This window comes from Pseudomonas sp. SbOxS1 (assembly GCF_013416725.1).
Taxonomy (GTDB): Bacteria; Pseudomonadota; Gammaproteobacteria; order Pseudomonadales; family Pseudomonadaceae; genus Aquipseudomonas.
Map to the genome: position 1 here is coordinate 171,187 of NZ_JAAVXC010000032.1, position 56,096 is coordinate 227,282.

Consider the following 56,096-nt stretch of genomic DNA (forward strand, 5'->3'; position numbering starts at 1 on the left):
CCAGGCGGCGGATCTGCAGGGCAAGGCGATTTTCATGTGGCCGCCGGGATGCCCGTATCGTTTCGCGCTGGAACAGTGGCTGTTGCGCCATGACCAGGTGCAGCCGATTGTCAGCATCGCCAGCTATGGCACCATCGTTGGCTGTGTCAGTGCCGGTGCCGGTGTCTCGCTGGTGCCCCGTGGAATCTATGAGCAATATTGTCTCAGCGCCGGTTGCCAGGGTTATGAATTCCCGGAACTGACGAGCGTCGACAACCTTTTTTACTGGCACGAGAGCGCAGGCCGGCACCCGGCGCGTGAGGCGTTTGTGAAGTTGCTACAGGCCGAGTTCGCGGGGCCAGGGTCGTTACGGTTAATCCCGTCTTAACCGACCTGTCGTCTATTCCCACGATACCCGCTTGCACGCACCCGACTCTCAAAGGGCAAGGCCAGCGTGTAAACTGGCGGGCAATCGATAGTCAAAAGGGAAACACGATGAGCGAGGAAACGATGCGTCTGGGCCGTGAACGGCGCTACCTGGTGCTGTTGGGCATCATCTGCCTGGCGCTGATCGGTGGTGCGTTGTACATGCAGGTGGTGTTGGGCGAGGCGCCGTGCCCGTTGTGCATCCTGCAACGTTACGCGCTGCTGTTGATCGCGCTCTTCGCTTTCATTGGTGCGGCCATGCGCACCCGGCGCAGCATCACGGTGCTGGAGACCCTGGTGGTCATTTGTGCCCTGGCGGGCGTCGGGGTGGCCGGGCATCACGTCTACACGCAGTTCTATCCGGCCGTCAGTTGCGGCATCGATGTGCTGCAACCGATAGTCGACGGCTTGCCGCTGGCGAAGATCTTCCCGCTGGGCTTCCAGGTGGACGGTTTCTGCTCCACGCCGTACCCGCCGATCCTGGGGTTGTCCCTGGCGCAATGGGCGCTGGTGGCCTTCGTGCTGGTGGTGGTGCTGGTGCCGCTGCTGACGGTGCGCAATCGCAAGGCGCTGCACTGACATCATCGGCGGCATTATTGCGACACACGCAAAACGCCCCGGTCCTCGATGAGGGGACCGGGGCGTTTTTGCATTTCAGGGGCCAGGTAAAAAGACCGTGATGCGCGGCAATCAGGGGTGCGACAAGTGTGCGACATGTTGTCACATCGCGAGTGTCGCAGCGCGCTTTCGTGTGTCGGATTGGTGCGGTGTCCTGCAATGAAATTGGCGCGTTTGAGCGCCGCCGGATTTTTGCCGGCTGACACGGGAGCAGGCAGTTTTAACAGGCTCTGGCGATTTGCCAGAGCCCTTGCCATATCGGGGCTAGGGCGGAGTAGAGGGTCGTTGTCGCACCTTCGATACTGTCTGTATCGCGGGTGGTAGCCCTACTATTTTTGGTGTTTTTGTTGAGAATCAATTTCGATAAGATGCGCCACTTTTACAGATTTGAGTCAGGATTGTTGCGGGCTGGGATAAAAATTATTTCGGGATAAGACATGGTTTATAAAACGCTACATATCTACAATCGCCCGCACTGAATTCCCGGCACTGCTCACCCAGGCATTGGTGCATGAGTGGCACGAGGGTGTCGAGAGGCCTTTTGGCCTGATGTGACGCCCAGGTGTCGGTGCCTCCAACTATCCGCACCAAATGGAATTGGGCTGTAACAAGGCCTTTGACCACGAATTCGAATAAGAACTCACCGCTGGCCCAGGATTTGTCGAAACGCCTCTGACGCTCGACGGGCAAGCCCTTATTCAATCCAAGAAAAATGCCAACCCTTGGCAGGGTGAAGTGTTGGCGATCAAAACCCAACTGCATTGCGCAAGCTGCTTTAGAGGTCGTGAGATGAGTAAAAACAGGTACCCCAGACTACTAGGCTTAGTGCCGCTGCTCGGCACGTTGTTGCTGGGAGGCTGCAACATGACCTTGCTCAATCCCACGGGCCAGGTTGGCCTGGAACAGCGAAACCTGATCATCACCGCAACGCTGCTGATGCTGTTGGTCGTGATCCCGGTCATCGTGATGACCTTCCTGTTCGCCTGGAAATACCGCGCATCCAACACCAAGGCGACCTACACGCCTAAATGGAACCACTCCACCAAGATCGAGATCGCGGTGTGGACTGTTCCGGTGTTGATCATCATTGCCTTGGGTTACATCACCTACAAGTCGACCCACGAGCTGGACCCGTACCGTCCGATCGAATCCGACGTGAAGCCGGTGACCATCGAAGTGGTCGCGCTGGACTGGAAGTGGCTGTTCATCTACCCGGAACAAGGCATTGCCACGGTCAACAAGATCGTGTTCCCGGCGCACACGCCAATCAACTTCAAGATCACCTCCGACGCCGTGATGAACTCGTTCTTCATCCCGGGCCTGGGCGGCCAGATCTACGCGATGGCGGGCATGCAGACCAGAATGCACCTGATCGCCGACCGCAACGCTGAAATGGACGGCATCTCCGCCAACTACAGCGGTGCCGGTTTCACCGGTATGAAATTCAAAGCGATCGCAACTTCCCAGGAAGATTTCGACGCCTGGGTAAGTGAAGTCAAAAAGGCACCTAAACAGCTTGAACAAGCTGAATACGCAGCCCTTTCCAAGCAGAGCCAGAACAACCCAGTCGAGCTCTACTCCTCGGTGACGCCGAACCTGTTCCAGATCATCGTCGACAAGTACGAAGGCATGAAACCAGGCCCGAAGGTCAAGCACGAGAAGAAAGAGAAAGAAGTGGCCGCTACGGACATGAACTCGCATTCAGCTGCCGGGGCAGAGGAGTAAACGATGTTTGGTAAATTAAGTTGGGAAGCGGTGCCGTTCCACGAGCCGATCGTGATGGTGACCATCGCCATGATCGCGCTCGGTGGTCTGGCACTGTTCGCGGGTATCACTTATTTCAAGAAGTGGACCTATCTGTGGACCGAGTGGCTGACGTCGGTCGACCACAAGAAAATCGGCGTGATGTACATCATCGTCGCCATGGTCATGCTGCTGCGCGGCTTTGCCGACGCCATCATGATGCGTACCCAGCTGGCCATGGCCACCGAGGGTTCGCCTGGCTACCTGCCACCTGAACACTATGACCAGATCTTCACCGCCCACGGTGTGATCATGATCATCTTCATGGCGATGCCATTCTTCACCGGCCTGATGAACCTTGCAGTGCCGCTGCAGATCGGCGCGCGTGACGTTGCCTTCCCGTTCCTGAACTCCCTGAGCTTCTGGCTGCTGGTTTCCGGCGTAGTGCTGATCAACCTGTCCCTGGGCGTCGGCGAATTCGCCAAGACCGGTTGGGTTGCCTATCCGCCGCTGTCGGGCCTGCAATACAGCCCGGGCGTGGGGATGGATTACTACATCTGGGCGCTACAGCTATCCGGCCTGGGTACGACGCTGACGGGGGTCAACTTCCTGGCCACCGTGCTGAAAATGCGTACCCCTGGCATGAAGCTGATGGACATGCCGATCTTCACCTGGACCTGCACCTGGGCCAACGTCCTGATCGTGGCTTCGTTCCCGATCCTGACCGCTACCCTGGCACTGCTGACGCTTGACCGTTACATGGATTTCCACATTTTCACCAATGAACTTGGTGGCAATCCAATGATGTACGTCAACCTGTTCTGGGCCTGGGGCCACCCTGAGGTTTACATCCTGATCCTGCCGGCATTCGGCGTGTTCTCGGAAGTCATCTCGGCGTTCACCGGCAAGAAACTGTTTGGCCACAAGTCGATGATCTACGCTTCGGGCGCGATCTCGGTACTGGGCTTCATGGTTTGGCTGCACCACTTCTTCACCATGGGTTCGGGTGCCAGCGTCAACGCCTTCTTCGGTCTGGCGACGATGCTGATTTCCATCCCGACGGGTGTGAAACTGTTTAACTGGCTGTTCACCATCTACCAGGGCCGTCTGCGTTTCACCAGCCAGGTGCTGTGGACCCTGGGCTTCATGGTGACCTTCGCCATCGGCGGCATGACCGGCGTACTGCTGGCCATCCCAGGTGCTGACTTCGTTCTGCACAACAGCCTGTTCGTGATCGCGCACTTCCATAACGTGATCATCGGCGGCGCGGTATTCGGCTACATCGCAGGTTTCGCTTTCTACTTCCCTAAAGCGTTCGGCTTCAAGCTGCACGAAGGTTGGGGCAAGGCAGCGTTCTGGTTCTGGATCTCGGGCTTCTTCGTCGCATTCATGCCGCTCTATGCACTGGGCTTCATGGGCATGACCCGTCGTCTGAACGCCACCACCAACCCTGAGTGGGTGCCGTACCTGTACGTCGCCATGTTCGGTGCGGTGATGATCGCCGTCGGTATCGCCTGCCAACTGATCCAGCTGTACGTCAGTGTGCGTGACCGCAAGAAGCCAGAGAACATGTGCGAACACGGTGACCCGTGGAATGCCCACACGCTGGAATGGTCGACCTCGTCGCCACCTCCGTTCTACAACTTCGCCGTTCTGCCGAAAGCCGACTGCGTCGACCCGTTCACCGAAGCCAAGGAAAACGGCACTGCGTACAAGGTTCCGGCCAAGTACGAGCCGATCCACATGCCAAACAACACCGCTACCGGTGTGGTCATGGGTGCTCTGCTGACCGTGTTCGGTTTCGCAATGATCTGGCACATCTGGTGGCTGGCCATCGCTAGCCTGGCCGGTACCGTGATCTATTTCGCGATCCACGCCGCCCGTGATGATCAAGGCTATATGGTGCCGGTCGACGTGATCGAGCGCATCGAAGCCGAGCAGCACAAGCGTCTGGTAGCGGCAGGGAAAATCCCGGCCACCGCCACCCGTGTTGAAACCTCGTTGGAACAGGCTTAAACCATGTCGAACTTAGTGACCAATGTTGGACACGCCCATGGTGACCATGGGCACGATGACCACCACCACGACTCGGGCGAGATGACCGTATACGGTTTCTGGCTCTACCTGATGACCGACTGCATTCTGTTTGCGTCGATCTTCGCGGTGTACGCGGTACTGGTTAACAACGTAGCGGGTGGCCCGTCGGGCCACGACATCTTCGAACTGCCATACGTACTGGGCGAAACCGCTCTGCTGCTGTTCAGTTCGATCACCTACGGCTTCGCCATGCTGGCGTTCTACCGTGGCAACAAGAAGCAGGTCCTGGGCTGGTTGGCCATGACCTTCCTGTTCGGCCTGGGCTTCATCGGCATGGAGGTCAACGAGTTCCACCTGCTGATCTCCGAAGGCTACGGCCCTAGCCGCAGCGGCTTCCTGTCCGGGTTCTTCACCCTGGTCGGCACCCACGGTCTGCACGTGACCAGCGGTCTGATCTGGATGGCGATCATGATGTACCAGGTCAACAAGCATGGCCTGACATCGACCAACAAGACCCGCCTGAGCTGCCTGAGCCTGTTCTGGCACTTCCTGGACGTCGTGTGGATCTGTGTATTCACCGTTGTTTACCTGATGGGGACTATGTAAATGGCTAATGCACATTCTCATGGCCACGACGATGCCGGTCACGGCAGCTACAAGTCGTACGCCATCGGTTTCATCCTGTCGGTGATCCTGACCGCCATTCCATTCGGCCTGGTGATGTACCCGACGCTGCCGAAGTCGATCACCCTGTTGATCGTCCTCGCGTTCGCGATCGTCCAGGTGCTGGTGCACCTGGTGTACTTCCTGCACCTGGACCGTTCGGCCGCGCAGCGTAACAACGTGATTGCGTTTGTGTTCGCCGCGATCGTGATCGTCCTGCTGGTTGGCCTGTCGCTGTGGATCATGTTCAGCATCCACACGTTCATGATGGCGAAGTGAGGTAAGTCCGCATGTCCCTCAAGCACTTTATCCAAATCACCAAACCGGGGATCATTTTCGGTAACGTGCTTTCTGTGGCAGGCGGATTTTTCCTGGCCTCCAAAGGGCATGTCGATCTGGCCATCTTCCTGGCCGCCATGATCGGCACGTCCCTGGTGGTTGCCTCCGGTTGCGTGTTCAACAACTGCATCGACCGCGACATCGACCTGAAGATGGAACGCACCAAGAACCGTGTGCTGGTCCAGGGCCTCATCTCCCTGAAACTGGCCCTGATCTATGCGACCGTCCTGGGTGTCGCCGGCGTTGCGCTGTTGTACAAGGTGGCCAACCCGTTGGCCGCCCTGTTCGCAGTCATCGGCTTCGTGATCTACGTCGGCTTCTACAGCCTGTACCTCAAGCGCAAGTCGGTTCACGGCACGCTGGTGGGCAGTCTGTCGGGCGCCATGCCGCCGGTGATCGGCTACGTCGCGGTGAGCAACACCTTCGACATGGCCGCGCTGACCCTGCTGGTGATGTTCAGCCTGTGGCAGATGCCGCATTCCTACGCCATCGCGATCTTCCGCTTCAACGATTATCTGGCCGCATCGATCCCGGTGCTGCCAGTGAAGCGCGGAATCCAGGTGGCCAAGAAGCACATCCTGATCTACATCCTGGCCTTCCTCGTGGCGACCTTGATGCTGACCTTCAGCGGCTACGCCGGCATGAGCTACCTCGCCGTCGCCGCGGCCATGGGCATGTACTGGTTGTACATGGCCTGGACCGGCTACAAGGCAGTGGATGACACGGTCTGGGCACGCAAGCTGTTCGTGTTCTCGATCTTCACCATTACCGCGTTGAGCGTGATGATGTCCCTGGACTTCAAAGTGCCGACCGAGCTGTTGCTGACGTACGCGCCTTAAGGTTTGGACGCCGCATCGAAAAGCCCCGCCTTCGAGAGAAGAGCGGGGCTTTTTGTTGGGTGTTTTCTGGTGGACCGAGGTGCCACCATCGCGAGCAGGCTCACTCCTACATTGGAAATGCGTTGTCGCCAATGTTGAATGCAACACCGATCCCTGTAGGAGTGAGCCTGCTCGCGATGGCCGCGACGCGGACTAACAGGCGGATTCGATATCGGTCCACTTAAGAAAAAATTGAGGAAACCTCAAAGTCTTAAGATTTTCTTGGCCCGCTAAAGAAAAAGCGAGCAGTCAGACCCAATAAAAGGGGTTAGTGCGCCTGTCTGTGATCGGAAAGCCCCGTATTCAAAAGAAACGCGGGGCTTTTTCATTTACGCGCGGTTGTTACACGGTGCATCGAGCACCTTCACCACGTCGTCGATGATTGCCTTGCTCATGTCCTGCAGGAAATGCGAGGCCCAGGCGTGTCGGTCGCAGTGGCGGACCATAGCTGCGTCTGAGGCCAGTAGTTTGGCGAGGTGGAGCAGGTCTGAGGCGTGGGAGAGGGCGGAGGTGACCGGGACACCGGCGTTGATGCGGAAAAGCGGTTCGTTGGCGTGATAGGAGAAGGGGGTGAGGCCGATGGTTTTGAGGTCTTGGGGATTGGTCATTGGGCTTCACCTCCTGCTGATCGCGAGGTGCTAAGTGCAAGAGAATTAATTTTGAACGGATTGCGGGCATGCATAAAGAGAACTCCAATTGTTCCTGTATCTAGTTCGAGTTCTCAGGCCCGGTCGCTGAATTGGCAGCGACGGGTCGAAGTTAACGTGTGGATATCGGATTGCACAATCGTGGCTATGTGCTGGCCGGGATGGGGTCGGGCGCCGCAGTCCCTGTGGGAGCGAGCCTGCTCGCGAAAGCGATGTGCCAGGCAATATTGATGCTGGATGTGACGGCCCCTTCGCGAGCAGGCTCGCTCCCACAGGGATTGGTGGTGGGAGGTTATTTGTGCGGCATGTCCAGCAACCGGAAAAACCGCTCCCGCACCTGCACGTGATCACTGTGCGCCACGTTGAAGCGCAGAAACCGGTTGCCATCCGCCGCCTTGCTGAGCATGGTTCCCGGCGCCAGCACCAGGTCGATTTCCAGACCCTTCCGGGCCAGGGTTTCGGCGTCGAATCCGTCGGGCAATCGCGTCCAGATATACAGCCCTTCGCCAGGCAGCGAAGACACCGAACACCCGGCTTCGCCCAGCCACGCCGCCACCCGGCTGTTCGACTCGTAGAGGCGGTCCACGGTGCGGCGCATGTGTTTGGCGTAGCTGCCGTCGCTGAGCATGGTGCAGATGATCTGTTCGGCCATTTCCGAGGTCATGCCACCGCAGGCCATTTTCAGGGTCACCATCCGCGCTGCCAGTTGTGGTGACAGCACCGCGAAGCTGACGCGGCTGTTGGCGGTCAGGGTCTTGGAGAATCCCGAGACGTAGGAGACGTTGTCCAGCCCGCTCGCGGCCAGGCGTGGGGTGCGGCGTTGCTGCATGTCGCAGTACAGGTCGTCTTCGAGGATGTGGAAATTGTAGCGATGGCTCAACTCCAGCAAGCGGTAGACCTGCGCCGAGGTGAACGAGTGCCCGGTCGGGTTGTGCAGGGCATTGTTGGTCATGTAGAGCACGGGACGGTGGGCGATCAGCAACTGCTCCAGGGCATCCAGGTCCATGCCGTCGCAATCGCGGCGGATGGTGATGACCTTGGCGCCGTGCCAGGCCAGGTTGGTGTGCATGGTGAAGTAGCAAGGGTCATCGAGCAGCACCGTGTCGCCGGGTTTGACCAGCAGGCGCATCAGCATGTCGATGGCCTGTACGGTGTTGGCGGTGGTGATGATCTGCTCGACCGGCGCTTCGATGCCCAGGGTCGCCATTTTCACCCGCAATGCCTGGCGCAGTGGCAGGTAACCGCTGGCGTTGCCATATTCGCCCATGCGCAGGGTGGTTGCGCGAAGGGTGCCCCGCACGGCCTTGAGCAATTCTTCGGCAGGCAGCCACGAAGACGGCAGGAAACCGGCCCCCGGGCGCAGCGCGCCATTGTCCAGCAGCACCGCGCGGCGGACCACGCTGAGTGTGTCCTGGGGCAGCAGGTCGGGGCCGGCGTTGCTCTGGACGCTGGTGTTGGAACGGTGCACGTAATGCCCCGAGCCCTGGCGTGACACCACCAGCCCCTTGGCGCGCAAGCGGTCGAGGGCGTCCACCACCGTGGACTTGCCCACGTGCATCAGGTCGGAGAGTTCGCGAATCGGTGGCAGCCTCGAGCCGTGGGGCAGGCCGCCCTTGCTGATCGCCACCGTCAACTGATCGACGATCTGCTGCACCAGCGGCACACCCGGCTGGAACTCGATAGCGGCGATCACTGCTCGCTGAGCCTGCATTTTACTGGTCTCTCCGGCAGTAAAGTTCGTTCGATTCTATACGAACTTGCTCTGATCAAGACAAGCATCTCTTTCTAACATCGCTTTACAGACTTTCTGGATGGTTGACCTATGGCGGTCGATCGATGCCAGGTTCGTGAGGTGTTGCATGAGTGTCGAAACAACGGTCGTCGCGGCCAAGCCGGTGATCAACCTGCGGTTGTTCACCATCCGGATCATCACCGCCGTGTCGCTGTTCGCGGTGCTGGGCAAGGCCAACGTCTGGCTCGATACCGCCACCAACAGCATCCTGGCCCTGGGTTATCGGGCCTTGTTGCTGCTGTTGCCGTTGACGTTGCTGGTCCTCGGTCGCCGCTCCTTGAGCGTCACGCTGCTGTGCGCCGCCCTCGGGCTGGTGTTGCTGGCGGTCACCAGCAACCAGGGTGTGGTCATGTTTGCCGCGGCGTTGTTTGCCTACGGCATTGCGATTGCCGGCTACCTGATCAAGAGCGAAGCGGCCCAGACCAAGGAGGGCGCCGCCTACAACCGCGTCGCCATGAACATGGGCAGCCTGCTGGCGGGGTTGATCCTGCTGTCGCCGCTGCTGACCCCGACCCTGTTTTTCCTCGGCGCCGCAGGTTTCGTCCTGTTGTGCCTGCCGATCGCCATGGGCGCCACTTTCACCTGCGACCCCGTGGTTGCCCGTCCCGCCAGCCAGGACGGCAGCGGCTGGCGCAACAAGCTGCCTTGGGTCATCGCCGGCGTCATCATGGGCATCAAGCTGTTCGGCGTGTTCTCGATCCTGCCCCAGGCGATCCTGCTGAAGACCGGCGAGCTGCCGGCCTGGTATGGCCTGATGCTGATCCTCAATAGCGGCGTGGTGGTGTTCGCGCAAGTACCGGTCATGAAGCTGATCGAGAGCACCGGGCGCTTCAAAGTGCTGACTGTGATCGCGATCATCGTCGGCGGTTTTGCCGTGCTGTCTTCGCCTGCCGCGTTCCACGTCGACACCCTGGTCGGCGCGCTGGTCTGGGTGGCGCTGCTGTCCATCGCCGAGTGCGCCTTCAGTCACCTCGATTACTTCTCGGTCAAGCAGAACAACATGTTCGTCAAGGAAGTGTCCCTGGGCGTCGGCGCAGGGTTGACCGTGTTGATCATGCGGGTCGCGCCACCGCCCTATAACGCGCTGGTGCTGGCGGCCATCGGCGCTGGCGGGATCCTGGTCTGGTACTGGCTCAACCGCCGATCGATCGCGTCGTTGCATGACTGAGTCAGCGTAGTTTCGGTTTTCATTTTGCAAGTCGGGGGCTTTATGAATACGACTTCATGCGTAGTAGTGGTGGGGTACAACGGCAGTCGGGTTCACGATATCCAGAAGCTGCGCGATCTGTGCAAGTCGCTGTACGACGCCAGGCTGATCCTGCTGGTCGAGCAGGTCCAGCCCCATGACGACCAGGTGGCGGATCACGTCTGCAGCACGTCCTTGGCCGAGCAGGACGTGGCGGCCTCCCTTGAGTTGGTGGTGGGGTGCCTGAAGGCCGATCGCTGGAAGCTGATTGGCGTGCTGCCGTTTTCTGACCGTGGCGTGTTGCTCGGTGCGGCGCTGGCCAGTCATTTCGGCTTGCCTGGCATTTCTCCCGCCGAGGCTCGGGCAGGCTTGGACAAACAGATTTTCCGCCAGCTCGAAGCGGCGGCCACCGCGGCGCCCGAAGACTACCGGCCGGTGGTTTCCAGCCGTATCGACAGCCTGCCGGAACTGCGCCAGCGTGTGATCGAACTGGGTGGCAAGGCGTTCATCAAGCCAGCCTGCGAAGGTGCCAGCCGAGGCTGTCGCGTTATCCGTCACCCGTCTGAATGCGACGAGGCGTGGCATGCGCTCAAGCCCTACCGCGAGGGCGGCATCGTGCTCGAGGAACTGATCCAGAACGCCCGGGAATACAGCTGGGACTCTGTCGCCGGAAGCACCTGGATCACCGAAAAAACCACCACCGACGGTGCCTACCGCGCCGAGATCCAGCAAGTGGTGCCCGCACCGTTGGCGCCTGAGGTGCAGGCTCGACTGTTAGCTGCCGGCCAGCACATGGCGGGGCTGGTTTCCCAGGACAACGGTGCCTGGCACAACGAAGTGTTCTACAGGGCCAATCATCGCACCTCGGCCGTTGAAACCAACATGCGCCCTGGTGGCATGCACATCTGGGACCTGGCGCGCCAGGCGTTCGTCGATTTCGACCCGTGGGAGCGTTGGGTCCGCTGGGCCGTGGAAGGCCAGGTCGAGAGCCAGGAACCGGTGCCCCGGGGCTACTGCGGCATACGCCTGTTGCGGGCGACCACGGGCGGCATCCTGCGAGATGTGCCGGACATCCAGGCCCTGGCCCACTCGCTGGGCATCGAGCTGCTGGAGTCGGTGGTGAGCAAGCGCATCGGCGAATCGGTCAGCGCCCTGGTGAAAGACAACTTCTCGTTTATCGGCCACATCGTGTTGTTCAACGAAGACTACGCGCAGCTTAGCAATGACCTGTTGCGCTTGGCCGAGGCCGTTGAGTCAAGGATCGGGATCACCAGCCTGGCGCCCTCCGCAAGGGTGTCGTGTTGAGTGTCAGGGATCGATGTTTTTTGCAGTATTGATCAAGAGGTTCGGCAAATGATTGAGCACATGACTTGTGACGAGCGCTTCATCGCGCTGGCGAAGGAATTCGACTACGACATCTACGGTGAAAACAGCGCAGGCGGGCATTACGCGCCGCTGATCCGCCACCACGACGAGTTGTATATCAGCGGCATGGTGCCGCGGGTGAACGGCAAGATCCAATACCCCGGGCGGGTCGGCCTGGACCTCGACATGGCGGACGCACAAGCGGCCGCCAGCCTCTGCGCGATGCGCGGGTTGGCGTTGATCGTCGACGCCATCGGTTCGCTGGACAAGATCAAGTCGCTGATAAGAATCTCAGTGTATGTGAAATCCACGGCGGATTTTGTCGACCTCAGCGAAGTGGCCAACGGCGCCTCGGATGTGTTCAGTCATGTACTGGGCGATGCTGGCAAACATACACGCACGACCGTCGGTGTTTATCAATTGCCGAAAAACGCGGCAGTGGAAGTGGACATGATCGTGGCGTTGCGACCCTCTGCGTTATAAGTTTGAGTTGTTCGACTTTACAGCGCTTAATTGTTCGCCTAAGGTCGAGTGACTCAACTCTGCAGAATAAGTTGGAAGCCGAACATGAATAGCGTTCAGGGTGCATTCTTTTCCTATAAGGACTTCCGCCAAAGTCTGGTTCGCCAGCCGATTAAACCACGGGTTTGGACGGATGTTGAACTTACAGGTATACGTCAGAGCCTTGAGGCCAGCGATGTCGATATTGTCGCGCTGGCCCACGACAACAGCCTCGATGGCTGCTCGTTGACGCCCGGAATGGCCGTCTCCATGCAATGGTTGACACCGGGTACGCAGCTCCATGGCCATGAGCATGCGTGGTGGCACCTGTTCATCATCCAGAGCGGCAACGGCACCTTGACCCTGGGCGATGCCGAGGCCGTGGGCGTCGGCAGCGGGGACGTGCTGCTGGTGCCGGCCTGGACCCGCCACGGCTTCGTCAACACCAGCGCCACCGAGCCGCTGGCCATGCTCAATATCAGCAACATGCCCCAGGCGCTGCTGCTCGCCAATTGCACCGACAACGTCGGCCTGATCCCCCGCCAGCTGTAAATTCCCCTCCGTTTCACACCGGGGAGTCCGCGTTTGCGGACTCCCTTTTTTCGTTTCTGCCGTGCCCTCGATGAGCCCTTGGCGATTCGCATTTTCGAATCTTCTGTATCGATGCAAACGGATATTTTCTGTATCTGTTCAGCGCCTGGTCAACTTACTACGATCGCCTCGAATGCAACGGATTAATGTACTTAGTGCAAGGGAGCGTTCCATGGAAAACAACAGGATTAAACTCTATGTTGGCGCGGATTTTGTCAGCGCTTTTGCGATGTCGGCGTTTGTGGCACTCAAGGAGAAGCAACTTTCATTTGAGCTTGTTACGTTGGATTTAAAGGCAAGAGAGAACTATCAGGCGAAGTATCGTGATATTTCGCTGACCTGCAAGATTCCCACATTAGTTCACGCAGGCTTTGCACTGTCGGAATCTTCCGCCATCGCCGAATACCTGGAGGAGCTCGCGCCAGGGCATGCAAGGCTTTTCCCCCAGGACCTCCAGCAGCGCGCCCGGGCCCGTCAACTCCAGGCCTGGCTGCGTAGCGATTTGCTGGTGATCCGCAAAGAGCGCCCGTTTGACCTGGTGTACTTCGGCAAGAAAGACGTGCCGCTATCCGACGATGCCAAGGCCGCGGTCGAGCGCCTGTTTTTCGTCGCCGAGCGCTTGCTGGAGGAGGGCGCCGAGCACCTCTTCGGCGACTGGAGCATTGCCGACACGGACTTGGCGATCATGCTCAACCGGCTGGTTGCCAATGGCGATCCAGTCCCGGCGCGACTCGCGGCGTATGTCCGTCGCCAGTGGGATCGCGACAGCGTTCGGGCATGGATGGACATAGAGCGCAAAGCGCCGGCCATCGCACCGGCTGTTGTTTAAGGCGACTGTCAGGGCAATCACCAGGAGCGCTGCCATGCAAGGACTGTCGGAGCACGAACGCTACAAACCCTATAACGCTCGCACCATTCGCGACACAGCGTATTGGCACAGGCTGACGCCTGAGCTGCAGGAAGCCATGACGGTCGTGGCCCGGGTCATGCCGTTTCGTACCAACGAATACGTGCTGGGGACGCTGATCGACTGGAACAACATCCCGGACGATCCGATCTTCCGTATGACCTTTCCCCACAGGGACATGTTGCTGGCCGATGAATATGCCTCGCTCAAGCACCTGATCGAGCAGGATGACGCCGCTGCGATCAAGCGGCGGATCGAGGCGATCTGGCTGCGCATGAACCCCCATCCTGCCGGGCAGCTGACGCACAACGGCGCGACCCTCGATGGAAAGGTCCTGCCGGGAATCCAGCATAAGTACCGCGAGACCGTGCTGTTCTTCCCCGGTGCAGGTCAGACCTGTCATGCGTACTGCACCTTCTGTTTTCGCTGGGCGCAGTTCATCGGCGAGGAGGAGCTCAAGTTCAACGCGCGGGAATCCCAGGAACTGCTGAGCTACCTGCGCGTGCACACGGAAGTGACCGACGTACTGATCACCGGTGGTGATCCACTGATCATGAACACCCGATCGCTGGCAGGGTACATCGAGCCGCTGCTGGAGCTGGCGCATCTCAAGAGCATCCGCATCGGCACCAAATCGGTGGCGTACTGGCCGCAGCGGTTTGTCAGCGACAAGGACGCAGACGAGTTGCTAGAGCTGTTCCGGCGGATCGTCGCGGCGGGTAAGAACCTGTCGATCATGGGTCACTACAACCACCCGGTGGAGATTCGCCAGGACATCGCCCGACAGGCCGTCGAACGCATTCGCGCAACGGGCGCGACCCTGCGCATGCAGGCGCCGGTGATCCGCCATATCAACGAAAACCCCGCCGATTGGGCGGACCTCTGGACCGAAGGCGTACGGCTCGGGGCGGTGCCCTATTACATGTTCGTCGAGCGCGACACCGGCCCCAGCCACTACTTCGCGATGCCGCTGGCCCGGGCGTTCGAGATCTTCCAGGCGGCCTACCGCACGGTGTCGGGGCTGGCGCGAACGGTGCGCGGGCCATCGATGAGCACCTTCTACGGCAAGGTCTTGATCAACGGCATCGAGACCGTCGCCGGGGAAAAAGTCTTCGTGCTGCAGTTCCTCCAGGCCCGGGACCCGCAGTGGGTATTGCGAACCTTCTATGCGCGCTTCGACCCGCAGGCGACCTGGTTCGACGAACTGCGCCCGGCCTTCGGCGAACGCGGTTTTTTCTTTCAGACCGAGCCTGAGCGTTTGCTGGCACCCGCGCCGGAGTTGATACCGGTCCTGCTGCAAACGGCCTAGGCCGACACTTTGATGACTGGGGAGACAAGGACATGAGCGGTATCCCGTTTGATCAGCGCGAAGGATTGATCTGGCTCGATGGCGAGTTCGTCGAGTGGTCCCAGGCGCGCCTGCATGTGCTGACCCACGGCTTGCATTACGCAAGCACGGTGTACGAGGGCGAGCGCGTGTACAACGGCAAGATCTTCAAACTGCGCGAACACACCGAGCGCTTGTATCGCTCGGCGCAGCTGATGGATTTCGCCATCCCGTTCGAACCCGCCGAGCTGGAAGCGGCCAGCCAGCAATTGCTGCAACGCAACCAGGTGGTCGACGGCTATTTGCGACCGGTGGCCTGGCGCGGCAGCGAGATGATTTCCACGTCGGCGCGGTTCAATCGCGTGCATGTGGCGATCGCCTGCTGGCAATGGCCGAGCTATTTCGACCCGGCGGCGCGCATGGCCGGCATCCGCCTGAAGACTGCCACCTGGCGCCGTCCGCCGCCCAGCAGCAGCCCTTTCGAAGCCAAGGCGTCGGGGCATTACCAGATCGCCACCCTGAGCAAGCACGACGCCGAAAACAACGGCTATCACGACGCCTTGATGCTCGACTGGCGCGGCCATGTCGCCGAAGCCACCAGCGCCAACGTGTTCTTCGCCAAGGGACGGACCTTGCATACGCCGGTGCCTGATTGCTTCCTCGACGGCATTACCCGCCAGACCGTCATCGAACTGGCCCGGGCGCGGGACTACCAGGTTATCGAACGCACGATCCTGCCCGCGGAACTGGGCGACTTCGACGAGTGTTTTCTCACCGGCACTGCCGCCGAAATCACCCCGGTACAAAGCATCGATGAACAGCGATACCGACCGGGCAGCGCCTGCAGTGAATTGATTGCCGCTTACACCTCAACCGTAAACGCCTGATAAACCGCCAGGAAACTCACCATGTCAAACCAAGGGATTGTTGCGTCCAAACCTTATGTTTCGCTGGGCCATCGCCATGAAGAGTTGTCGAATCGTGGCTGGACTGTGCTGACCCCGGGGGAATTTGCCCACGATGTAGCCGGAACACTGCATGAGTTCGGCCCGATCATTCCGCAGTTCAATGGCCAGATGGCGTTCGCCATCACCCGCAAGCCGGGCTACGAGGACTTGCCGTACTCCCAAAGCATGAACGGCATCGGCCCGCACACCGAAGCGCCGGTGTACGGCCCGCCGCCGCGTTACCTGGCGCTGCACTGCCATCAACAGGCGACCTGCGGTGGCGGTCACACGGGGCTGGTGGACGGCTACGCATTCTTGAAGTCGCTTGAGCAATCCGAGCCGGAACTGCGCGAGTGGCTCGACGACACGCCGGTGGAGTTCGTCGCCACGGCCAAGCCCGGTGAACCGGCGCAAACCCGGGTCAGGGAATACATCCTGACACCCACCGAGGAAGGCGATATTTTCCGCTTCAGCTACAACCAGTTTCACTACGGCGATGTGAATCCGTCGAAGGAAGCCTTGCAGCAATCACAGGTCAACAACAACGACTCGCCGCTGGCCAGGTTTGCCGTGCTCGGCGAAGCGTACTTCGTCGAACACAACATCCCGGTGCTGATTCCCGACGGATGCATGCTGATTTGGGATAACTGGCGAATGATTCATGCCCGCAGCCGATACACTGACCCGGCGCGCAACCTGACCCGCTACTGGCTGGCCTGATTTTTCCGTCGCCCTTCTTTTTTCCGCGTACCCCCAGGGGTACGCGTTCTACAGGTATCGCGTCATGCAAACAGCAATCGAGATCGCCCAGGTCGATCATCAACTGATCGTACGGCTCAATCAGGCCTGGACCAAACGTGCCGCGGTGTGTTCGCCGGACAAGGCCCAGATCAACGAAGTGTTCGACCCGGCACGCCCGGATTACCCGGAGTGCATGGTGCCGTTTTTCCATCATCCGAAATTCCAGGCCTTGGGCGACGAGCTCAAAAGCAAGGTGGTGACCTGGGGCTGGATCGGCTACAACCTGCGCACCGTTACCGCCGAGGAGCATGTGGTGAACCCGGCGCTGAGCGTCCTCGCCAACCAGTACCTGGGCAAGGACGACTGGCATTTTCGCGAAGCGATGCAGCAGACCCTGATCGACGAGCACTACCACACCCTCATGCACCTGCGGGCCATCGAGCGGACCAAGCTGGATCGCGCACTGGACCAGGATCTGCAGTTGCCGCCATCGGTGACGTACCTGCGCCTCAAGGCCCTGCGCGAGGAATTGTCCGAGCCATGGCAGCGGGACCTGGCGGCGATCACCTTCGCGGTGGTGGCCGAGATCAGCGTCAATGCCTATCTCGACCTGCTGGCGGACGACCAGACCATCCAGCCGCAAAATCGCCGCGTGGCCGAACTGCACAACCGCGACGAATACGCCCACAGCAAGGTGCTGGCCGAAGTGGCCAAGGTGATGTACGCCAACATGCAGCCGGTCCAGCGGGAATTTTTCGCCCGCAACCTGTCGGTGGCGTTGAGTGCTTTCATCGCCCAGGACTACTCGATGTGGGAGGCGATCCTCACGCAGCTCGGGGTCGAGGACGCCGGGTCGATCATTACCGACACCCGCGAGAGCAACCGGAACGCGACGATCATGCGCGACTACAGTGGCCTGCATAAGCTGGCACACGACCTGGGCATCAGCGAGCAGATCGACTTCGATTTTCGTCCGACCCTCAAAGCCACCGCAGCCGCCTGAACCCGGAGGTGTCCATGACCATTCCCATGTACGAAGTGTTCGCCATCCGTGTCGGCGCCAACGCGCAGCGCACCGCCCGGGAGAACTTCCTCTACGACGCCTGCTGTGGCGACCCGAATGCGCCGATGCCGCTGGACTATTACTTCTGGGTCATTCGCAACGAGCACCAGGTGATCGTGGTCGACACCTGTTTTCAACCGGCCACGGCGGACCGACGCAACCGGCAGATGTATCGCCTGCCGGAAGATTCCCTGCGGCAACTGGACATCGATCCGGCGCAGGTCGAGCACCTGATCCTCACGCACCTGCACTGGGACCACGCCGGCAACCTGGGGCTGTTTCCCAAGGCCACGGTGCATTTGCAGGAAGCGGAATTGCGCTTCTGCACCGGGCCGAAGATGAGCCATCACACGGTGAACAAGACCTACGAGGTCGAGGATGTGATGTCGGCGTTGCCGCCGCTGTTCGAAGGAAGGATGCGTTTGCACAACGGCACGGTCGAGGTGCTGCCCGGGGTGACACTGCACGCCGTGGGCGGTCACACACCGGGCAGCCAGGTGGTGCGGGTGAACACCGAACGGGGCTGGATCGTGCTGGCGTCGGACGCTGCGCACTTGTGGGTGAACATCCGCGAGCGCAGCCCGTTTCCGATCATCGATGACCTGGCGCAATCGCTTGAAGCGTTCAGTGAAATCGATCGCCTGGCCGACAGTGAAGACCACGTCATCCCCGGTCACGACCCCCTGATAGCCGAACGTTTTCCGCATTGGAATGACGATCCGCATATTATTTGCCTGCACCAAAACCCAATCTGAAACAGGCCCCTGTAGGGGCCGCACAGATATTTTTCAGCGAATACATTTGCACAGGCCACTGACAAATGGCCGATGAGCCGCTCCAGTGATTGAACTGGAGCGGCTTGCAACGCGCTACATTTCAGGACCTGATCATCGCGGGTCAAGTAGCTGGCCCAGCGTTGCCAACGCCTGCTCGATCTGCGGCGAAAATGGCGTGCCACAGCCTATTCTCAGGCAATGCGCAAACCCTGCGGTATTGGAAAAGATATCCCCAGGCAAAATCTGTATCCCCCACTTCAACGCCTCGTGGAACAAACGCATCGACGAGTACCCGGGTGGCAGTTCCACCCATAGCAGCGTGCCGCCCCTAGGTGCAGTGACGCGAGTGCCCTGGGGGAAGTGGTGCAGGATGGCGCTGCTGATCTGCTGGCGCTGCTGCATGAGGGTCTTCCTCAGCCGCCGCAGGTAACGTTCGTAGGACGGGGTCTTCATGAACGCACTGACCGCCAACTGCGACAGCGTCTCGCACCCCCTCGATTGACTGTGCTTGAGCATCTCCACGCGGTCATGCCACCGGCCGGCGCTGATCCAGCCCAGGCGCACGCCCGGTGCGAGGGTTTTGTTCAGGGAGGCGCAGTAAATCAGGTTATCGCTGCGATCCCAGTGTTTGAGCGTGGACAGAGGTTGCTCGGTGTCCACCAGGTCACCATAGGTGTCGTCTTCGATCAGCACCGTGCCGTGTTCGGCGCACAGCTGCACCAGTCGTGCCTTGTGCGAGTCGGGCATGATGCTGCCCAGCGGGTTTTGCAGATTGGGCATGACAATCAAGGCGTGGATCCGCTCGGGGCCGCGCAGCATCTGCTCCAGGGCAATCAGATTGATTCCGCAGTGCGCCGTCGCCGGCACCTCCCGCACGCGCAGGCTCAGGCTTTCGAGAATCTGCAGCAGGCCGTGGAAAGTCGGCGACTCGACGGCGACGGTATCACCCGGTTGGGTGACGGCGCGCAGGGCCAGGTTCAGTGCCTCTGATGCGCCGTTGGTGATCACGATCTGCTCTGCGCTCAGGTGGGTTTTGCAGGTCAAGGCCCGGCGGGCGAGGATGTTACGCAGGGCCAGGTTGCCGCAGGTTGGCCCGGTCCTTCCCAGCAACTGCTGATCCTGGCGCAATGCCTTGGCCATGTGATCCTGGAGGATTTTCAGCGGGTAGAGTTGCGGCGCGCAGTAGGGGCTGGCGAAATTGACCTTGATGGTCGCTCGCTGGCTGGCCTTGAGCACCGACGACACCTGTTGGTGAATGCCCGCATACGCACCGGCATCCGGCACCGCCAGGGGAATGGGGCGGGGCGGGGTATCGGGCTGGCGGATGTAGTTGCCCGAGCGCGGGCGCGCCTCCAGCACACCCTGGCCCTCCAGCTCCCGGCACACCTGCACTGCAGTCGACAGGCTGACGGCGTGCTTTTCCATCATCAGGCGGATGGAGGGAAAGCGCTCGCCGGTTTTCAAGGTGCCGCTGCGGATCGCGTCGAGGTAGTGGTTGGCTAACTGACGGTACAGGGGAAGTGTGTTCATACAGGCCTCAGCAGTTGCACCACTGAGGTCCTGATCTGGACAGTGAGTTGACGCTCCCCGCAGGCGGACCCATGGTGCTCAAGGGTTAAGGGAAGTGTGATGTTGTTTTGATACTGGAACAGTAGTCGCGGACTTGCCTGAATCGCAGGCAATAAAAAGCCCCGCACGAGGGCGGGGCTTGGGGGATGCTTGAACTAGCGAAGCATTCGGGGCGGGGGCGTGTTACTGCGCGGCGATAGTGAAGCCATCGAAGGCGGTCTGTTGTTGCAGCGCGGTGATGATGTTCTTGCGGTTGATCGCCTGTTCGGTCCCGCTGTTGTCCAGGAACGTTTCGCTTTGCAGTTCCGCTTCCTCGCCTTCGCCAACGAACGTGAAACCGAGGAACTCCAGGGCTTCGCGGTCGACGTTCAGGCGCGAGCGCGGGGTGCGCAACGGCAAGGTGACGCTGATGCCGTCCTTGCTGATGGTGAACACTTCGAGTTCTTTTTTCGCCTTGGCGGCTTTGCTCTTGCCGCCGCTCGGATTGCTGATGGCCTGGTGGGTCTGGTTCAGCACCTTCAGGGCCAGGCCGTAGACGATTTCCTGGAACGCCGGGTCGTCCTTGAAGCTGGACAGGATGCGGCTGATCGGGAACTTGCTGCTCAGGTCTTCGAGGGCGGCGATGTCGGCGGCCTCGGCGTCCTTGAGTTGCTTGAGTTCACCCATCAGTTCGTAGGCCTTGTCGTCGTCGAAGCTGTCGTGGGCCTGGCGGATCGCGGCGCGCAGCTCGCGGATCTGCTCGCTTTCGCGGGTGGACTGGAAAGCGTCCAGGACCATCTCGCTGATGGTCTTGGCCTGTGGCACATGCTGTGAAAGATTGATGGAGTTTTCGTATTCCGCTTTGGACGACAAGGTGACTACGGATTCAGCGGTGTTGGAATCGGACATTGAAATTTCACTACTTCTTTGAACTTGAATAGAGGCGAGAAAGCCCGGAGGCTTTTTCAGGCCGACTAATCTATTGGACCGGGACGCGGTTGTCACGGCCCAACGGGCCAACGGACAAAATCCCCAGACGCATCACCTTGCAGGAGCCCGGCTTGCCGGCGAAGGCGCCCTCGAACATTGCGCCGGTCTTTAGGGCGCCTTCGCCGGCAAGCCGGGCTCCTACAGGTCCGGCGTAAACCAGCACAAAAAAGCCCCGCGTTCATCACGAAGCGGGGCTTTACGTTCGGTGGCGTGGTTACGGATGCAATAGTTTCTGCGCGCGTTTATCCGCCAAGTGTTGAGCCACCAACCGCCCGACCAGCACCAACAGGGTCAGCGAAATCAGCAGAACCGAAATCGCCGCCACACTCGGATCAACGTTATCGCGCAACCCGCTCCAGATCCGCTTGGGCAGGGTGTCGACGTTGACGCTGGTGATGAACAGCGTCACCGCCACTTCTTCCCACGACAGGGCGAAACCCAGCAGGGCGGTGGAGGCCAGGCCCAGTTTGAGGTTCGGCAGGATCACCATGAAGGTGGTCTGCATCAGGCTGGCGCCGAGGTTGCGCGAGGCCAGTTCTATTCGTCGGTCGATCTGGCTGAGGGCTACCACAAAAAATGTGCGGGGATGATAGCCGTTATGGAATGTAGGCGACGGTGAAAACGACTTCGTACGAAATCGCCTTCACCGACAGATGCCCAGGTCGGATGAGGAAATACTGGAATCTGCTTAATAAGTTGCGTTGATGTCCGGGTTGAGAGTGGTCACTTCGTAGCACCATTGCTCAGTTCAGATTCAATCCCCAGACTGCCAACTGCTTTGGCATAATACATAGTTCTATTGGACATTACGCTCGCTGTATAGGTTGGATTAGCTGTGCTGCCAGCTTTAACCGGATTTTGAGTTGTTGGAGAGGTGTAGTAAATGTTATACCCGACAGCATCAGGCGATGGGTCCCAAGAAAATGTAGCAGTGAAAGCCGTTGAGCCAGTAAGTCGAAAATTTTTAGGAGTTCGAGCTGTGTAAGATGACAACCGCTGCGCATTCTCCCTCCACACTCGCGCCATATCGGCGGTGGCTGCGTCGCCTATAAGCAAACCGTGGGCATCGCGGACAGCGGGGGTTGAGTAGTATGGGTTTGCATTGCCGCATTGCGCGGTGGTAGTTTTGCCGTTGTTGTGTCCATAACCATAAGGAACAGGAGCACCGCCTTGAGCTACACAATGTAGCCCTCCGGCGTTATGGCCTACTTCGTGGCGAAATACCGCTGCACCCCATGCAAGTCCCATAGCAAATCTTCCTGCCAACTCGCCGTAGCCACCAGCGCCGCTGTCCTCATAATTAAACATACCATATACTAAGTCTGGTTTGTGCGTTGCAATACCAGTAGAGAATATTTGTGGTAGCGCCTGATATGTTTCAAGGTTAACTGGATAGTTTTTCTCTACTATTTCTATGCCAACTAATTCTATCGATATGTTAGTAATTAGTGAGTTGCGTAATGCCAAATTTACGCTTTCTATTTGAGCTAAAGCATTGGCATGGGCATTGCCGCCGACAGAGGAAACGGCATCACGCGAATATCCGATTAACATATCAATGACATAAGGGCCTTGCATCACCGAAGGGTTTGTTGCTCCAGCTTTTGTAGTCGTATTATCCTTCACCGTGTCGGGTAGCGAATAATCCAGAGTCGGGGAAGGCGTAAAGCGAGTCTCACCATTGCTGTTAATGACCAACAATCCGCTCTCACCGGGTTTTTCGACGATTGCAGTCAAACTGCCATCCTTGGATCTTACCGCCACCAAAGAACCGGTGGATTCATCCGGCATTTTTAAGTTGCCGCTCTCAACGGTGTAACCATCAATTTCCTTCGAACTCGACTGCTTGTATACGCCCGGGGCAATTAAGTCCGCATACAACTCTGCGGTGCTCTTGCCGGCTACATTTTCGATTACCCAGTTCCGCGGCTCTTTTGTGTCCGGTGATGAAGTGTTCATGCACGCGCTTAGCAGCGTCGAGAGCGACAAAACCAGCGCTGTTGCTGAAATGCGCCGGATAAATCCTACGATCGTAGTATCAAGCATGCTCTTTCTCCATGAAAAACACGGCAAAAGTCTTTTTTGACTGACTGTATTAAGTCTCTGTAGTCATGGAGCATTGAGCGCGTGTTTTCTGGAAAGCGATACTGTAAAAGTTGACAGTTTTTAAAGTTTTTTTGCTAGCCGATCAGATTTTCCTTCACGGATGCAGCAATTTTCGCGCGCGTTTATCCACCAGATGCTGAACTACCAACCGCCCCATCAGCACCAGCAAGGTCAGGCTGATCAACAACACCGAAATCGCCGCCACACTCGGATCAACGTTATCGCGCAACCCGCTCCAGATCCGCTTGGGCAGGGTGTCGACGTTGACGCTGGTGATGAACAGCGTCACCGCCACTTCTTCCCACGACAGGGCGAAACCCAGCAGGGCGGTGGAGGCCAGGCCCAGCTTGAGGTTCGGCAGGATCACCATGAAGGTGGTCTGCATCAGGCTGGCGCCGAGGTTGCGCGAGGCCAGTTCGATGCGTCGGTCGATCTGGCTAAGGGCAACCAGCATGGTCACCACGCCGTACGGCACCACCATGATCACATGGGCGATCACCACCCCGGTCAGGGTGTCGTAGCCCATGCCCGGCGCAAAACGACCGAGCTTGGTTTCCATGAAGTACAGCACCAGCGCGGAAATCACCGGCGGGATCGCCATCGGCAACAGCACCAGGCCGATCAGCGCCGTGGCCCATTTTGAGCGCATGTACCAGATGCCCAGGCTGAAGCTGGCGGCCAGTACGGTCGCAATAATGCTCGTGGCGAAGGCGATGGTCAGGCTTTGGCTGATGGCATGGAACCAGTCCGGGTTGCTCACCAGCGCTTCATAGTGACGCAGCGACCAGTTGCCCTGCGGCATCGACAGGAAGCGCTTGCTGGTGAACGACACCGGGATGACCGTCAGCAGCGGGAACAGCATGAAGGCCATGGCGACCACGGCCAGCAGGCGGGTACTCAGGCTTGTACGATGGGTATTCATAGTGATCTCAGCCTACCAGTCGGTTCACGCGGGTCATTTTCAACAGCACCCAGATCAATGCACTGACCAGGGCCAGCAGCACCACGCTCAGCGCCGCCCCCAGGCCCCAGTTGCTGGTCTGGAACATCTGCAGGAACACGTACTCGGCGATCATCACCGTTTGCCCGCCACCCAACAGCACCGGCGTGATGAAGAAGCCCAGGCAGAACACGAAGACCATGATGAACGCGCCCAGGATGCCCGGCAGGGTCTGCGGCAGCAGCACTTGCCAGAAGGTGCGCAAGGCACCGGCACCCAGGCCGCGGGAGGCCATGAGTACGCGCTGATCGAGTTGGCGCATGGTCGACAGCAGCGGGAACACGGCGTACGGGATCATCACGTGGAGCATGCCGATGACCACGCCGATTTCATTGCGGCTCAGTTGCAGCGGTTGATCGATCAGGCCCATGCCCAACAGGCTGTCGTTGAGCACGCCATTGCTGCGCAGGGCGATCAGCCAGCCGAAGGCGCGCACCAGCACGGAAATCCAGAACGGGATGAAGATGCAGATCTCCACCACCCGCTGCCAGAACGGCGGGCTGAACACCCAGCAGTACGCCAGCAGGTAACCGATCATCAAGGCCAGGCCACTGACCGTCAGGCACAGGCGCAAGGTGCGCCAGAGCATCTCGTGGATCGCCGGGTCCGTGGCGATGCGCTGGTACTGCTCGATGCCCGGAGTGGGCAGCGAGAAGCTCCAGCCGACCACGCCGAGGAACGGCAACACGTAGAAGACCAGCAACAGCACCGGCAGTGGAAACAGCAGCAGGCCGCGCTCCAGGCCCGGCGAGCTGAAGCGCGGCTTGGGGGCGGTGAGGGTTGAAACCAGGGTCGTCGTCATGGTCGATGGCTCACTTGGACAACCGCGTCAGGTACTCTTCCAAGGCTTTGGAATAGTTGTCGGCGTACCACTGGGCGTTGAGGGCGATCTGTTTTTTCAGGTTGGCTTCGGAGCTGCAGTTGGCTTCCAGCTGCTCGGGCGACATCAGTTTTTCGGTGGCGCTGTTCGACGGACCGTTGCCCAGGGCTTCGAACAATTTGAGCTGGCCTTCAGGCTGCAAGGCTTGCTGGATGAACTGCATGGTCGGTTGCGTGCCGCCCGGGTTGCCGTTGAGCACCGCCCAGCTGCTGGAGTTGATGAAGCCGTTGTCGAAGCTCCAGCGCACGCGGTTGTCGGTGTCTTCGCTGAGCAGCTTGGCGCGGGTGTGCCAGATCGCCCCCACCGACACTTCGCCGTCGACCATCAACTGCTGGCTCTCGGCACCCGAGCTCCAGAACGACAGCACGTGAGGCTTGATTTCGTCGATCTTCTTCATCGCCCGTGGCACGTCCAGCGGGTAGAGCTGGTCAGGCGCAACGCCGTCGGCGAGCAGGGCCGCTTCGAGCATCCCGTTCATCCATTTGTACAAGGTGCGCTTGCCGGGGAATTTCTTCACGTCCCAGAAATCGGCCCAGGTCTTCGGCCCGTTATCACCGAATTTTTCGCTGTCCCAGGCCATCACGTAGCTGAACTGATAGCTGGCGATGCCGAAGTCGGAACTGAGCGCCGGGGCCACCTGATCGCGCTTGATGGTGTTGTAGTCCAGCGGTTGCAGGATCTTTTCACGGCCCAGCACGATGGCGCTGTAGCTCTCGACGTCGACCACGTCCCAGCTCGGTTGGCCGCTGGCCAGTTGCGAGCGGATCGCGCCCTCGGTCGGGCCGGCACCGTCGATGCGCACCTGGATTCCGGTGTTCTTGGTGAAGGTGTCGGTCCACGCCGAACGGAACGCGTTCAGGGCATCACCACCCCAGTTGACCACCACCAGCGGCTTGTCCGCCGACCAGCTGATGCCACTGCGCAGCGCCAAAGGCACGGCCGCCAGCAGGCCCATGGCCTGGATGAAGGTGCGACGATTGATCTGACCGCCACGGGCCTTTTCGATAAGCACTTCGATGCAGTCTTGTTGGTGATCCTGGCGCATGGGCAAGTCCTCAGTCGGCGGATGCCTGCGTGGGCAGCGGCCTTTTTGTTGTCATTGGAAGAGAGCTTTGTGACGCAATTTCTTGGGGAATCAGGCCTGGAGCAAGAAGCTTTGCTGCACCGGCCAGCTCAGCCACACCGGCGCGCCGCTGGGCATCAAGGCGCCCGGGTGATTGCCCGGTACGGACAGGTTGATCGGCAAGGTGTCGCCGCCGACCTTCAGCGCCAGGTGGGTGCTGGAGCCTTGGTAGACCTTGTCGGTGAGTTGCGCGGGCATCACGTTGTAGCCATCCCGGGTCGGGCAATCGCTGTGCAGCTCCATGTGCTCGGGGCGCACGGCCAGGACGATCGGGGCATTGCCCAATGCGTTCGGTGCGACGGCGTGCAACACGCTGGTGCCACAACGGCCGCTGGCGGTCTGGCCGTTGCGGGTCAGGTTGGCCAGCGGGAACAGGTTCATCTTGCCCAGGAACTCGGCGACGAAACGGCTCTCGGGGCGGTTGTAGATGTTTTCCGGGGTGTCGACCTGCGTCAGCTTGCCGTGGTTGAAAATCGCGATGCGCGAAGACAGCGCCAGGGCTTCGTTCTGGTCATGGGTGACGAAGACGAAACTGGTGCCGACCTGACGGTGGATGCGCTGCAATTCGGTTTGCAGCTGTTCGCGCAGGTTCTTGTCCAGGGCTGACAGCGGTTCGTCGAGCAGCAGCAGTTCCGGTTCGAACACCAGCGCCCGGGCAATCGCCACGCGCTGCTGCTGGCCGCCGGACATTTCCGCCGGCTTCTTGTGCATGTGCGCGCCGAGGCCGACCACTTCCAGGATGTGCTTGACCCGGCGGTTGCGTTCTTCGGCCGCGACTTTGCGGATGCGCAGCGGGTAGGCGACGTTGTCGGCCACGCTCATGTGCGGGAACAGCGCATAACCCTGGAACACCATGCCGAAGTTCCGCTTCTCGGCGGGGCGCCGGATGATGTCGACGCCTTGCTCCATCAGCTTGCCCGAGGTCGGGCTGAGGAAACCGGCCAGGATCATCAGCAAGGTGGTCTTGCCCGAGCCGGAGGGGCCCAGCAGGGTCAGGAATTCGCCTTGGTGAACATCCAGGTCGACGTTATCCAGCGCCGCGAAACGGCCGTAATACTGGCTGATACCTTGAGCGCTGAGCTGAATCGCTGAACGGCTGGACACAATGAGGTTCCTCTTTTTATTGCCCATATGACGTACGAGGACGGATGCAAATCCGAAATGGGCTTTGGGCGTTATTATTGTTAAAAATATCGCTACATCAATGGAATTATTTTGCCCGTATTGGTTAGTTTTATTGAACAAATATTCGGCTTGTCTGGGCTCTGCCTTGTAGGAGCTGGCTTGCCAGCGAAGGGGGTGTGTCAGGCAACATTTGTGTCGGCTGTTCTTCCGTCTTCGCTGGCAAGCCAGCTCCTACAGGGGGGGGTTAGAGGGAGTCCTGCCAGGTCTGGTGGGATGACTGCAGCTGCGTCTTGACCCAGTTGCTGAAGGCCTGGACCACCGCGCGCTCGGCCTTTTGCGGATCGGCGGCGAGGTAATAGCCACGGTGCAGGTCAATGGTGATGTCGAAGGGGCGTACCAGCAGGCCCTTGGACAAGGCGTCGCCGCTGATCAGGTTGTCGCCGATCGCGATGCCCTGGCCGGCAATGCAGGCCGATTGCGCGCAGTGCGCATCGGAGAACAGGATGCCGCTCACCGCATTGACCCCCGAAGCCCCGGCGGCGGTCAGCCAGACGCGCCAGTCCGAGTAATCGGTCATGTGCAGCAGCGGGAAGTTGCTCAGTTCATGGGGGCTTTTCAGGCCGCTCAGGGCGTTGATCAGGCGCGGGCTGCACACCGGGAAGAAACGCAACGCGACGATCTCTTCGACCACCATCTCCGGCCAGTCGCCAATCCCGTAGGCGATGAACAGGTCGGCGCCGGGGTTGTTGGTGTCGTCCGGTGTGCGCGGGGAGATCAGCTGCAATTGCACCTGCGGATACTGGCGCAGGAACGCGCCGATGTGGTGGCACAGCCAATAGGTGGCGAACCCCGGCGCGCAACTGACGCACAGCCGACCGGAGATCTCCTGGTCGTCGACCAACTGCCCGGCATCGAGCAGGTTCAACAGGATCCCGTGCACCTCCCGGGCATAACGTTCGCCCTGGTAAGTCAGGCCGATGCCGCGGCCAATGCGCTCGGTGAGGGGGAAGCCGACACACTCCTCAAGCTTGCTGATCTGGTGGCTGATGGCGCTGCGGGTCAGGTTCAGTTCACGGGCCGCGACCGACACGCTGCCGGTGCGGGCGACTGCGTCCAGCGCGCGAAGGGCGGTCATCGAAGGAAATCGCATGGATCAATCCCGTTGTGGTGGTGAGTGGTACATATGGTGATGGAAATTGAACAGTCAGGCCAAAAAAAATCGATTGTTGTATCGGTTGATTCAACAATACTAGCGCCAATTGTCCTTGGGCCGGTATGGCCCATCATCAAAGAGGTGCTGCATGACCCGTTGTGCCCAGGCGCTCGTTCAGTTGCTGGAAGGCTATGGCGTTGACACCGTCTTCGGCATTCCCGGTGTGCACACCGTCGAGCTGTATCGCGGCTTGCACGGCAGCCGCCTGAAACACATCAGCCCGCGCCACGAGCAGGGCGCCGGGTTCATGGCCGACGGTTATGCCCGCGCCAGCGGCAAGCCGGGGGTGTGTTTCATCATCACCGGCCCCGGCATGACCAACATCATCACCGCCATGGGCCAGGCGTATGCGGACTCGGTGCCGATGCTGGTGATCTCCACCTGCAACCGTCGCGAGCATTTGCGCCTGGGCCACGGTCACCTGCATGAACTGCCGGACCAGCGCGCGCTGGTCGCCGGGGTCTGCGCCTTCAGCCATACACTGCAGCACCCGTCGCAGTTGCCTGAAGTGCTGGCGCGGGCCTTTGCCTTGTTCGGCTGCACCCGGCCGAGACCTGTGCACATCGAGATTCCGTTGGACGTGCTGGAAATGCCTGCCGATGGCCTGGACTTGCGCCCGCGGGCATTGCCGGCAGCACCGGCTCCGGCCGCAGCGGCCATCGCCAGCGCCGTCGAATTGATCCAGGCGGCGAAGCGTCCATTGATCCTCGCCGGGGGCGGCGCGCGCCGGGCTACCGAGGCCCTGACAGCGCTCGCCGAACGCCTGCAGGCACCCGTGGCATTGACCACCAACGCCCGTGGCTTGCTGGCCCCCGAGCATCCGTTGTTGCTCGACGGCGTGCAGTCCTCGGCCCACGGCCGCGAGCTGTTCGCCGAGGCCGACGTGGTGCTGGCGGTCGGCACTGAGCTGGGGGAAACCGACTACGACTTTTTCGGCCTTGGCCCCTTGCAGTTCAAGGCGCCGCTGATTCGCCTGGACATCGATCCGCTGCAGATACTCGGGGTACAAGCGGCAGCGGTCGGCTTGTTGGGTGACGCCGAACAAGGCTTGCTCGGGTTACTGGCGCAACTGCCGCAACGCCAGGCCGATGACGCCTGGGCGGCTGCGCGGGTGAGTCGGGTCAACGCCGTCGAACAGGCGGGCTGGACGGCGAAACAGAGCCGCATGCAAGCGCTGCTCGATACGCTGCGCGATCACTTGCCAGAACCGCTGATCGTCGGCGATTCGACCCAGCCGGTGTACCAGGGCGCCCTGGGCTACCGGGCACCAACACCCAACAGCTGGTTCAACGCCGGCAGCGGCTACGGCACCCTCGGCTACGGCTTGCCCGCCGCCATCGGCGCCAAGCTCGCGCAACCCTTGCGCCCGGTGGTGGCGTTGGTGGGCGACGGTGGCTTGCAGTTCTCCAGTGCCGAACTGATCGCCGCCAGGGAAGCCGGCGTCGGCGTGATCCTGCTGCTGTGGAACAACGGCAGCTACGCCGAAATCCGCGACTACATGAACGCCAAGGCGGTGCCGCTGCTCGGGGTGGACATCCTCACGCCGGACTTCGCCGCCCTGGCCCGAAGCTGCCACGTGCCGCATCACCGGGCGAGCGATCTGCAAGGCCTGCGCGAGCTACTGGGGCAACTCGGCAATTGCCATGAGCCGGTGATGATCGAGGTCGACGCCGCAACGTTTCTAGCTGACTAAAACAACAACAATTTTTTTGGTCCCCGGCACGCACTATGCACGGCGGACCTTTCAATCTCCCTGAACTCAAAGGTGGCTTACATGGCTGAGTCCGATAACTTTTCCTCTACCCATTCCGTGCAGGGGACCTACGCCGACCTGATCCTGGCCAACGGGCGTATCTACACCCAGGATCCGGCCAACCCGTGGGCCGAGGCCGTGGCCATCCGCGACGGCAAGTTGATCGGTGTTGCCAGCCTCGGCCAGATCGAGATGTTCAAGGGCCCGAACACCCGTGTGCATGACCTGCAAGGCGCGTTCTGCATGCCTGGCCTGCACGACATGCACACTCACCCCGACCTGGCGCTGGCGCCACGCTACAGCGACGACCTGGATGTCGGCATCGAAGACCCGACCCCCGAGCAACTGCGCGAAAGCATCCTGGCCTATGCCGACAGTCATCCGGGCGATGGCTGGATCTACGGTCAATACTGGGTGCGCTACACCTTCCGCGAAGCCGGCCTGACCCCGGGTCGTGCCTGGCTCGACAGCGTCATGCCCGACCGTCCCGTGGCGCTGCTCGACCGCATGTGGGGCACCATGATGGTCAACTCCAAGGCCCTGGAACTGGCCGGCATCGATGGCAACACCTCGGACCCGCGCAACGGCTATTTCGAGCGCGACGAACTGACCGGCGAACCCACCGGCCTGATGATCGACGGCGCCTACGCGATGATCCACGCCGCCATGCCGCCGACCCCGGTCAGCGTGCTGCGCCGCGCCTATCGCGATGGCGTGCACTTCCAGAGTTCGCGCGGGGTCACGGCGAGCAAATACGTGCACGTCTGCGAACAGCGCTTGCAAGCGCTGAAGGAGCTCGACGACAGCGGTGAACTGACCGTGCGCATCGAAGCGGCGATCAGTTGGCAGGACGACATCTTCCCGGTGCGTCGTCGCTGGGAACTGCTGGCGGGCGAGCGTCACTACTATCGCAGTGCACGCCTGAGCGCCAACGCGGTGAAGTTTCACTTCGACGGCACCGTGGAGCCGAAGTCTTCGTACCTGCTGACCCCATGGCCAGAGGAAAAGAGCTGGCGCGGCAAGCTCAACCTGACCCCGGAGCACATCACCGACATGGTGGTGGACATGGACCGCAAGGGCATCCGCGTCATCGCCCATTGCACCGGCGACGGCGCGTCCGACGTGTTCCTCGATGCCGTGGCCGAGGCGCGTCGGCGCAACGGTTTCAGCGGAGTGCGCCACCAGTGCGCCCACAGCACCTTGCTGCACCCGGGCAACCTGCCGCGCTTCAAGGAACTCAATGTCATCGCCGAATTTTCCCCGGCGGCCTGGTACCCGACACCGTTCGCCAGCGGTGCGCGTTCCGGTTACGGCCAGGAACGGCTCAAGCGCATCTACGACTTCAAGGGCGTGCTCGCCGCCGGTGGCACCGCCGTGATGGGCACCGACTGGCCGGTGGCGTCCATCGACCCGTGGCTGGCGCTGGAAACCATGATCACCCGGCAGAACCCGTGGAACGACGACCCAGCCTGCTTCGGCGACCCGATCAGCCTCGAACAGGCGCTGACCGTGATCACCAGCAACGGCGCCGTGGCCATGGGCCTGGAGCACAGCACCGGCAGCCTGCAAGTGGGCAAGGCGGCGGACCTGATCGTGATCGACCGTGACTTGTTCGCTGCACCGGCGCGCAACTACATCCACAAGACCCAGGTGTTGCTGACCTTTGTCGAAGGGCAACTGGTCTACGATCGTCATTCGACCCTGGAGGCCGTCGGCCTCAAGGCAGTTTGGCAGGGCGAACCACCGGTGCTGGAGGGCAAGGCAGAATGACTTCCCCACGCATCGCAGTGACCGTCGTCTCGGGCTTTCTCGGCGCCGGCAAAACCACTTTGCTCAACCGCATGGTGCGCCGTGCCGAAGGCAGCCGCCTGGCGGTGATCGTCAACGATTTCGGCGAGCTGAACATCGACGCCGCCATCGTTTCTGAAGTGACGGATGCCGTGTACAGCCTGCAAAACGGCTGCATCTGCTGCACCGTGCAGGAAGACCTGCTGGCCCAGCTCGGCAGCCTGGCGCAATTGCAGCCGCGGCTGGAACGCATCGTCATCGAGTGCAGCGGCGTGTCCGATCCGCAGCGCATCGTACAGACCCTGGCTTATCCACAGCTGCGCAGCCAGATGCAACTGGACATGGTGATCACCGTGGTCGACGCCACCCGTCATCTCCAACTCGACGGCGAGTACGCGCGACTGGCGCGGGCACAGGTGGCCGCTGCTGACTTGCTGCTGTTGAACAAGACCGATCTGGTCGACGAGGAACAGTTGCGGGCATTGCGCGAGGCGTTGGGGCTCAGGACCCGCGTGCATGAAAGCGTGCAGGCGCAGTTGCCGGATGCGCTGTGGCTCGATACCGAACTGGAGCTTGAACCGCGCAAAGTGAAACCACTGACACGGGTGTCCGATGGCGACCACGGCGAGATGTTCAGCAGTTGGTTGTGGCAGGGCAACGCGGCCCTGGATGCCGACGGATTGCGCGGCTGGTTGCAGGCGCTGCCCAGCGATGTGTTCCGGGTCAAGGGGCTGGTGAAACTGGCGCAGGGCAACAAGGCGCACTGGCTGCAACACGTCGGTACCCGCAGTCAGTTTCTGCCGGCGACCGATGAAGCCGACACCGATAGCACGCGGCTGGTGTTCATCGCCCGGCGTGGCTTCGACGGTTGGGAGGCCTTGGGCCAGGGGCTTGAGGCCTGCACCGTGAAGGTGAGTGCATGAACCAGACCGAACGACGTTTGCGCGAAGAACTCGCCGCCTGTTATCGACTGGTGGCGCATTTTCGCATGACCGATTTGATCTTCACCCACATCTCGGTGCGCATTCCGGGGCCGGAGCATCATTTCCTGATCAACCCCTACGGGCTGATGTTCGATGAGATCACGGCGTCGAACCTGGTGAAAATCGACCTCGATGGCAACGCCGTGGAACCGTCGCCATACCCGGTGAACCCGGCCGGTTTCGTGATTCACAGCGCGATCCATGCCGCCCGCGAAGACGCGCAATGCGTGCTGCACACCCACACCAAATCCGGTTGCGCGGTGGCGGCGTTGAAGTGCGGGTTGTTGCCGGTGAACCAGATCTCCATGGAGTTCTATGGCCGCGTGGCTTACCACGACTATGAAGGCGTGGCGCTGGACATGAGCGAGCAGCAACGGCTGGTGGCGGACATGGGCGACAAGCCGGTGATGCTGCTGCGCAATCATGGTTTGCTGACGGTGGGCGAGACGGTAGGGCAGGCGTTCATGCGCATGTATTACCTGGAGAAGGCCTGCGACATTCAGTTGGCGGCCATGGCCGCCGGTGAAGTGGTGTTGCCGCCGGCCGAGGTTTGCGCGCATACCGAGCGGCAGTTCAATGAGCCGGGGCGGGCGCTGGAGGAGGGTGAGTTGAATGATCCGGATGCGATGCAGCTGGCCTGGGCGGCGTTGTTGCGGTTGCTGGAGCGGGTGGCGCCGGATTATCGAGACTGAATGGACTGCCGAAATCTCTTGTAGGAGCCAGGCTTGCCGGCGAACCAGCCAACGCGGTTTCCCTGCCACACCGCGTCATCGTTCTTCGCGGGCAAGCCTCGCTCCTACAAAGCAGTGCGCATCGCGGTCTGTCAGGCCTGCCGCGGTGTGTTGAGGTTCATCGACCGCACCGCCAATCCCGACGCCGTCTGTTCATCGATCGGCAACGAAAACCGAAACGTCGCCCCGCGCCCCGGCACGTCGATCAACTGAATTTCAAGCCCATGCAATTGCAGGATGCGGTGCACGATCCGTAACCCCAACCCGCCATCACGCCGGGCGCCGCCGATATTGAACGGCCGCAAAAACAGACCTTCGCGCAGTTCAGGCGCGATACCGGGGCCAGTGTCGCTGACCGTCACCTCAATGAACGACCCTTGCGGACGCAAACCCAATTCGATCTCGCCGCCTGGCGGCGTATGGCGCAACGCGTTGTCGAACAGGTTGGTCAGCACCCGCTCGATCAATCCCAGGTCCGCGCAGGCTGCAGAGACGTTGGGGGCGAAGGTGGCCTTCAATTCAACCTGGCGCGCCTCGGCCGTGAGTTCGAATTTCTGGAAAATATCCTGGGCCAGGTCGGTCAGGGAGAATCGCTCCAGCACCGGTTGCACAAAACCATGTTCCAGCCGCACCAGTTCCAGCAGCGACTGCGCCAGACCACCGACCTTGCGGCTCTGGTCCAGGGCGATGCCGAGATAGCGGCGGCGGTCGGCGGGGGACAGCGTGGCGTCCTTGAGCGACAGGGTTTCCAGATAGCCGTGCAAGGAGGCCAGCGGCGTGCGCAGGTCATGGGAGATGTTCGCCACCAGTTCGCGGCGTTCCTGGTCCTGGCGGGTCAAGGAGCGCCATTGTTCGCCCAGGCGCGCCTGCATCTGCCGGAACGCGGCGTCGAGGACGGCGATTTCATCGTGGCTGGCGGCTTTTTCCAGGAGGACGGGCAGGGCCGGCGTCACCGGGACGCCGTCGATGTCGAACTGGCTGACGGTTTCGGTGAGGCGGCGCAATGGCCGGGTGATCAACGCAAACGCGGTGAGGCCGGCAATCAGGCACAGCAGCGCGACCAGCCCGATGGACAGCAGGGCGGTATTGAGCGCAGCGCTGGTGGCGCCGCGCTCGGCCAGGCGGTCATGGTCTTCACCGAGCAGTACCACGTAGAGATAACCCACGGCCTTGCCATCGACCTTCAACGGCGCGGCGCTGAACACCTTGCGAGCATCGACACTGCGCGGATCGTCACCGGCAATCGGCAAGGCATCGCCCCTGAGCAGGCGCTGGATCGGCGCCAGGTCGACGCGCTCGCGCCGGATCCGGCCTTCGGGTGCGGCACTGCCGACAATTTTGCCCTCGGTGTCCAGCAGGTACACCTCGACACTGGGGTTGACCTGCATCAGCTTGCTGAACAGATCACGCACGGCATTGGGCATCAGGCCCTGGGTGTCCATCAGCACCGTGTCACGGGCGATGTGTTGCGCCAGGTCCCGGGACAAGCCCTGCACCACTTCCTGTTCATGCATCTGGTTGGAGCGCACCTGCAGCCATGCCGAAGTGCCGCAGCACACCAGCAGCAGCACGGCGAACACCAGGGACAGGCGCTGCGTCAGGGTCAGCCTCATGGCGGCGATTCCTCCCCGGTGGCGAACTTGTAGCCGCGGCCCCAGACGGTGAGGATGCGCACCGGTTGCGCCGGATCGGCCTCGATCTTGGCGCGCAGGCGATTGATGTGGGTGTTGACGGTGTGCTCGTAGCCTTCGTGGCTGTAGCCCCACACGGCATTGAGCAGGTCCATGCGCGAAAACACCTTGCCCGGCTGGCGGGCGAAAAAGTACAGCAAGTCGAACTCCCGGGGCGTCAGGTCCAGGCGCCGGCCCTCGAGGGACACTTCGCGGGTGATCGGGTCGATGGCCAGACCGTCGATGAGCAGGCTGCCGGCATCCATCTTCAGGTTGCGCGCCATGGCATCCACCCGGCGCAGCAATGCCTTGACCCTGGCCACCAGCTCAAGCATGGAAAACGGCTTGGCCAGGTAATCGTCGGCACCGAGCTCCAGGCCGAGAATCCGGTGCACTTCACTGGAGCGCGCACTGGTGATGATGATCGGCGTGTAGCGCGCCATGGCGCGGGCGCGGCGGCAGATTTCCAGGCCATCGACACCGGGCAGCATCAGGTCGAGGATCAACGCATCCCAGTTGCCTTGCTGCAGCAGGCGCATGCCTTCTGTGCCATCGGCGCTGTGCACCACCTCGAACTGCTCGTCACGCAGGTGCAGGCAGATCAGGTCGGCGATATGCAGGTCATCCTCGACCACGAGGACGCGTTTGGTCTGTTCCATCCAGCTCAATCCTTCTGCGCATTGTGCGTGTTGCCACTAACTGTAGGAGCGAGCCTGCTCGCGAAAAACCTGAGGCCGCCGCGGGAGGTCAGGCACCCCGCGTCATCGTTGGCCTCCATCGCGAGCAGGCTCGCTCCTACAGTGGTATTGGCATAGGCATTGTGCGGGTTTTTCACGGCTCGAGTTATCACGAATTGTTTAACTTCCCGTGAGGATTTGGCGATCAAGCCAAGACTAGGCTGTGCTCCATGAAAGACCCCTGGAATTTTTGGAGACGGCCATGTTTTCACCACGCTTTTCACGCCGGCAATTCCTCTTCGCCAGCGGCGGGCTGGGCGTCGCGGCCCTGGCGATCGGCCTGTTGCCGAGATTCTCCACGCGTACTGCGCTGATCAGTGATGCCAGTGCGGCCGAGGCGTTCGAAGTGACCCACAGCGACAGCGAATGGCACGCCATCCTCAGCGACGAACAGTATGAAATCCTCCGCGAAGAAGGCACTGAACGGGCCTACAGCAGCCCGCTGAACAACGAGCACCGCGACGGCACGTTCGCCTGTGCCGGTTGCCAGTTGCCGCTGTTCTCTTCGGCGACCAAGTTCGACAGCCACACCGGCTGGCCGAGTTTCTGGGCGCCGCTGGACAAGGCCGTGGCCACCCGCCAGGACCGTACCTACGGCATGGTGCGCGAAGAGGTGCACTGCCGCCGTTGCGGCGGGCATCTGGGCCATGTCTTCGACGACGGGCCGAAACCGACCGGTTTGCGTTTTTGCATGAACGGTCTGGCGCTCAAGTTCGAGCCCAGGGCCATCTGAATTTCCCAGGAGTCTGTGACATGAAAAATCTTTTCACCTGGCGCCGCACGCTGTTGGGGCTGGCTGCTGCCGGCATCATCGGCCAATGCTCGGCGTTTTCCCTTGGCGGGGCAGAAGAAGCCGTGCTCCTTCCGCCGCCGATCCTCGACGAAACCACCCAGGCCCATAGCGAAACCGCGGTGTTCGCCGGTGGTTGCTTCTGGGGTGTGCAAGGCGTGTTCCAGCATGTCAAAGGCGTGAAAAATGCCGTCTCCGGTTACGCCGGTGGCAAAGCCGATACGGCGCAGTACGAACGCGTCAGCGGTGGCAATACCGGTCATGCGGAATCGGTGGAAGTAACCTTCGACCCGAGCCAGGTCAGCTACGGCACCTTGCTGCAGATCTACTTTTCCGTGGCGCACAACCCGACCGAACTCAACCGCCAGGGGCCGGACACCGGCACCCAATACCGCTCGGCGATCTTTACCAAGAGCGGCGAGCAGCAACGGGTGGCCCAAGCCTACATTGCCCAGCTAAACGCCGCGCATTCGTTCGATAAGCCGATTGTGACCAAGCTGGAAAGCTTCAACGGTTTTTACCCGGCTGAAGAAGAACACCAGGACTTCCTGACCGAGCACCCGACCTATCCCTACATCGTGATCAACGACTTGCCGAAGGTGGCGCAGCTCAAGCAACTGTACCCGGATCGCTACCAGGAAAAACCGGTGCTGGTGAAGGCGGGGATGTAACGGTCGTTATCCGCTGATCACATTCTTGCCGGCGACTTTCGACCGGTACAGGGCCTGATCGGCCCTGGCCATCAGGCCGGTCTGTTGTTCTTCCTCGAAGCGCTGGACCACGCCGAAACTCATGGTCACGCGAAAGTCGCCCACGGACGGCGTCTGCGACAGACCCTGGCGGATGGTTGCGGCCAGGGCCCTGGCCTCGGCCAGCGAGGTATCGGGCAGCACCGCGATGAATTCATCGCCGCCCCAACGAGCCAGCAGGTCACCTTCACGCAGGTAGCGCTGCACACGTTCGACCACCTGTATCAGGGCCTCATCGCCCAAGGCGTGGCCGTAGCGATCGTTGATGCTCTTGAAGTCGTCGATGTCCATGGCGATCAGTGACAGCGGCTGTCGAAAGCGCTGCGCTCGCTCGCATTCCTGGCGCAGGGCCTGATCCAGGCGATAGCGATTGGCGGTCGACGTCAAGGCATCGGTTTGCGCCAGTTTGCGGTTTTCTTCCAGTTGCTGCTGCAGTTGCTGATTGACCCTGGACAACTCACGGGTGCGTTCTTCAACGATGGCTTCAAGGGATTGATTGCGCCGTTCGAGCGCTTCGAGCAGGCGCTTCTTGTCTTCGATGCTGCGGTGGGCGCCGACCATCCGCGCCACCGAACCGTCGGCGTTGCGCGCCAACACGTGGCCGCGGTCTTCGATCCAGATATAACTGCCGTCGTGTGTGCGGCAGCGGTACTCGGCCTGATACACCGGCGTGCGCTGGCTCAGGTAGTCATCGAACAGGGCCATGACCTGGGGGAAATCATCGGGGTGGATGATGTTTTCCCAGGTCAATACGTTGTTGTCCAGGGAGTGCGGCGTGTAGCCGAGCATCTCGTACCAGCGGGCGTTGCGGTAGACGAACCCGGTATTGGCGTTCCAGTCCCAGATACCGTCGCTGACCAGTTCCATGATGGTGTGCAGCATGCCTTCGTTCATGTCCGAGACATTGAACTTCAAGGGTTCGATACTCGAAGTCTCTCCCATTGCCGCTCTCCCTGGCGCTAGCCTGATAGCCAATGACCTGCTCAGTCAGGGAGATTAGTCCAAGGCCCGGCGAGCCTGCTAGTGCTTGCCCCATATCTGCAGGGCGAAGTCGACGAAACGTCGCAATTTCGGCAGCCGGTAGCGGTCCTGGGCATACATCAGGTTCATCGGCCGGCTCGGCGGGGTGAACTCGGGCATCAGGCCCAGCAGTTTGCCGTCCCGGATGTCTTGCTCAACCAGGACATCGGGCATCATCACGATGCCCATGCCAGTTCGCGCCGCCTGATGCAGCCCTGCCGAGCTGTTGATCAGCATCGGTCCGCTGACCGCCACCGTGACTTCGCCTTCGGGGCCGGCCAGGCGCCATTCCTTCTCCACCGAGTGCCAGTCATCGCCGGCGGGATAGGCGAAAGACAGGCAATCGTGGTGACGCAGGTCTTCGGGTGTTTGCGGCGCGCCGCGACGGGCCACATACGCCGGGGAGGCGCACATGGTCAGGGTGTAGTCGAGCAGAGGGCGTGCAATCAGATTGGACTCCTCGAGGGCGCCCAGGCGAAAGGCCACGTCCAGACCGTTTTCCAGCAGGTCCGGGCGCCGGTTGGTGAGCATCACGTCGAGTTTTACCCGGGGGTAGAGCAGGGCGAATTCGCTCAGGGCGGGCGCCAGTTTTTCCGTGCCGAAGGTCAAGGGCGCCGAAATGCGCAGCGTGCCGCTGGGTTCATCCACCGCCTGCTCGGCCAGGCGTTCGGAATCCGCCACCAGCCCCAGCACTTCGAGGCAGCGCTGGTAATACGCAGCGCCGAACTCGGTCAGCCGCTGGCGCCGGGTCGTGCGGTTGAGCAAGCGCACACCCAGGCGCTGCTCAAGGGCCTTGAGGTGGTTGCCGACCATGGTCGTGGACATTTTGCACTGGGATGCGGCGCCGGTCATGCTGCCGGCTTCCACCACTTTGACGTAGACGGTCATTGCCTGGAACAGGTCCATTATCAAGCTCGACTTTAAAATGATTGAAGTATTGCAGTATTTATCCAGCTCAGGTGGCTAACCATACTGCAAAAACACCGACCCTTGATGGAGCCTGATGCCATGACCGCCGCCTGCCTGATGAGCACTTACCAACCCTTGGCCTTGAGTTTCAACAAGGGCCTGGGTACGCGCCTGTGGGACCAGGCCGGTCGTGAATACCTGGACGCGGTGGCCGGGGTGGCGGTGACCAACGTCGGGCACTCGCACCCGAAAATCGTCGCGGCCATCAGCGAACAGGCGGGGCTGCTACTGCACACCTCCAACCTCTACAGCATCGACTGGCAGCAACGCCTGGCCCGCCGGCTGACCGAGCTTGCGGGCATGGACCGGGCGTTCTTCAACAACTCCGGGGCCGAGGCCAATGAAACGGCACTGAAAATCGCCCGGCTGCACGGCTGGCACAAAGGCATCGAGCAACCCCTGGTGGTGGTCATGGAGAACGCCTTCCATGGCCGCACCCTCGGCACCCTGTCCGCCAGCGATGGCCCGGCGGTGCGCCTGGGGTTCAACAAGTTGCCAGGGGATTTCGTCAAAGTCCCCTTCGGCGACCTCAAGGCACTGGACAAGGTGCGCCAGGCTCACGGCTCGCGCATCGTGGCGATCCTGATGGAGCCAATCCAGGGCGAAAGCGGCGTGCAACTGGCGCCACCCGGCTACCTGAAAGCCGTACGCGAACTCTGCAACCAGCGTTCCTGGTTGCTGATGCTCGACGAAATCCAGACCGGCATCGGCCGGACCGGGCAGTGGTTCGCGTTCCAGCACGAAGGCATCGTCCCGGACGTCATGACCCTGGCCAAAGGCCTGGGCAACGGCGTCCCGATCGGCGCCTGCCTGGCCCGTGGCAAAGCCGCCGAACTCTTTACCCCGGGCAGCCACGGCAGCACGTTCGGCGGCAACCCGCTGGCCTGCCGGGTCGGGTGCACGGTGCTGGACATCATCGAGGAACAAGGCCTGCTGGAAAATGCCCGGCTCCAGGGCGAACGCCTGATGAGCAAGCTACGCATGGAATTGGCGGATCACGCGAACGTCCTGGCGATCCGTGGCCAGGGCTTGATGATCGGCATCGAACTCAAGCAACCGATCCGCGACCTGAGCCTGATCGCCGCCCGGGATCATGCTTTGCTGATCAACGTGACGCGGGGGCAAACCATTCGTTTGTTGCCGCCACTGACGATTGATGAGCGGGAGGTGGAGATGATTGTCAGGGGGGTGAGTTCAGTAGTGGTATCTGCACTTACCCGGCACGCAGGTTGCCAATCGATTTGATCAGGCGTTCGGCATTGGCCGGGGAGCGAAGCAGGTAGGCGGTCTCTTCGAGGGCGTTGTATTGCGCCAGCGACATCATCACCACCGGCTCGCCTTTCTGGCGGGTGACCAACAGGGTGATGTGGTCTTCGTTGACTCGATCCATGGTTTCAGCCAAATGCGCGCGTGCGGTGGTGTAATTGATGGTGTACATAGTGAAATCCTCGCTCGATGCGAGCGAGTATCTTCGAAACCTCCTCGAGACGTTTCCGAGAGCGCTGTAGTCCTTATCTGATAAAGGCGAAATCGGTGATTTCAGTCCGGCCCATCAATTGAATTCTGCAACCGGCAAACCCTTCGAACAACTGCCGATGGGCCGTATATCCGCTGGATCCCTCGCGCTGGCGATAGCTCCCCGCCCACTCCAGCAGGGCGATCAGGCGTTCGTCGTCGTTGGCTTCACGCTGGCGGATATTGGCGACGCATTCCTCGTCGGCAACGCACAACCAGATCAGCGCTGTCGTGCGGTGCAGGAGTTCGCTGGCGATCCAGCCATACACGCCTTCGATCACCCAGCGCTCTTGCTCCGCTATGACCCGCGCCATGGCCAAGGCTTCGGCGCGGGGGCGGGCGATGCTGTGTTCGTCGGACAGCCAGTGAATGCGGTCGAGATCGGTCCATGGCACCTGCAATCGCTCGGCCAGGCGTTGCGCCAGCCAGCTCTTGCCGGAGCCGGAGTTACCGATGATCAGGGTTCGGGTGAGGTCCATGAGCGACACCGATCAACTGTAGGAGCGAGCTTGCTCGCGAATGCGGTCTGCCAGTCACCATAGGGGTACCTGTTACACCGCATTCGCGAGCAAGCTCGCTCCTACAGATTTTGTTCCAGCCCTTCAGGCATCATCTTCGGGCGCCACCATTCGCGTCTTCGGCGAGCCATCGGAGTTGTACTGAAAAATATCCCGTGGCTGCCCTTGTTCATTGAAGTACACCTGGCCGATCCCCGCCGAATTCCACAGCCGTTCGCCCGCTTCGGCGTGTTCGGGCACGTGCGGCACGATGCGCATGCGCCGGCGCTTGGTCAGCCAGTTCAGCGGCGAACGCGGTGAATACAGCCAGCGATTGAGGCGGTCGAACCACTCCAGCAGGTTTGGCGGAAACTCGTTCTTGATCCCGCTGCTGGTGATCTGCCAGATGCGCGGGCCGGCCTTGCGGTGGCGGATCAGCACTTCGTAGACGAAGGAATAATGCACATCGCCGGACAGCACCACGTAGTTACCCGGCGTGCGCGAGTGGCGGAAAATGTTCAGGATCACCTGGGCCGCGCCGCGATGGGCCATCCAGTTCTCGGCGTCCACCAGCAGTGGATAACCCAGCCAGCTGAACACCCGTTGCACGGTTTCGATCAGCTTGACGCCGAAAATCGGCGCCGGCGACACGATGATCGCCGAAGGGTGATCCAGCAGCTCCTGCTGCAGTTCGCTGAGGGCTTCCCAGTCCAGCAGGCCCGAGGGTTGCTTGAGGGTCATCTCGCTGCGCCAGCGCCGGGTACGGGTGTCGAGCACCACCATGGCCGGCGTGGTGGGCAGCACGTAATGCCAGTGTTGGAAGCGCAGCAGCTCATTGATCAGGTCGTCCTGGACATCGCTGTCGAGGTAGCAATCATCGCCGGTGGCACTGAGCGAACGGGTTTTTTCCAGCACGGCGCCGAACGCATCCGGATTGTTGCCCCAGCCCTGGCACAGCATGTAGGCAAGCAGCGCATTGCCGATGATGCGCCGGGAAAACGGGTGGCCGTAAGCCGTTTCCTCCCATTGCGCGGAAAGATTCCAGTCGTCGGTAATGTCGTGGTCATCGAAAATCATCAGCGTCGGCACGTGCGCCAGTGCTCGCGCGACCTGGCCCAGGCCGGCCTTGAACGCATCGATGCGCGTCTGTTCCAGGGCATAACGCTCGCGCCGTTCCTTGATCAGTTTCGGCGGTTTTGGCGCGATCAGGGTCCAGGGGGTCGGCGACCAGACCAGCAGGTACATGGCCATCACTTCGGCGAAGGTCACCAGGTGATTGTCGGCACTGCTGCTGGTGAAAATCGGCTTGCGCGCGCCGCCGAAAAAACGCTCGCGCAGGGTTTCGTTGCTTTGCAGCGCCGGCAACAGGTCCGCGCGGTGGTAGTAACAGGCGGCGTGCCCGTAAAGCTCGGCGCTGTCGCTGACCACGGCGCCCTCCAGATGCTCACCGAACAACCCCAGCCGTTCGATCAAGGCATGGATCGCCCGCAGGGTCGGCCCGGCGACATCGTCGGCGTAGACCTGATCGCCGCTCATCATCAGCAGCGCCGGACGGTCCGTGGCCGGGTGGTCTTGCGCCAACAGCTCATCGACGCACAGCAGCCCGTCGGTCGCCGGGTGATGGGGCTTGCGGCACGAGCCGTGCAGCAACTGCTCGATGCGGCTGCGCAGGACAAAGTTCGGCGCAGTTGCATCGCCGTACAACAGATGCGGCGCCCAAGTGGCGATGCCGGTGCCGTCGTCGATCAGCAGGTCGTACTCGATCAACTCATCGCAGGGCAGGGCAGCGTCCAGTGCGACATCGATCAAGTGCACGAACGCGTGGGTACCCACGGCGATCACCGTGCATTTCCCGGCATCGAGGCGAATATCGCCCACGCCCTGCAAGCGCAGCGTCAGCTCCAGCGCCCGCGAACCCACCAGCCACAGCACCAGCCGTGTGGGTTCCAGGCGTCGCAACAGCGGGCCGGCCAGCACAGGGGGCAGGGATTGAGGGTCGTCGGGTAATGGCAGCGCTTGGGACATCCGGGATAAAAACTCATGGAGGCACAGAGGCGGGGGATGATAACGCAGCTGGCGGCGACACAGGCTAAAGTGAATCTGCCATGCAGATCGCTGGCGCCCCGCAGAAGAGAGGACCCATGAACAGAATCATCCTGCCGACACTGGCCATTTTGCTGCTCGCCCAGGCCCCGGCCCATGCCATCAACGACAAATACCGCCAGCAGCTGGAGAAGTCCGGGTGCACCCAGGTCAGCGAGGCGCAGGGCTGCGATATCCACAAGACCAAGGCCGAAAATGCCAAGGCCGGCTTTGCCAATCCCGCAGTACCTGACGCCGGTGAAAAAACCAAAGACCATACGATTGACGGTAAGGAAGCCGCCACCCCGCCGGTCAAAAAATGAACAGCCAGGCTTATCCGCCCCCAGGACACCCATGTCATGAAGCCCGCCCATACCTCGCAGATCCGTCGAGAGTTCTACAAAGCCGTCGGCTACTACCTTCGAATTGTCTGGCCGATCTTTTCCACCATGCTGGTCGTCATCGTCACGTGCGGCCTGATCATCAGCTACCTGGAAGGCTGGGACGCTTTTGACGGCATCTACTTCGGCTTCGTGACCGGGTTGACCATCGGCTATGGCGAACTCGTGCCGAAACTGGCGCTGTCGCGGATACTCGCGATATTGCTGGGGTTCAACGGCGTGCTGCTCACGGCGATCTTTGCGGCGATCAGCGTGCGGGCGATCGAGAGTGCGGTGCGGGCGACCGGTGGAGACAAGTAAGGCAGGCCCAAGGGCGTGAAGTCGTGCTTAGATGCGTGTTTTGACAATCAGGGAGAGGCCAATGATCGACTTCAACAACAAGGGATTCTTCAAGCTCAAGCAAAACGAGGAATACGCCGAACGGGTTGCCGACCTGTTGCTCGACGGGGAAAAGGTCATCGACTCGTACAAATCCATGCGCGACGGCGTGGTGTTCACCAACAAACGCATCATCGCGGTGAACGTACAAGGCATCACCGGCAGCAAGAAAGACTTCACCTCGTTGCCGTATAAAAACATCGTGGCGTATTCGGTGGAGACCTCGGGGACCTTCGATCTGGATTCCGAGCTGGAAATCTACTTTTCATCGTTGGGCAAAGTGAAATTCGAGTTCACCGGCAAGACCTCGATGGTCGAGGTCTCGAAGCTGATCTCTCAGCACCTGCTCTGACACAACACAACCCCCCTGTAGGAGCGAGCTTGCTCGCGATGGTCGTTAACGATAACGCGTGTTTATTGGCTAACAGTCCATCGACAGAGCGCCGTCCGGAGCAAGCTCGCTCCGGACAGTGATGCCGGGACCCAGGGCCAATCGAAATCGAGTAATCAAGAACACCTCGCTAATACATCTTCGGACAGAGGCTACAGCCTTACCGGAAGCGTCTGACTTACACCCGTTGGCATTTCGACTCTTATAAACACGCAATGAAACAGCGTGAATAACAATAAAAAGAGGTCACCCGAAATGAGCGAGCCAACAAGCCCTGTTCGTGTAGCAGTCGTGCAATTCGATCCACAAGTCGGCATTGAAAATTGTGATGCAAATCTGTGTCGCAGCCTGGAATTGGCGCTGGAGGCGGTCACCGGCGGTGCGAACCTCATCGTGCTGCCTGAACTCTCCAGCACCGGTTATTTCTTCAGCAGTCGGCAGGATGCTTTTGACCATGCCCAGCTGGTACCCGGCGGGCCAAGCGCGCAACTCTGGATCGACTTCGCCTCCAGGCACAACGTCTACCTCGTAACCGGCCTGGCCGAACGTGATGGCATGCGGCTCTTCAACACCGCCATACTGGTCGGCCCTGACGGTTTTATCGGCAAGTATCGCAAAGCCCATTTATGGAACCTGGAGAAACTCTGGTTCACGCCGGGCGACCTGGGTTTCCCGGTTTTTGATACGCCCATTGGCCGTATCGGAATGTTGATCTGCTGGGATATATGGTTCCCCGAGGTGCCGCGCATCCTGAGCCAACAAGGCGCCGACATCATTTGCAGCGTCAACAACTGGGTCTGGACACCGCCGCCGCTGTTCGACGATGCCGGCAAGTGCATGGCGTCGTACCTGACAATGACGGCCGCTCACGTAAACAACGTGTTTATCGCCGCTGCCAGCCGGATCGGTGAGGAACGAGGTGCCCGCTATCTCGGATGCTCGCTGATTGCCGGGACCAATGGCTGGCCGATTGGCGCAGTAGCATCGGCAGACCAGCAGGAAATCCTGTTTGCCGATATTGACCTGACCAGCGCCCGCAGCGCCCTTATCTGGAACAACCTGAACGATCTGCATCGTGATCGCCGGGCGGATCTCTACGATCAGATGCTCGGCTACACACAACATCCAAGTCTCCCGCGCTGATAAGGGGGGACCTGACTCATGGAAACCACAACCGATAAAATCCGGTTTGCCCAAAGATCGCCATTCGATGTGGCGGTCATCCTGCTGATGATCGGCGCGACACTGCTGATTATCTGGCTTTCATTCACCAACCGTTCGCTCTGGTCCGCCCATTGGCCAGGTTACAGCGACATGGTGTCGAGCCTTCCGCAGCCAAGTGCCTGGTTGCGCTGGCTGCTTGGAGACATCAGCGAGGTGGCATTCTACAAACACGAGTTCGCCTCGATCGGATTGTTGGCGGGTGCCTATCTCGCCTACTGGGCGAATCGAACGGGAAGAGCCTGGCAAGGCTTCAGCATTTCCTATGGCACCGGGCTCTGGCCGTGGCTGATCACCAGTTCACTGCTCGGCCTGCTGCTGAGTAACGTGCTCTGGGGGTGGACGGTGACCGCCACTAGCTGGCAACCGACATTTGCCGCGTTTGTCTCGCTGCCAGCGGCGATGGTGCTGATGTTCGGCGGTGGCTGGAAGGTCACGATCAACGGCGCAATCATGGGTGCCGTACTCGTCACACCCATGTGCCTGCTGATCGTCAATTACGTGTGCAATCCGTTGGGGTTGCCAGCGGTGATCGGCAATGTTCTGGGCATGGCAGTCGCCAGTGTCGCGGCATTTCTGCTCTGCCGCTACCGGCCGAACCTGATGAAGTCCGGACATACCGGGACACCCCCGTCTTCACCTCCCGTATCCGTCACCAAAACACCCGATTACGGAGTGGTCTGGAGCATACGCCGGGTCCTGGCAGACTTTTCCGAAGCGCCATTCTTCGGCAATGAACTGGCCAGCCTCGGTTTGTTACTGGGGGTATTGCTGGCTTACACCTTGAACCCGATGAGTCCGGCGTATGGTTCGGGCCTGTTGCTGCACATCATCGCGGCACAGGCACTGACCTCCGCCATAGGGGTGCTGATCTGGCGTCGACAATGTATGTCGCACGGCTGGTACCCCACCTACGTGCCACTGGTGTCAGTGGTACCCGCCGCGATTCTGACCCATGGCGGCAGCTGGCTGGTGATCGGTTCGAGTGCATTGCTGGGGGCGTTGATCGCACCACCCCTGGCCCGGGCGATTTCCAGGCGATTACCGGCCGACATGCATGCCTATATCGGCAATGTCCTGTCCATGGCCATCAGCACGTTGCTGATCGTGCCACTGATCGGCGTCCTTATCGCGCAGTAAATGCCACCTGCCTTTCGGCTGTACCCCGTGCGGAACCGGGTACAGCCGCTTCTCTTTCCGAATACGCGAGGTATCACATGGATCTGCCAAAACTGGCCATCGCGGCGCTCGGCGGCACGGTGAGCATGCAAGCCAGGAATGCCGGCGAAGGCGTTATCCCGACCGTCAGCGGCGAGACTCTACTGGCGTCCGTACCGCAATTGACGACGCTTGCCCGGGTGAACGTTGAAACCCTTGGACTGCTTCCCAGCGCTTCACTGGAGTTCGATTTTTTACTGAACGTATTGTCTTGGGCAAAACTTCAAATCACACAAGGCGCCGTGGGTGTCGTGCTGACCCAAGGCACCGACACACTCGAAGAAACGGCGGCGTTTTTCGATTACCTGTGGCCCCACGACACACCTCTGGTGCTGACCGGCGCGATGCGCTCGGCCGCACAGCCAGGGGCCGAGGGGCCGGCGAATCTCCTGGATGCATGCCGCGTCGCGTTGGCCGAGAACAGCCGGCGGCGCGGTGTTCAGGTCGTGATGAACGGGGAGATTCATCAAGCGAGAAGCGTGCGCAAAATCGATTCGCTGGCGTTGCAGGCGTTTGCCTCTCCGATCGTGGGGCCTGCAGGCTTGATGGTGGAAGACCGCGTTCACTATCTGCGCCCGCCGGCTCAGCGTACGGTTTTACCCCTGCCGCACCAGACAACACATAAGGTCGTGATGCTTGAGGCATCCCTCTCGGCCGACACTATGATTCTGGAAAACATCCTTGCACTCGGCTATGACGGGCTGGTGATCGCCGGTTTCGGCGCCGGGCATGTCTCGCAGAGCTGGGTGACAGTGATCGAGCACATCGCCGAAAAAATCCCGGTGATCATTGCGACCCGCACTGGTTCCGGCTCTACCGCGCAAGCCAGTTATGGTTTTAACGGCAGTGAGATGGATCTGATTCGCAAGGGGGCATCGATGGCGGGATTTCTATGTCCGCGTAAAGCCAGGATCCTGCTTTGGCTGCTGCTTGGCTGTCAGCGGCAACATGAGTTATCGCGGTACCTCAAAGACGAAAGCCGCATTCAAAATTGATACATAACCCTGTGGGAGCGAGCCTGCTCGCGATGGCGGCTTAACATTCAGCATTTGCGGTGGCTGATACGCCGCTATCGCGAGCAGGCTCGCTCCTACAGGTTTTCCGCCAGCGGGCTAAGCCTCCCAGCCCGCCCCACTGACCGCCTCTTGCGCCAGTGGGTGCAAGTCCGCGCCCTGATGCGCCGTCTGCCAGGCCAGCAACTCCTTGCGCATACCCGGCGTCCAGTACATCTGCAGATGATTACGCACACCGAGCACCCCCAGTTGCCGGTCCGGCTCGCTGGCGAAGTACTGGGCGATCTGGTTGGCCATCTTGATCAGGTTTTCAGTACTCATCGGCGCACCTCCGCTTTATCGCCACGGGCCTGACGGCGTTCCTTGAGCAAACGGTGCTGTTCGTCGGTGAATTCCTGGAAGCGTTTTTGCCACTCCGAAGGGTGGTACACGCGGCTGACTTCCACGGCGGTGACCTTGTACTCCGGGCAGTTGGTGGCCCAGTCGGAGTTGTCGGTGGTGATCACGTTGGCCCCCGATTCCGGGAAGTGGAAGGTGGTGTACACCACGCCCGGCGCGACCCGTTCGGTGACCCGCGCACGCAGCACGGTCTGCCCGGCGCGACTGCCGATGCCGACCCAGTCGCCTTCGTTGATGCCACGGCTCTCGGCGTCGGTCGGGTGGATTTCCAGGCGGTCTTCATCGTGCCAAGCGACGTTCTCGGTACGCCGGGTCTGGGCGCCGACGTTGTATTGGCTGAGGATGCGCCCGGTGGTCAGCAGCAGCGGATAACGGCTGTTGACCTTCTCCTCGGTGGGCACATAACCGGTGAGCATGAAGCGCCCCTTGCCGCGCACGAACTGCTCGATGTGCATGGTCGGCGTGCCGTCCGGTGCTTCGGCGTTGCACGGCCATTGCAGGCTGCCGTGACGATCCAGCTCGGCGTAGCTGACGTTGGTGAAGGTCGGCGTCAGGCTGGCGATTTCATCCATGATTTCCGATGGATGTTTGTAGTTCATCGGATAGCCCAAGGCGTTGGCCAGGGCCACGGTGCCTTCCCAGTCGGCCTTGCCGCCCAGGGGATCCATGACCTTGCGTACCCGCGAAATACGCCGCTCGGCGTTGGTGAAGGTGCCGTCCTTTTCCAGGAACGAAGCGCCCGGCAGGAACACGTGGGCGAACTTGGCGGTTTCGTTGAGGAAAATGTCCTGCACCACCACGCATTCCATGGCCGACAGCGCCGCGGTGACGTGCTGGGTATTCGGGTCGCTCTGGGCGATGTCTTCGCCCTGGCAGTACAGGCCCTTGAAACTGCCGGCCAGCGCCGACTCGAACATGTTGGGAATGCGCAGGCCCGGATCCGGTTGCAAGGTGACGTTCCACGCCTGTTCGAACTGCGTGCGCACCGTTTCGTTGGAGATGTGCCGATAGCCAGGCAATTCGTGAGGGAAGGAGCCCATATCGCAGGAGCCCTGAACGTTGTTCTGCCCCCGCAGCGGGTTCACGCCCACGCCTTCGCGGCCGATGTTGCCGGTGGCCATGGCCAGGTTGGCGATGCCCATCACCGCGGTACTGCCCTGGCTGTGCTCGGTGACGCCCAGGCCGTAATAGATCGCGGCGTTGCCGCCGGTGGCGTACAGTCGAGCGGCGGCGCGGATGTCGGCAGGGTCTACCCCGCAGACAGGGGCAAGGGCTTCCGGCGAGTTTTCCGCACGGCTGACAAACTCGCTCCAGCGGGCGAAATCGTTACCCTCGCAACGGGCGTCGATGAAGGGCTGGTCTTGCAGGTCTTCGGTGATGATCACATGGGCCAAGGCGTTGAGCATGGCGACGTTGGTGCCGGGGCGCAGGGCCAAATGATATTCGGCGCGGGCGTGCACCGAGTCCACCAGGTCAATGCGCCGTGGGTCGATGACGATCAGCCGCGCGCCTTCACGCAGGCGGCGTTTGAGCTGCGAGGCGAAAACCGGGTGGGCATCGCTGGGGTTGGCGCCCATCACCAGGATCACGTCGGCCTGCATCACCGAGTCGAAACTCTGGGTGCCGGCGGACTCGCCCAGGGTTTGCTTCAGGCCATAACCGGTCGGCGAGTGGCAGACCCGCGCACAGGTGTCGACGTTGTTGTTGCCGAACGCGGCGCGCACCAGTTTTTGCACCAGATAGGTTTCTTCGTTGGTGCAGCGGCTGGAGGTGATGCCACCGATGGAGTCGCGACCGTATTTTTGCTGCAATCGACGGAATTCGCTGGCGGCGTAGGTCACCGCCTCATCCCAGCTGACCTCCTGCCACGGGTCGTTGATGTGCTTGCGGATCATCGGCTTGGTGATGCGATCCGGGTGGGTTGCATAGCCCCAGGCAAAGCGCCCCTTGACGCAGGAGTGGCCGTGGTTGGCCTGGCCGTTCTTGTCCGGAACCATGCGCACCAGTTGGTCGCCTTTCATCTCGGCGCGGAACGAGCAGCCCACGCCGCAATAGGCGCAAGTGGTGATCACGCTGCGTTCCGGCTGGCCCAACTCGACCACGCTTTTTTCCATCAGCGTCGCGGTAGGGCAGGCTTGTACACAGGCGCCGCAGGACACACATTCCGAATCGAGGAAGTTATCCCCGCCGGCAGCGGCCACACGGGATTCAAAACCGCGCCCGGTAATGGTCAGGGCAAAGGTGCCCTGGGTTTCTTCGCAGGCGCGCACGCAGCGGTTGCAGACGATGCACTTGCTCGGGTCGTAGTCGAAGTAGGGGTTGGAGGTGTCTTTCACGTCCTCCAGATGGTTCTCGCCTTCATAGCCGTAACGCACCTCGCGCAGGCCAACCTGGCCGGCGACGGTTTGCAGCTCGCAGTTGCCGTTGGCCGAGCAGGTCAGGCAGTCCAGCGGGTGATCGGAGATGTACAGCTCCATCACGTTGCGGCGCAGGGTCGCGAGCTTCGGCGTCTGGGTGTGCACGCTCATGCCTTCGGTGACCGGCGTGGTGCAGGACGCGGGATAGCCGCGCATGCCGTCGATCTCCACCAGGCACATGCGGCAGGAGCCAAAGGCTTCCAGGCTGTCGGTGGCACAAAGTTTGGGAATAGTGGTGCCCAGCAGCGCCGCGGCGCGCATCACCGAGGTGCCTTCGGGCACGCTGATGCTGCGGCCGTCGATGTTCAGGGTGACTTGCACCTGGCTCTCGCGGGCCGGCGTGCCCAGATCGATATCGGTTTTCGGATCGAATACAGTGATCATTGCTCGGCCTCCGAGGCTTGCAGACCGAAGTCGGCGGGGAAGTACTTGAGGGCACTGGCGACCGGATAGGAGGTCATGCCGCCCAATGCGCACAGCGAACCGTATTGCAGCGTGTCGCACAGGTCCTTGAGGATGATCACCTGCTGATCACGAGCTGCCTGATCTGGCGCGGCCAGCAGACGGTCGATCACCTCCACGCCCCGGGTCGAACCGATGCGGCAGGGGGTGCATTTGCCGCAGGATTCCTCGGCGCAGAACTGCATGGCAAAACGGGCCATGTGGGCCATGTCCAATGTGTCATCCGCCACCACCACACCACCGTGACCGAGCATCGCGCCGATGGCGGCGAAGGCCTCGTAATCCAGCGGCGTATCGAATTGCGAAGGCGGCACCCAAGCACCGAGGGGGCCGCCAACTTGCGCGGCCTTCAGCGGCCGGCCACTGGCGGTACCGCCGCCGTAGTCTTCCACCAGCTCGCGCAGGGTCAGGCCAAAGGCCCGTTCCACCAGACCGCCGTGACGAATATTGCCCGCCAACTGGAAGGGCATGGTGCCCAGGGAACGGCCCATGCCGTAATCACGATAGAACTGCGCACCCTTGGCCAGAATCAGCGGCACCGAGGCCAACGTCAGCACGTTGTGCACCAGCGTCGGCTGGCCGAACAGGCCTTGCAACGCGGGGATCGGCGGCTTGGCGCGGACGATCCCACGCTTGCCTTCCAGAGAGTCCAGCAACGCGGTTTCTTCACCGCAGATGTAGGCGCCGGCACCGACGCGCACTTCCATATCGAAGGCCTGGCCGCTGCCGCCGACATTGGCGCCCAGATAACCTGCTTCACGTGCGATGTTCAGCGCCTGGCGCAGAGTGGCCACGGAGTCTGGATATTCCGAGCGAACATAGATGTAGCCGAAGGTGGCGCCGACGGTAATGCCGGCAATGGCCATGCCTTCGATCAGCAAAAAGGGGTCGCCTTCCATCAACATGCGGTCGGCGAAAGTGCCGGAGTCGCCTTCGTCGGCGTTGCACACAATGTACTTCTGCGCGGCCTGGGTGCCACGCACCGTGCGCCATTTGATCCCGGCGGGGAAGGCCGCGCCGCCACGGCCACGCAAGCCGGAATCGAACACCGCCGTCGCGGTCTGCTCGCCACCCATGGCGACGGCCCTTGTCAGGCCTTCGAAACCGCCGTGTGCGCGGTAGTCGTCCAGCGACAACGGCCGGGTAATACCGGCGCGGGCGAACAGCAGGCGTTGTTGGGATTTGAGATAAGGCAGCTCTTCCACCAGGCCCAGAGCCAGGGGATGGCTGGCGTCTTTTTGCAGCGCATCGAGCACTGACGGCACATCGTCTGCGGTCAACGGGCCAAAACCGATCCGACCTTGCGGGCTGTCCACTTCCAGCAGCGGCTCCAACCAGTACAAGCCGCGCGAGCTCGTGCGTTGAAGCTCCAGCGGCAGATTAAGTGCTTTGGCCTGAGTGATCAGCGCGGTGGATACCTCATCGGCCCCCACGGCACGGGCAATAGAATCACAAGGCAGATACAGAGTCGGCATCACGCGTCCTCCCGGCAAGCATCGAGCAACGCGTCCAGGCGCTCGGCACTGAGCCGCGCATGCACCCGACCATCCAGCTCCAGGGCCGGCGAACAGGCACAGGCCCCCAGGCAATAAACGGGGCGCAAACTGATGCTGCCATCGGCGCTGCTGCCGTGATCATCCAGTTGCAGCCGCTCACGCAACTGCGCGGCCAACTGCTCGGCCCCACGGCTCTGGCACGACTCGGCGCGGCACAACCGCAGAATATGGCGGGCCGGCGGCGAGGTACGAAAGTCATGGTAAAAACTGATCACCCCGCGAACCTCCGCCTGACTCAGATTGAGGGCATGGGCAATCTCGGGTACGGCCGCATCGGGGATGTAACCAATGCGTTCCTGAATATCATGAAGAATCGGCAACAGGGCGCCGGGAGTGCCCTTATGGCGCTCCAACAGGGTGTTGACCACAGGCAGGTGCAACTCAACATCAGGCATTCAGCAATCCTCACGGTCACGGACAAACCAGAAGGTCGTCGGTCGTCCGAAAGTGTCGGCTGCGGCACTCACACCACGTCACGGTATCGTGGCATTTTCAGGCCGTTGGCCAGGGCACCCTGAGCGGGCATCTTGTGCGCCCGGCACGGTCTTCGCCGCACCTCGACTGGGCATAAAGGGCAGCTTGCCACGCGGCTGTTGATGGAACTGCACCAAAGCGACGTGCTCGGTTCTGCCTACGACTATGCATTAAGTCTAGATGAGTGCCGCAAGGGGCGTTCATCCACTGGCCTAATGCCAGAAGGGCTTGTCGATGGGGGATGTATAGCAAGCATTGAAGGTGGGAAGAAGCATCAGAACTGTGGGTAATTCTACGGAGCAGATGGGCTGATCTATTCCGCTACAAACTGGAAGCCTTTCACTCTGTCCCAAATACAAAAAAGCCCCGAAAATCTCGTGGCCAACCCAAAATCCCAACCACCACACAGCCCCCCCTGTGGGAGCCAGCCTGCTGGCGATAACGCCAGCCCAACCACCACTAATGCTGAATCAGCCGCCATGACCTGCCGCAGAGGAGATGATGGGGCGAAGGATGTTTCGTTTTGAATGTCCATTTTTTGAACTTTTTTACGAGTTAAGCACGAATGGGTATTTTCTCTATCTCCATTTTTGTCGCCTTTTTCTGCATGACTTGTGGGATATTTCCTGATTTTCTCGGCCATCTTGAGTTTCCTCTCTGTCCACGTACTTTGCGTTAAGCCACTCAATCCGAGTCGGCTTATCGATCGTTAACAGTGGTGCGCTATCTGGGGCGCCAGCAGAGAGGGAGATCAGCAATGGCACAAGGACATTTCATTCGCCTGGGTGACAAGACCACTTGCGGTGGCCAGGTTTTGGAGGCCGACACACGGGTCATGATGTTTGGCATCGCCCATGCTCGGGAAGGCGACCGCGTTTCCTGCGGCAAAAACGACGAAACCTACACCATCGTGGGAGGCGTCTCCTACATCAACAGTCATGGCAGGATCGTGGCGGGCTCGCTGGACAGCTTCAGCACTTGCCCGTGCAGAGCCAGGTTGATCCCCTCGGTGTTTACCGCCACTTATGAGTCGCGCAGCAGCGCCGCGCCCCAGCCCGCAAGGGCCGCGCCCCAACCGACCACACCTCTCGCCAGCAATCCGGCAGCACCACGTTCAGCCGGTTTCGCGTCTGCGTCGAACACTCCCAAGCCAGTGCCCCTGGGCAGCGCAGCAACCCAGGAACCAGGCTTCTACGTCGTCCCCAAGAGCACCACCCGCGAACAGCTTGAAGTCTCCTTATTCACCCTCCGTGACCCGGCGGTGATGGGCAAATTCAAGCTGCTCAATCCCAACCTGCGCGATGTGAAAGCCGGTTCGATGATCGTGCTGGGCGACCCCAACAACTACCAGTGCACCCGTGAAGAAGCCCTGCTCATGGACGTGGCAGCCAAGACCAACCAGATCATTGAAACGCTCAGTCCCGAAGAAGCGGATTTCATGGTGCAGCACCGTGATGCCATCCAGACTTTCCTGGGCCATGGCTCGATCGCAATCGGCGTTGGCGCGAGTGTTCTCAAAAACAATCTGGATAACGTCAGCGACACCCTGAAAAAAATCGAAACGTTGCATCAGCATTCATTCCTGCGCGATGGTCACCTGAGCACACCGACGTTTCTGGCAGAGCGCCAAAAGCTGCTCGCTCAACTCGATATCCACCTGACAAGCCTGACGCGCAAAGGTATCGGCTTCCCCGACCACCCCAATTTGAATCGTGCCATGTTCCTCTCGCCTCCCACTCTGGTTCACCGCTGGACGGAAGCCGGCGGGGTAGGGCGGATGCCGGGATATGCCACTCATCTGGAGGGGGTGGCCAGGGCTTCCAAATACCTCAAATACGGTGGTTGGGTCGGCACTGCGGTCGGAGGAGGTGCGTCGGCCATGAAGGTGCAGGATGTATGTACGGCAGGGAATACTGAGGCTTGCGAACGGGTTAAATTCACTGAGGCGGGAAGTTTTGCTGGCGGGGTCGGCGGTGGCGCCGCTGTTGGTGGCCTGTTATCCGCCCCTATTGTCGGTGGGCTTTGTATTGGAATGGGAGTAGTAGGGGCGTTGGTGTGCGGTGTCGCCGTAGTTGGGGTCGGTTCTTATGCTGGCAGCCATTATGGTGCGAAGGGCGGTGAGTTTATGGGGGAGGTTATCTATGAGTCTACGAAATGACGGACGCTGAATTGGTTGTCGGTAGTTTATGCGGCGTAATGCTCGTCGGATTGTACATTTGGATTGGGATTACCCTATATCTTGGCTACACCAAAGGCGAAGAGATGTCGGCGTATTTCAAAAGAAGCTCTTCGCTTATAACGCTATATACAAACAAGCATAAGGGCCCATTTGGAAAACTTCAGTTGGTAGGTGGCATAGCCGGTGTTGTCA

54 protein-coding genes and 2 pseudogenes (2 of these 56 only partly in view) are annotated in these 56,096 nt (G+C 60.7%); 32 read left to right on the forward strand and 24 right to left on the reverse strand.

The window, feature by feature from the left end; translation table 11 throughout:
* The 7 genes from HFK74_RS24890 to cyoE form a co-directional block, all read left to right on the forward strand.
* Positions 1-367, forward strand: the 3' end of a protein-coding gene (locus HFK74_RS24890) for a LysR family transcriptional regulator (RefSeq protein WP_180205797.1). Its footprint begins 527 nt before the window's first position; only the last 367 of its 894 coding nucleotides appear in the window; the start codon falls outside the window, past its left edge; the stop codon is at positions 365-367.
* A 107-nt stretch (positions 368-474) separates the two neighbouring features.
* Complete coding sequence (locus tag HFK74_RS24895; protein ID WP_180205798.1) at positions 475-984, forward strand: disulfide bond formation protein B; 510 nt, start codon at positions 475-477, stop codon at positions 982-984.
* An 828-nt stretch (positions 985-1,812) separates the two neighbouring features.
* Positions 1,813-2,748, forward strand: a complete 936-nt coding sequence (gene cyoA / locus HFK74_RS24900; protein ID WP_008060547.1) for a ubiquinol oxidase subunit II — start codon at positions 1,813-1,815, stop codon at positions 2,746-2,748.
* Between the two features lie 3 nt (positions 2,749-2,751).
* Positions 2,752-4,782, forward strand: a complete 2,031-nt coding sequence (gene cyoB / locus HFK74_RS24905) for a cytochrome o ubiquinol oxidase subunit I (RefSeq protein ID WP_180205799.1) — start codon at positions 2,752-2,754, stop codon at positions 4,780-4,782.
* A 3-nt stretch (positions 4,783-4,785) separates the two neighbouring features.
* Positions 4,786-5,409: a cytochrome o ubiquinol oxidase subunit III gene (locus HFK74_RS24910; RefSeq protein WP_008060550.1), complete on the forward strand. Its 624-nt coding sequence runs from the start codon at positions 4,786-4,788 to the stop codon at positions 5,407-5,409.
* Complete coding sequence (gene cyoD, locus HFK74_RS24915) at positions 5,410-5,745, forward strand: cytochrome o ubiquinol oxidase subunit IV (RefSeq protein WP_008060551.1); 336 nt, start codon at positions 5,410-5,412, stop codon at positions 5,743-5,745.
* An 11-nt stretch (positions 5,746-5,756) separates the two neighbouring features.
* Positions 5,757-6,644, forward strand: coding sequence for a heme o synthase (cyoE, locus tag HFK74_RS24920; protein ID WP_007986830.1), 888 nt, complete (start codon positions 5,757-5,759; stop codon positions 6,642-6,644).
* A gap of 368 nt (positions 6,645-7,012) precedes the next feature.
* Here the strand turns inward: cyoE and HFK74_RS24925 are convergent, their stop codons facing one another.
* Both HFK74_RS24925 and HFK74_RS24930 read right to left on the reverse strand, forming a co-directional pair.
* Positions 7,013-7,291: a DUF3077 domain-containing protein gene (locus HFK74_RS24925; protein WP_180205800.1), complete on the reverse strand. Its 279-nt coding sequence runs from the start codon at positions 7,289-7,291 to the stop codon at positions 7,013-7,015.
* 331 nt (positions 7,292-7,622) lie between these two features.
* Positions 7,623-9,041, reverse strand: a complete 1,419-nt coding sequence (locus tag HFK74_RS24930; RefSeq protein WP_180205801.1) for a PLP-dependent aminotransferase family protein — start codon at positions 9,039-9,041, stop codon at positions 7,623-7,625.
* Between the two features lie 148 nt (positions 9,042-9,189).
* Between HFK74_RS24930 and HFK74_RS24935 the strand changes: the two genes are divergently transcribed.
* The 10 genes from HFK74_RS24935 to HFK74_RS24980 all read left to right on the forward strand — a co-directional run bounded on the left by HFK74_RS24935 (position 9,190) and on the right by HFK74_RS24980 (position 18,505).
* Positions 9,190-10,290 carry a hypothetical protein gene (locus tag HFK74_RS24935; protein WP_180205802.1) on the forward strand — a complete coding sequence of 367 codons (1,101 nt, stop codon included), beginning with the start codon at positions 9,190-9,192 and terminating at the stop codon, positions 10,288-10,290.
* A 42-nt stretch (positions 10,291-10,332) separates the two neighbouring features.
* A complete protein-coding gene (locus HFK74_RS24940) occupies positions 10,333-11,613 on the forward strand; it encodes an acetyl-CoA carboxylase biotin carboxylase subunit family protein (protein ID WP_180205803.1) in 1,281 nt (426 codons plus the stop codon).
* 48 nt (positions 11,614-11,661) lie between these two features.
* Positions 11,662-12,156, forward strand: a complete 495-nt coding sequence (locus HFK74_RS24945; protein WP_008060558.1) for a RidA family protein — start codon at positions 11,662-11,664, stop codon at positions 12,154-12,156.
* An 84-nt stretch (positions 12,157-12,240) separates the two neighbouring features.
* Positions 12,241-12,726 (forward strand): cupin domain-containing protein, encoded by a 486-nt coding sequence (locus HFK74_RS24950; RefSeq protein WP_180205804.1) that lies wholly within the window; start codon positions 12,241-12,243, stop codon positions 12,724-12,726.
* Positions 12,727-12,937: 211 nt separating this feature from the next.
* Entirely contained in the window at positions 12,938-13,594 is a 657-nt protein-coding gene (yfcF, locus tag HFK74_RS24955) for a glutathione transferase (RefSeq protein ID WP_180205805.1), read from the forward strand.
* A gap of 34 nt (positions 13,595-13,628) precedes the next feature.
* Entirely contained in the window at positions 13,629-14,981 is a 1,353-nt protein-coding gene (locus HFK74_RS24960; protein ID WP_180205806.1) for a KamA family radical SAM protein, read from the forward strand.
* A 32-nt stretch (positions 14,982-15,013) separates the two neighbouring features.
* Entirely contained in the window at positions 15,014-15,886 is an 873-nt protein-coding gene (locus HFK74_RS24965; RefSeq protein WP_180205807.1) for a branched-chain amino acid aminotransferase, read from the forward strand.
* 21 nt (positions 15,887-15,907) lie between these two features.
* Complete coding sequence (locus tag HFK74_RS24970) at positions 15,908-16,666, forward strand: TauD/TfdA family dioxygenase (RefSeq protein ID WP_180205808.1); 759 nt, start codon at positions 15,908-15,910, stop codon at positions 16,664-16,666.
* 64 nt (positions 16,667-16,730) lie between these two features.
* Positions 16,731-17,690 (forward strand): diiron oxygenase, encoded by a 960-nt coding sequence (locus HFK74_RS24975; RefSeq protein WP_180205809.1) that lies wholly within the window; start codon positions 16,731-16,733, stop codon positions 17,688-17,690.
* Positions 17,691-17,704: 14 nt separating this feature from the next.
* Positions 17,705-18,505: an N-acyl homoserine lactonase family protein gene (locus HFK74_RS24980; protein ID WP_180205810.1), complete on the forward strand. Its 801-nt coding sequence runs from the start codon at positions 17,705-17,707 to the stop codon at positions 18,503-18,505.
* A 132-nt stretch (positions 18,506-18,637) separates the two neighbouring features.
* On the opposite strand, the gene HFK74_RS24985 is transcribed toward HFK74_RS24980, so the two are convergent.
* The 9 genes and pseudogenes from HFK74_RS24985 to HFK74_RS25025 all read right to left on the reverse strand — a co-directional run bounded on the left by HFK74_RS24985 (position 18,638) and on the right by HFK74_RS25025 (position 28,448).
* Complete coding sequence (locus HFK74_RS24985; RefSeq protein WP_180205811.1) at positions 18,638-20,056, reverse strand: PLP-dependent aminotransferase family protein; 1,419 nt, start codon at positions 20,054-20,056, stop codon at positions 18,638-18,640.
* A gap of 222 nt (positions 20,057-20,278) precedes the next feature.
* A complete protein-coding gene (locus tag HFK74_RS24990) occupies positions 20,279-20,983 on the reverse strand; it encodes a hypothetical protein (protein WP_180205812.1) in 705 nt (234 codons plus the stop codon).
* 295 nt (positions 20,984-21,278) lie between these two features.
* Positions 21,279-21,632 (reverse strand): annotated as a pseudogene (locus HFK74_RS24995) (ABC transporter permease); the annotation flags it as partial.
* Between the two features lie 155 nt (positions 21,633-21,787).
* Positions 21,788-23,110 (reverse strand): M12 family metallo-peptidase, encoded by a 1,323-nt coding sequence (locus HFK74_RS25000; protein WP_180205813.1) that lies wholly within the window; start codon positions 23,108-23,110, stop codon positions 21,788-21,790.
* A 154-nt stretch (positions 23,111-23,264) separates the two neighbouring features.
* Complete coding sequence (locus HFK74_RS25005; protein ID WP_180205814.1) at positions 23,265-24,092, reverse strand: ABC transporter permease; 828 nt, start codon at positions 24,090-24,092, stop codon at positions 23,265-23,267.
* 7 nt (positions 24,093-24,099) lie between these two features.
* On the reverse strand, positions 24,100-24,972 hold the full coding sequence (locus HFK74_RS25010) for an ABC transporter permease (RefSeq protein WP_180205815.1): 873 nt from the start codon (positions 24,970-24,972) through the stop codon (positions 24,100-24,102).
* Positions 24,973-24,982: 10 nt separating this feature from the next.
* A complete protein-coding gene (locus HFK74_RS25015) occupies positions 24,983-26,095 on the reverse strand; it encodes an ABC transporter substrate-binding protein (protein WP_180205816.1) in 1,113 nt (370 codons plus the stop codon).
* Between the two features lie 90 nt (positions 26,096-26,185).
* The gene (locus HFK74_RS25020; protein WP_180205817.1) at positions 26,186-27,277 is read right to left on the reverse strand and encodes an ABC transporter ATP-binding protein; all 1,092 of its coding nucleotides are present in this window, start codon (positions 27,275-27,277) and stop codon (positions 26,186-26,188) included.
* Between the two features lie 265 nt (positions 27,278-27,542).
* Positions 27,543-28,448, reverse strand: a complete 906-nt coding sequence (locus HFK74_RS25025; RefSeq protein ID WP_180205818.1) for a LysR substrate-binding domain-containing protein — start codon at positions 28,446-28,448, stop codon at positions 27,543-27,545.
* A 151-nt stretch (positions 28,449-28,599) separates the two neighbouring features.
* On the opposite strand from HFK74_RS25025, the gene HFK74_RS25030 reads away from it, so the two are divergent.
* From HFK74_RS25030 to HFK74_RS25045, 4 genes are all read left to right on the forward strand, one after another.
* Positions 28,600-30,204, forward strand: a complete 1,605-nt coding sequence (locus tag HFK74_RS25030) for a 5-guanidino-2-oxopentanoate decarboxylase (RefSeq protein WP_180205819.1) — start codon at positions 28,600-28,602, stop codon at positions 30,202-30,204.
* Positions 30,205-30,285: 81 nt separating this feature from the next.
* A complete protein-coding gene (locus HFK74_RS25035) occupies positions 30,286-32,034 on the forward strand; it encodes an amidohydrolase (RefSeq protein WP_180205820.1) in 1,749 nt (582 codons plus the stop codon).
* On the forward strand, positions 32,031-32,975 hold the full coding sequence (locus tag HFK74_RS25040; RefSeq protein ID WP_180205821.1) for a GTP-binding protein: 945 nt from the start codon (positions 32,031-32,033) through the stop codon (positions 32,973-32,975). Before HFK74_RS25035 ends, HFK74_RS25040 begins: the two co-directional genes overlap by 4 nt.
* Entirely contained in the window at positions 32,972-33,727 is a 756-nt protein-coding gene (locus HFK74_RS25045; protein ID WP_180205822.1) for a class II aldolase/adducin family protein, read from the forward strand. Before HFK74_RS25040 ends, HFK74_RS25045 begins: the two co-directional genes overlap by 4 nt.
* 131 nt (positions 33,728-33,858) lie before the next feature.
* On the opposite strand, the gene HFK74_RS25050 is transcribed toward HFK74_RS25045, so the two are convergent.
* The 3 genes and pseudogenes from HFK74_RS25050 to HFK74_RS33455 all read right to left on the reverse strand — a co-directional run.
* Positions 33,859-35,379: a HAMP domain-containing sensor histidine kinase gene (locus HFK74_RS25050; RefSeq protein ID WP_180205823.1), complete on the reverse strand. Its 1,521-nt coding sequence runs from the start codon at positions 35,377-35,379 to the stop codon at positions 33,859-33,861.
* The gene (locus HFK74_RS25055) at positions 35,376-36,095 is read right to left on the reverse strand and encodes a response regulator transcription factor (protein ID WP_180205824.1); all 720 of its coding nucleotides are present in this window, start codon (positions 36,093-36,095) and stop codon (positions 35,376-35,378) included. The genes HFK74_RS25050 and HFK74_RS25055 overlap by 4 nt, the downstream gene beginning before the upstream one ends.
* 38 nt (positions 36,096-36,133) lie before the next feature.
* A pseudogene (locus HFK74_RS33455) lies at positions 36,134-36,214 on the reverse strand (outer membrane lipoprotein carrier protein LolA); the annotation flags it as partial.
* 161 nt (positions 36,215-36,375) lie between these two features.
* Between HFK74_RS33455 and msrB the strand changes: the two are divergent.
* Positions 36,376-36,906 (forward strand): peptide-methionine (R)-S-oxide reductase MsrB, encoded by a 531-nt coding sequence (msrB, locus tag HFK74_RS25060; RefSeq protein ID WP_180205825.1) that lies wholly within the window; start codon positions 36,376-36,378, stop codon positions 36,904-36,906.
* A gap of 20 nt (positions 36,907-36,926) precedes the next feature.
* The gene (msrA, locus tag HFK74_RS25065) at positions 36,927-37,634 is read left to right on the forward strand and encodes a peptide-methionine (S)-S-oxide reductase MsrA (protein ID WP_180205826.1); all 708 of its coding nucleotides are present in this window, start codon (positions 36,927-36,929) and stop codon (positions 37,632-37,634) included.
* 6 nt (positions 37,635-37,640) lie between these two features.
* Here the strand turns inward: msrA and HFK74_RS25070 are convergent, their stop codons facing one another.
* On the reverse strand, positions 37,641-38,654 hold the full coding sequence (locus HFK74_RS25070; RefSeq protein WP_180205827.1) for a sensor domain-containing diguanylate cyclase: 1,014 nt from the start codon (positions 38,652-38,654) through the stop codon (positions 37,641-37,643).
* Between the two features lie 78 nt (positions 38,655-38,732).
* Positions 38,733-39,638, reverse strand: a complete 906-nt coding sequence (locus HFK74_RS25075; protein WP_180205828.1) for a LysR family transcriptional regulator — start codon at positions 39,636-39,638, stop codon at positions 38,733-38,735.
* 102 nt (positions 39,639-39,740) lie between these two features.
* Here HFK74_RS25075 and HFK74_RS25080 point away from each other — a divergent pair, with 102 nt between their 5' ends.
* Positions 39,741-40,946: an aspartate aminotransferase family protein gene (locus HFK74_RS25080; RefSeq protein WP_180205829.1), complete on the forward strand. Its 1,206-nt coding sequence runs from the start codon at positions 39,741-39,743 to the stop codon at positions 40,944-40,946.
* Here HFK74_RS25080 and HFK74_RS25085 read toward each other — a convergent pair.
* The 3 genes from HFK74_RS25085 to HFK74_RS25095 all read right to left on the reverse strand — a co-directional run bounded on the left by HFK74_RS25085 (position 40,915) and on the right by HFK74_RS25095 (position 43,738).
* On the reverse strand, positions 40,915-41,139 hold the full coding sequence (locus HFK74_RS25085) for a type II toxin-antitoxin system Phd/YefM family antitoxin (RefSeq protein WP_180205830.1): 225 nt from the start codon (positions 41,137-41,139) through the stop codon (positions 40,915-40,917). The two genes, HFK74_RS25080 and HFK74_RS25085, sit on opposite strands and share 32 nt — an antisense overlap.
* Positions 41,140-41,212: 73 nt before the next feature.
* Positions 41,213-41,695: an AAA family ATPase gene (locus HFK74_RS25090; protein ID WP_180205831.1), complete on the reverse strand. Its 483-nt coding sequence runs from the start codon at positions 41,693-41,695 to the stop codon at positions 41,213-41,215.
* Between the two features lie 123 nt (positions 41,696-41,818).
* Positions 41,819-43,738: an alkaline phosphatase D family protein gene (locus HFK74_RS25095; RefSeq protein ID WP_180205832.1), complete on the reverse strand. Its 1,920-nt coding sequence runs from the start codon at positions 43,736-43,738 to the stop codon at positions 41,819-41,821.
* Between the two features lie 116 nt (positions 43,739-43,854).
* Between HFK74_RS25095 and HFK74_RS25100 the strand changes: the two genes are divergently transcribed.
* The 6 genes from HFK74_RS25100 (at position 43,855) to HFK74_RS25125 (ending at position 48,399) form a co-directional block, all read left to right on the forward strand.
* Positions 43,855-44,118: a hypothetical protein gene (locus HFK74_RS25100; protein WP_180205833.1), complete on the forward strand. Its 264-nt coding sequence runs from the start codon at positions 43,855-43,857 to the stop codon at positions 44,116-44,118.
* A gap of 36 nt (positions 44,119-44,154) precedes the next feature.
* Positions 44,155-44,496 carry a potassium channel family protein gene (locus HFK74_RS25105; protein ID WP_180205834.1) on the forward strand — a complete coding sequence of 114 codons (342 nt, stop codon included), beginning with the start codon at positions 44,155-44,157 and terminating at the stop codon, positions 44,494-44,496.
* A gap of 61 nt (positions 44,497-44,557) precedes the next feature.
* A complete protein-coding gene (locus tag HFK74_RS25110; RefSeq protein WP_008057664.1) occupies positions 44,558-44,926 on the forward strand; it encodes a PH domain-containing protein in 369 nt (122 codons plus the stop codon).
* Positions 44,927-45,220: 294 nt separating this feature from the next.
* Positions 45,221-46,108: a nitrilase family protein gene (locus HFK74_RS25115; protein ID WP_180205835.1), complete on the forward strand. Its 888-nt coding sequence runs from the start codon at positions 45,221-45,223 to the stop codon at positions 46,106-46,108.
* Positions 46,109-46,126: 18 nt separating this feature from the next.
* Complete coding sequence (locus tag HFK74_RS25120) at positions 46,127-47,326, forward strand: hypothetical protein (RefSeq protein ID WP_180205836.1); 1,200 nt, start codon at positions 46,127-46,129, stop codon at positions 47,324-47,326.
* Positions 47,327-47,403: 77 nt separating this feature from the next.
* Positions 47,404-48,399: an asparaginase gene (locus HFK74_RS25125; RefSeq protein ID WP_180205837.1), complete on the forward strand. Its 996-nt coding sequence runs from the start codon at positions 47,404-47,406 to the stop codon at positions 48,397-48,399.
* A gap of 117 nt (positions 48,400-48,516) precedes the next feature.
* On the opposite strand, the gene HFK74_RS25130 is transcribed toward HFK74_RS25125, so the two are convergent.
* The 5 genes from HFK74_RS25130 to HFK74_RS25150 form a co-directional block, all read right to left on the reverse strand.
* On the reverse strand, positions 48,517-48,738 hold the full coding sequence (locus HFK74_RS25130; protein WP_008057665.1) for a formate dehydrogenase subunit delta: 222 nt from the start codon (positions 48,736-48,738) through the stop codon (positions 48,517-48,519).
* Positions 48,735-51,617: a formate dehydrogenase subunit alpha gene (gene fdhF, locus HFK74_RS25135; protein WP_180205838.1), complete on the reverse strand. Its 2,883-nt coding sequence runs from the start codon at positions 51,615-51,617 to the stop codon at positions 48,735-48,737. Before fdhF ends, HFK74_RS25130 begins: the two co-directional genes overlap by 4 nt.
* On the reverse strand, positions 51,614-53,170 hold the full coding sequence (locus HFK74_RS25140) for an NADH-quinone oxidoreductase subunit NuoF (protein WP_180205839.1): 1,557 nt from the start codon (positions 53,168-53,170) through the stop codon (positions 51,614-51,616). Before HFK74_RS25140 ends, fdhF begins: the two co-directional genes overlap by 4 nt.
* Positions 53,170-53,646 (reverse strand): formate dehydrogenase subunit gamma, encoded by a 477-nt coding sequence (locus HFK74_RS25145; protein WP_180205840.1) that lies wholly within the window; start codon positions 53,644-53,646, stop codon positions 53,170-53,172. The genes HFK74_RS25140 and HFK74_RS25145 overlap by 1 nt, the downstream gene beginning before the upstream one ends.
* A gap of 392 nt (positions 53,647-54,038) precedes the next feature.
* Positions 54,039-54,368 carry a hypothetical protein gene (locus tag HFK74_RS25150; protein ID WP_180205841.1) on the reverse strand — a complete coding sequence of 110 codons (330 nt, stop codon included), beginning with the start codon at positions 54,366-54,368 and terminating at the stop codon, positions 54,039-54,041.
* Between the two features lie 114 nt (positions 54,369-54,482).
* On the opposite strand from HFK74_RS25150, the gene HFK74_RS25155 reads away from it, so the two are divergent.
* Both HFK74_RS25155 and HFK74_RS25160 read left to right on the forward strand, forming a co-directional pair.
* Entirely contained in the window at positions 54,483-55,883 is a 1,401-nt protein-coding gene (locus HFK74_RS25155; RefSeq protein ID WP_180205842.1) for a PAAR domain-containing protein, read from the forward strand.
* Positions 55,880-56,096 carry the 5' portion of a hypothetical protein gene (locus tag HFK74_RS25160; RefSeq protein ID WP_180205843.1) on the forward strand. It continues 167 nt past the right edge of the window, so 217 of the gene's 384 nt are visible here — the first part of the coding sequence; the start codon lies at positions 55,880-55,882; its stop codon lies beyond the right edge, outside the window. The genes HFK74_RS25155 and HFK74_RS25160 overlap by 4 nt, the downstream gene beginning before the upstream one ends.

Coding starts and splice junctions, on each gene's coding strand:
- HFK74_RS24895 (WP_180205798.1), top strand. CDS start 475: ATGAGCGAGGAAACGATGCGTCTGGGCCGTGAACGGCGCTACCTGGTG.
- cyoA (WP_008060547.1), top strand. CDS start 1,813: ATGAGTAAAAACAGGTACCCCAGACTACTAGGCTTAGTGCCGCTGCTC.
- cyoB (WP_180205799.1), top strand. CDS start 2,752: ATGTTTGGTAAATTAAGTTGGGAAGCGGTGCCGTTCCACGAGCCGATC.
- HFK74_RS24910 (WP_008060550.1), top strand. CDS start 4,786: ATGTCGAACTTAGTGACCAATGTTGGACACGCCCATGGTGACCATGGG.
- cyoD (WP_008060551.1), top strand. CDS start 5,410: ATGGCTAATGCACATTCTCATGGCCACGACGATGCCGGTCACGGCAGC.
- cyoE (WP_007986830.1), top strand. CDS start 5,757: ATGTCCCTCAAGCACTTTATCCAAATCACCAAACCGGGGATCATTTTC.
- HFK74_RS24925 (WP_180205800.1), bottom strand. CDS start 7,291: ATGACCAATCCCCAAGACCTCAAAACCATCGGCCTCACCCCCTTCTCC.
- HFK74_RS24930 (WP_180205801.1), bottom strand. CDS start 9,041: ATGCAGGCTCAGCGAGCAGTGATCGCCGCTATCGAGTTCCAGCCGGGT.
- HFK74_RS24935 (WP_180205802.1), top strand. CDS start 9,190: ATGAGTGTCGAAACAACGGTCGTCGCGGCCAAGCCGGTGATCAACCTG.
- HFK74_RS24940 (WP_180205803.1), top strand. CDS start 10,333: ATGAATACGACTTCATGCGTAGTAGTGGTGGGGTACAACGGCAGTCGG.
- HFK74_RS24945 (WP_008060558.1), top strand. CDS start 11,662: ATGATTGAGCACATGACTTGTGACGAGCGCTTCATCGCGCTGGCGAAG.
- HFK74_RS24950 (WP_180205804.1), top strand. CDS start 12,241: ATGAATAGCGTTCAGGGTGCATTCTTTTCCTATAAGGACTTCCGCCAA.
- yfcF (WP_180205805.1), top strand. CDS start 12,938: ATGGAAAACAACAGGATTAAACTCTATGTTGGCGCGGATTTTGTCAGC.
- HFK74_RS24960 (WP_180205806.1), top strand. CDS start 13,629: ATGCAAGGACTGTCGGAGCACGAACGCTACAAACCCTATAACGCTCGC.
- HFK74_RS24965 (WP_180205807.1), top strand. CDS start 15,014: ATGAGCGGTATCCCGTTTGATCAGCGCGAAGGATTGATCTGGCTCGAT.
- HFK74_RS24970 (WP_180205808.1), top strand. CDS start 15,908: ATGTCAAACCAAGGGATTGTTGCGTCCAAACCTTATGTTTCGCTGGGC.
- HFK74_RS24975 (WP_180205809.1), top strand. CDS start 16,731: ATGCAAACAGCAATCGAGATCGCCCAGGTCGATCATCAACTGATCGTA.
- HFK74_RS24980 (WP_180205810.1), top strand. CDS start 17,705: ATGACCATTCCCATGTACGAAGTGTTCGCCATCCGTGTCGGCGCCAAC.
- HFK74_RS24985 (WP_180205811.1), bottom strand. CDS start 20,056: ATGAACACACTTCCCCTGTACCGTCAGTTAGCCAACCACTACCTCGAC.
- HFK74_RS24990 (WP_180205812.1), bottom strand. CDS start 20,983: ATGTCCGATTCCAACACCGCTGAATCCGTAGTCACCTTGTCGTCCAAA.
- HFK74_RS25000 (WP_180205813.1), bottom strand. CDS start 23,110: ATGCTTGATACTACGATCGTAGGATTTATCCGGCGCATTTCAGCAACA.
- HFK74_RS25005 (WP_180205814.1), bottom strand. CDS start 24,092: ATGAATACCCATCGTACAAGCCTGAGTACCCGCCTGCTGGCCGTGGTC.
- HFK74_RS25010 (WP_180205815.1), bottom strand. CDS start 24,972: ATGACGACGACCCTGGTTTCAACCCTCACCGCCCCCAAGCCGCGCTTC.
- HFK74_RS25015 (WP_180205816.1), bottom strand. CDS start 26,095: ATGCGCCAGGATCACCAACAAGACTGCATCGAAGTGCTTATCGAAAAG.
- HFK74_RS25025 (WP_180205818.1), bottom strand. CDS start 28,448: ATGCGATTTCCTTCGATGACCGCCCTTCGCGCGCTGGACGCAGTCGCC.
- HFK74_RS25030 (WP_180205819.1), top strand. CDS start 28,600: ATGACCCGTTGTGCCCAGGCGCTCGTTCAGTTGCTGGAAGGCTATGGC.
- HFK74_RS25035 (WP_180205820.1), top strand. CDS start 30,286: ATGGCTGAGTCCGATAACTTTTCCTCTACCCATTCCGTGCAGGGGACC.
- HFK74_RS25040 (WP_180205821.1), top strand. CDS start 32,031: ATGACTTCCCCACGCATCGCAGTGACCGTCGTCTCGGGCTTTCTCGGC.
- HFK74_RS25045 (WP_180205822.1), top strand. CDS start 32,972: ATGAACCAGACCGAACGACGTTTGCGCGAAGAACTCGCCGCCTGTTAT.
- HFK74_RS25050 (WP_180205823.1), bottom strand. CDS start 35,379: ATGAGGCTGACCCTGACGCAGCGCCTGTCCCTGGTGTTCGCCGTGCTG.
- HFK74_RS25055 (WP_180205824.1), bottom strand. CDS start 36,095: ATGGAACAGACCAAACGCGTCCTCGTGGTCGAGGATGACCTGCATATC.
- msrB (WP_180205825.1), top strand. CDS start 36,376: ATGTTTTCACCACGCTTTTCACGCCGGCAATTCCTCTTCGCCAGCGGC.
- msrA (WP_180205826.1), top strand. CDS start 36,927: ATGAAAAATCTTTTCACCTGGCGCCGCACGCTGTTGGGGCTGGCTGCT.
- HFK74_RS25070 (WP_180205827.1), bottom strand. CDS start 38,654: ATGGGAGAGACTTCGAGTATCGAACCCTTGAAGTTCAATGTCTCGGAC.
- HFK74_RS25075 (WP_180205828.1), bottom strand. CDS start 39,638: ATGGACCTGTTCCAGGCAATGACCGTCTACGTCAAAGTGGTGGAAGCC.
- HFK74_RS25080 (WP_180205829.1), top strand. CDS start 39,741: ATGACCGCCGCCTGCCTGATGAGCACTTACCAACCCTTGGCCTTGAGT.
- HFK74_RS25085 (WP_180205830.1), bottom strand. CDS start 41,139: ATGTACACCATCAATTACACCACCGCACGCGCGCATTTGGCTGAAACC.
- HFK74_RS25090 (WP_180205831.1), bottom strand. CDS start 41,695: ATGGACCTCACCCGAACCCTGATCATCGGTAACTCCGGCTCCGGCAAG.
- HFK74_RS25095 (WP_180205832.1), bottom strand. CDS start 43,738: ATGTCCCAAGCGCTGCCATTACCCGACGACCCTCAATCCCTGCCCCCT.
- HFK74_RS25100 (WP_180205833.1), top strand. CDS start 43,855: ATGAACAGAATCATCCTGCCGACACTGGCCATTTTGCTGCTCGCCCAG.
- HFK74_RS25105 (WP_180205834.1), top strand. CDS start 44,155: ATGAAGCCCGCCCATACCTCGCAGATCCGTCGAGAGTTCTACAAAGCC.
- HFK74_RS25110 (WP_008057664.1), top strand. CDS start 44,558: ATGATCGACTTCAACAACAAGGGATTCTTCAAGCTCAAGCAAAACGAG.
- HFK74_RS25115 (WP_180205835.1), top strand. CDS start 45,221: ATGAGCGAGCCAACAAGCCCTGTTCGTGTAGCAGTCGTGCAATTCGAT.
- HFK74_RS25120 (WP_180205836.1), top strand. CDS start 46,127: ATGGAAACCACAACCGATAAAATCCGGTTTGCCCAAAGATCGCCATTC.
- HFK74_RS25125 (WP_180205837.1), top strand. CDS start 47,404: ATGGATCTGCCAAAACTGGCCATCGCGGCGCTCGGCGGCACGGTGAGC.
- HFK74_RS25130 (WP_008057665.1), bottom strand. CDS start 48,738: ATGAGTACTGAAAACCTGATCAAGATGGCCAACCAGATCGCCCAGTAC.
- fdhF (WP_180205838.1), bottom strand. CDS start 51,617: ATGATCACTGTATTCGATCCGAAAACCGATATCGATCTGGGCACGCCG.
- HFK74_RS25140 (WP_180205839.1), bottom strand. CDS start 53,170: ATGCCGACTCTGTATCTGCCTTGTGATTCTATTGCCCGTGCCGTGGGG.
- HFK74_RS25145 (WP_180205840.1), bottom strand. CDS start 53,646: ATGCCTGATGTTGAGTTGCACCTGCCTGTGGTCAACACCCTGTTGGAG.
- HFK74_RS25150 (WP_180205841.1), bottom strand. CDS start 54,368: ATGGCCGAGAAAATCAGGAAATATCCCACAAGTCATGCAGAAAAAGGC.
- HFK74_RS25155 (WP_180205842.1), top strand. CDS start 54,483: ATGGCACAAGGACATTTCATTCGCCTGGGTGACAAGACCACTTGCGGT.